Annotated in this window: 36 protein-coding genes; 19 read left to right on the top strand and 17 right to left on the bottom strand. The window is 47.2% G+C overall.

What is annotated here, in order from left to right:
- Positions 1-227: 227 nt before the first annotated feature.
- The 11 genes from KTR07_RS21700 to KTR07_RS21650 all read right to left on the bottom strand — a co-directional run bounded on the left by KTR07_RS21700 (position 228) and on the right by KTR07_RS21650 (position 21255).
- On the bottom strand, positions 228-2732 hold the full coding sequence (locus KTR07_RS21700; protein ID WP_117981544.1) for a glycoside hydrolase family 31 protein: 2505 nt from the start codon (positions 2730-2732) through the stop codon (positions 228-230).
- A gap of 34 nt (positions 2733-2766) precedes the next feature.
- Positions 2767-4545, bottom strand: coding sequence for a glycoside hydrolase family 66 protein (locus tag KTR07_RS21695; protein WP_117981543.1), 1779 nt, complete (start codon positions 4543-4545; stop codon positions 2767-2769).
- Positions 4546-4558: 13 nt separating this feature from the next.
- On the bottom strand, positions 4559-6073 hold the full coding sequence (locus tag KTR07_RS21690) for a SusF/SusE family outer membrane protein (protein WP_062694131.1): 1515 nt from the start codon (positions 6071-6073) through the stop codon (positions 4559-4561).
- A 36-nt stretch (positions 6074-6109) separates the two neighbouring features.
- Positions 6110-7600 (bottom strand): RagB/SusD family nutrient uptake outer membrane protein, encoded by a 1491-nt coding sequence (locus KTR07_RS21685; protein WP_117981542.1) that lies wholly within the window; start codon positions 7598-7600, stop codon positions 6110-6112.
- Between the two features lie 15 nt (positions 7601-7615).
- Positions 7616-10615 carry a TonB-dependent receptor gene (locus tag KTR07_RS21680; RefSeq protein ID WP_117981547.1) on the bottom strand — a complete coding sequence of 1000 codons (3000 nt, stop codon included), beginning with the start codon at positions 10613-10615 and terminating at the stop codon, positions 7616-7618.
- A gap of 187 nt (positions 10616-10802) precedes the next feature.
- A complete protein-coding gene (locus KTR07_RS21675; protein ID WP_117981541.1) occupies positions 10803-12455 on the bottom strand; it encodes a DUF6377 domain-containing protein in 1653 nt (550 codons plus the stop codon).
- A gap of 100 nt (positions 12456-12555) precedes the next feature.
- Entirely contained in the window at positions 12556-14760 is a 2205-nt protein-coding gene (locus KTR07_RS21670) for a glycoside hydrolase family 2 protein (RefSeq protein WP_008767356.1), read from the bottom strand.
- Between the two features lie 33 nt (positions 14761-14793).
- The gene (locus tag KTR07_RS21665; protein ID WP_008767357.1) at positions 14794-16461 is read right to left on the bottom strand and encodes an arylsulfatase; all 1668 of its coding nucleotides are present in this window, start codon (positions 16459-16461) and stop codon (positions 14794-14796) included.
- Positions 16458-17588 (bottom strand): family 43 glycosylhydrolase, encoded by a 1131-nt coding sequence (locus KTR07_RS21660; RefSeq protein WP_008767358.1) that lies wholly within the window; start codon positions 17586-17588, stop codon positions 16458-16460. Before KTR07_RS21660 ends, KTR07_RS21665 begins: the two co-directional genes overlap by 4 nt.
- 105 nt (positions 17589-17693) lie before the next feature.
- The gene (locus tag KTR07_RS21655; protein ID WP_008767359.1) at positions 17694-19250 is read right to left on the bottom strand and encodes a sulfatase; all 1557 of its coding nucleotides are present in this window, start codon (positions 19248-19250) and stop codon (positions 17694-17696) included.
- A gap of 7 nt (positions 19251-19257) precedes the next feature.
- Complete coding sequence (locus KTR07_RS21650) at positions 19258-21255, bottom strand: alpha-L-arabinofuranosidase C-terminal domain-containing protein (protein ID WP_306465282.1); 1998 nt, start codon at positions 21253-21255, stop codon at positions 19258-19260.
- 255 nt (positions 21256-21510) lie between these two features.
- Between KTR07_RS21650 and KTR07_RS21645 the strand changes: the two genes are divergently transcribed.
- From KTR07_RS21645 to KTR07_RS21635, 3 genes are all read left to right on the top strand, one after another.
- On the top strand, positions 21511-25542 hold the full coding sequence (locus KTR07_RS21645) for a two-component regulator propeller domain-containing protein (RefSeq protein ID WP_113748862.1): 4032 nt from the start codon (positions 21511-21513) through the stop codon (positions 25540-25542).
- A 61-nt stretch (positions 25543-25603) separates the two neighbouring features.
- Complete coding sequence (locus KTR07_RS21640) at positions 25604-26161, top strand: DUF6705 family protein (protein WP_008767363.1); 558 nt, start codon at positions 25604-25606, stop codon at positions 26159-26161.
- Between the two features lie 106 nt (positions 26162-26267).
- Entirely contained in the window at positions 26268-26837 is a 570-nt protein-coding gene (locus KTR07_RS21635) for a DUF6705 family protein (protein WP_008767364.1), read from the top strand.
- Positions 26838-27614: 777 nt separating this feature from the next.
- Here the strand turns inward: KTR07_RS21635 and KTR07_RS21630 are convergent.
- The 4 genes from KTR07_RS21630 to KTR07_RS21615 all read right to left on the bottom strand — a co-directional run bounded on the left by KTR07_RS21630 (position 27615) and on the right by KTR07_RS21615 (position 33671).
- A complete protein-coding gene (locus KTR07_RS21630; protein ID WP_224200527.1) occupies positions 27615-28544 on the bottom strand; it encodes an alpha/beta hydrolase in 930 nt (309 codons plus the stop codon).
- 122 nt (positions 28545-28666) lie between these two features.
- Positions 28667-30034: a sulfatase gene (locus KTR07_RS21625; protein WP_008767366.1), complete on the bottom strand. Its 1368-nt coding sequence runs from the start codon at positions 30032-30034 to the stop codon at positions 28667-28669.
- 46 nt (positions 30035-30080) lie between these two features.
- Positions 30081-31781: a RagB/SusD family nutrient uptake outer membrane protein gene (locus tag KTR07_RS21620; protein WP_008767367.1), complete on the bottom strand. Its 1701-nt coding sequence runs from the start codon at positions 31779-31781 to the stop codon at positions 30081-30083.
- Between the two features lie 18 nt (positions 31782-31799).
- A complete protein-coding gene (locus tag KTR07_RS21615) occupies positions 31800-33671 on the bottom strand; it encodes a SusC/RagA family TonB-linked outer membrane protein (RefSeq protein WP_254306567.1) in 1872 nt (623 codons plus the stop codon).
- 327 nt (positions 33672-33998) lie between these two features.
- Here KTR07_RS21615 and KTR07_RS21610 point away from each other — a divergent pair, with 327 nt between their 5' ends.
- The 3 genes from KTR07_RS21610 (at position 33999) to KTR07_RS21600 (ending at position 36911) form a co-directional block, all read left to right on the top strand.
- Positions 33999-35228, top strand: a complete 1230-nt coding sequence (locus KTR07_RS21610) for a site-specific integrase (protein WP_004292747.1) — start codon at positions 33999-34001, stop codon at positions 35226-35228.
- 64 nt (positions 35229-35292) lie between these two features.
- Positions 35293-36504: a site-specific integrase gene (locus KTR07_RS21605; protein ID WP_004322054.1), complete on the top strand. Its 1212-nt coding sequence runs from the start codon at positions 35293-35295 to the stop codon at positions 36502-36504.
- 17 nt (positions 36505-36521) lie between these two features.
- Positions 36522-36911 (top strand): hypothetical protein, encoded by a 390-nt coding sequence (locus tag KTR07_RS21600; RefSeq protein WP_004292749.1) that lies wholly within the window; start codon positions 36522-36524, stop codon positions 36909-36911.
- Between the two features lie 191 nt (positions 36912-37102).
- Here the strand turns inward: KTR07_RS21600 and KTR07_RS21595 are convergent, their stop codons facing one another.
- Together KTR07_RS21595 and KTR07_RS21590 are read right to left on the bottom strand one after the other, a co-directional pair.
- On the bottom strand, positions 37103-37405 hold the full coding sequence (locus tag KTR07_RS21595) for a helix-turn-helix domain-containing protein (RefSeq protein ID WP_004292750.1): 303 nt from the start codon (positions 37403-37405) through the stop codon (positions 37103-37105).
- 37 nt (positions 37406-37442) lie between these two features.
- Positions 37443-37757 carry a helix-turn-helix domain-containing protein gene (locus KTR07_RS21590; RefSeq protein WP_004292751.1) on the bottom strand — a complete coding sequence of 105 codons (315 nt, stop codon included), beginning with the start codon at positions 37755-37757 and terminating at the stop codon, positions 37443-37445.
- 354 nt (positions 37758-38111) lie between these two features.
- Between KTR07_RS21590 and KTR07_RS21585 the strand changes: the two genes are divergently transcribed.
- From KTR07_RS21585 to KTR07_RS21525, 13 genes are all read left to right on the top strand, one after another.
- Complete coding sequence (locus tag KTR07_RS21585) at positions 38112-38621, top strand: helix-turn-helix domain-containing protein (RefSeq protein WP_004292752.1); 510 nt, start codon at positions 38112-38114, stop codon at positions 38619-38621.
- Positions 38622-38629: 8 nt separating this feature from the next.
- Positions 38630-38923 carry a DUF3408 domain-containing protein gene (locus tag KTR07_RS21580; protein WP_004292753.1) on the top strand — a complete coding sequence of 98 codons (294 nt, stop codon included), beginning with the start codon at positions 38630-38632 and terminating at the stop codon, positions 38921-38923.
- 32 nt (positions 38924-38955) lie between these two features.
- Positions 38956-40542 (top strand): DUF3945 domain-containing protein, encoded by a 1587-nt coding sequence (locus tag KTR07_RS21575; protein WP_004292754.1) that lies wholly within the window; start codon positions 38956-38958, stop codon positions 40540-40542.
- 149 nt (positions 40543-40691) lie between these two features.
- Entirely contained in the window at positions 40692-42794 is a 2103-nt protein-coding gene (locus tag KTR07_RS21570; RefSeq protein ID WP_004322053.1) for a type IA DNA topoisomerase, read from the top strand.
- A gap of 237 nt (positions 42795-43031) precedes the next feature.
- On the top strand, positions 43032-43484 hold the full coding sequence (locus tag KTR07_RS21565) for a DUF1896 family protein (protein WP_004292755.1): 453 nt from the start codon (positions 43032-43034) through the stop codon (positions 43482-43484).
- Positions 43471-49419: an N-6 DNA methylase gene (locus KTR07_RS21560; RefSeq protein ID WP_017140768.1), complete on the top strand. Its 5949-nt coding sequence runs from the start codon at positions 43471-43473 to the stop codon at positions 49417-49419. Before KTR07_RS21565 ends, KTR07_RS21560 begins: the two co-directional genes overlap by 14 nt.
- A gap of 92 nt (positions 49420-49511) precedes the next feature.
- Positions 49512-50726 (top strand): site-specific integrase, encoded by a 1215-nt coding sequence (locus KTR07_RS21555; RefSeq protein WP_004292757.1) that lies wholly within the window; start codon positions 49512-49514, stop codon positions 50724-50726.
- Positions 50727-51646: 920 nt separating this feature from the next.
- Positions 51647-52198 (top strand): UpxY family transcription antiterminator, encoded by a 552-nt coding sequence (locus tag KTR07_RS21550; RefSeq protein WP_004292758.1) that lies wholly within the window; start codon positions 51647-51649, stop codon positions 52196-52198.
- Between the two features lie 103 nt (positions 52199-52301).
- Positions 52302-52691, top strand: a complete 390-nt coding sequence (locus KTR07_RS21545) for a hypothetical protein (protein ID WP_004292759.1) — start codon at positions 52302-52304, stop codon at positions 52689-52691.
- A gap of 19 nt (positions 52692-52710) precedes the next feature.
- The gene (locus KTR07_RS21540) at positions 52711-53532 is read left to right on the top strand and encodes a polysaccharide biosynthesis/export family protein (RefSeq protein ID WP_004292760.1); all 822 of its coding nucleotides are present in this window, start codon (positions 52711-52713) and stop codon (positions 53530-53532) included.
- A gap of 18 nt (positions 53533-53550) precedes the next feature.
- Positions 53551-54330 carry a helix-turn-helix domain-containing protein gene (locus KTR07_RS21535; protein ID WP_217315504.1) on the top strand — a complete coding sequence of 260 codons (780 nt, stop codon included), beginning with the start codon at positions 53551-53553 and terminating at the stop codon, positions 54328-54330.
- 74 nt (positions 54331-54404) lie between these two features.
- Positions 54405-55049: a GNAT family N-acetyltransferase gene (locus KTR07_RS21530; RefSeq protein WP_138274751.1), complete on the top strand. Its 645-nt coding sequence runs from the start codon at positions 54405-54407 to the stop codon at positions 55047-55049.
- Positions 55050-55200: 151 nt separating this feature from the next.
- Positions 55201-55713 (top strand): AAA family ATPase (locus KTR07_RS21525; protein ID WP_217315503.1); only part of this gene is annotated, 513 nt, incomplete at its 3' end.

Below are 55713 nucleotides of genomic sequence, written 5' to 3'. Positions count from 1 at the left end.
CTTTTATTCATTTTAGTTGATACTTATAGTAGTCAACCAAATCCAGGGTAAGACACTTATTAATAGCTGAAATGAATGACAGCGTGACGGCAAATCTTTCCGTCACGCTGCTGTCACAGGTTGCTGTCACGGTCTTATGATTTAATTATCAGACTATTGTCACAGGTTTAGTGACAGGTGACAGCAATTTTTCAAATTTATATCTTTATGTAGGCGTTGAGTTCAAGTCATAAACGCAGGGAAATCCGACTTTCTTCCCCTCGGTCCGGCATACGAAGGCTGCAAATACCGGTCGCCTTATCCCAACTCCACACCATACTTTCAGTGTCATCGTCCGGATTCTCTTCCAGACGTTCCGGCTTCACCTTCTTTACTTTCTTACCTTGCACGGTAACTCCTTTGGGAGCCGTCTTCAGATACATACGGAAAATAAAGTTTCGGGGAGCGGGCACTGCATACCCTTTTCCTTCACGGGCACCAACCGAAAGAAGATAACCACCCTCCTCCGTCCGGAAGCGAACGGGAGTTTTGGCAAACTCATCCCGTTGATAGCCGAGGTCTTCTCCCTCATCTTCGTACAAAGTGAACGAGGCCTCCTCTCCTTTTGGTGCCGGAAATACTTCAAAGATCAGCGGATAGACCGGTTTCTCATGCGTGTAGTTCATCACCGGCATGGTGGGGATGATGGAACCCTGCTTTACAAACATCGGGATGCACGACAAGGGAGCTTCCACGGTAGTCCACTGTTCTCCGGTATAGACTGTTTGTTTATTGTTGTAGTCAATCCAAGTGCCTTCGGGCAGATAGACATTCTTCGTACGTGCCCCCTTCTTCACCACCGGAGCTACCAGCAGCTCTTGTCCGAACAAGAACTGCCCATCGGTAGAGAACGTTTCCATATCCGCCGGATATTCCAAAAAGAGAGGACGCATGATGGGCAATCCCGTATCATGAGCTTCGCGGGCATACGTATAGATATAAGGCAATAAACGATATTTCAGTTCGATGGCCTCCTTCGCGTTCTTTTCCGCTTCCGGACCGAAGAGCCACGGTTCTACCGGATTATCCCCCTCATGATGAATACGGCTCAAAGGATTGAATGCACCGAACTGTATCCATCGGGTATAAAGTTCCGCCATGGATGGATAGTCTTCGATGTCTCCGCAATACCCCGTAATGTCACAGGTAGTAAACGGAATCACTCCCAGCCCTGCGGAAAGAATCACCGGAATCTGATTAGCCAGTTGCCCCCAGCCCTGCAATACATCGTCTCCATTTCCGCAATCTCCCGTCCAACCGAACGTATAACGCTGCAATCCCGCATAAGCGGCACGGGTCATCTGGAAGACGCGACGGTTCGGATTCCGTTTCTCGAACTGCTCTTTGACCACTTTATCCCAAGTCAGTCCGTAGACATTATGGATTTCGTCGTGCATACCCAGGTGATGTTTCATCACAAGGCGTTCGGTCTGCTCTTCGTTGCTCCATGCGGGTTCTCCCATATCCGTCCAGAAGCCGGAGATGCCATCGTCAATGGGTTTCTGCTGATAGGTTCCCCACCAGTCGGCTACGGCAGGTAAAGTAAAATCCACTACCCCACAATTTCCGCCCCAAGGCCACGGCATGTCATAACTCTTCCCGTTCGTGCTGTCCTTGACAAAATATCCCAGACGGTCCGCTTCCTCCCATTGCTTCTTGTTGGCTTGCGAGATGACCGGGTCTTGCGATACGACTACCTTGAATCCCATTTCTTTCAGGTCGGCAAGCATCTTTTTCGGGTTCTCGTAGTTTCCTTTCCGCCATTCGAAGTCCTGTAGATGTTCCGTCCAGCCGATGTCCTGATAGATAATATCACAGGGGATGCCGCGTGTCCGGTAGCCTTCGGCTATTTCGCGGCTCAGTTTCTCGCTTGTCAGCAGGCCACGACATTGCGCAAAGCCCAATGCCCATTTCGGAGGCATGATAGGTTTGCCCGTCAGTCCTACATACTGACTCAGGATTTCCTTATAGTCCTTGCCGAAGATGAAGTAGTAAATCATCTCCCCGTCCGGCGCCTCGAAGCTGTAATAATCACGGCTTTCCGTTCCGAACTTAAATTCTGTCTTATACGTATTATCAAGGAAAATACCATACCGGTAACTGCTCATAAAGAAAGGGATGCTCTTGTAAAGAGGGTCTTCCACCACACTGTAACAAGGTTTATCGCTGTTCCACATCTTGTAAGATTCTCCTCTGCGGTCCATCTTGCCGGTCTTCTCCCCAAGCCCGAAGAAATGCTCGTCACGGCGAAGCGTTTTATATTCCACCTTCTTCGTGCCTTCGCTTACGTGTCCTTTATCGGCATAGTCACTGAAGAGGAGTTTCTGATATTTGTCGAATATCTGGATGCTCATCGGCGACTTGTTCACCCGTATGCGCAGCTTCGAGGTAAATATCTCATAGCAGGCGGCCTGTTCGTCCACATGAACCGTTCCCACATCTTCCAGTTCTTCATTGATCACGGCAAAGGAAGCGTTTCTCCGTTGCAGCTTCCCGTCCGGCGAGAACCAGATTCTTACCACGGAAGGACTGCAAAGTTGCAGTTGCAGCGCAGCACTGTCCGCCAGGTGAAAAGTCACCTGACGTCCCTGCTGCGTAAAAGAGGTACATATACTTTTTGCGTTTTCTGCCCAGACCAACGCCGGAAACATCAGACACAACATCCACACCCCAAACTTATATCTAATCTTCATACCTATCGTTTTTAGTTATTCCGTTGCAACTGCCTTATTCAGCTACAATCATTGTCCAGTATTTCAAGGCAGGCAGTGTGAAGGAGACTACCCCGTTCTCCTGCGTAAATGCCAGTTCCTGCAAGGCTCCTCCGTGTACGTCCGGCGATGCCACCCACAATTTATTCACTTTGGCGGGCAGGTTCATCTGCAAGGCCGCTTTCGTGATCAGGGCAGGTTCGGGCATGGTGCCGTCCACGTCCCGCCAGCTAAGGCTGTTCGCCTGCGAGAAGTTAAGCAGATGCACTACTTGCTTGCCGTCTACCTGCTTGGCGTAGGTAGTGACCGACCCCAACTTTGGAGGCCATACGTTGAGTTTCATTTCTCCGTTGGTACAGTTCATAGCGATGCTGTTCTCCGTTCCGCCGTCGCGGAGCAGGTTCTGATAAGACGTGAGGAAGTCGTAGTAATGAACCATCGCCGTTTTCAGTTCCTCGCTCATCGTCAGGTTGTCGTTCGGAAAATATTCTTTGCACAGCATATGGTCACCACCCAGTTCGAGATGCGAGCCACCCAAAGCGAACATCACCGCATCCGTCAGCAGGATGCCCGCTGTATTGAACTCTCCCCGATGATCCGCCTTATTATAGTTCATATAGGCAGCGAAAACCGTATTCAGCTGATTATTGCCATACACTCCGTTTTCATACAGGACGGCTTTCAGATGGGTAAAGTCCGCCTCATCCGCCCACATCTCATTATAGAAGAAATCTACTTTGCCGGTTTCTCCGATCTGACGGGCACCGTAGCGGCTTACGGCATTCATCACCAGACTCTTGTCGGGATGCGCCTGCTTCATGGCTTCGATAAAAGAAGCATATCCTTCACGGAGGTTGACCGGCGTACCGTTGTAGTTGTAAAGTGTTCCCCGCTTGCCCAACTGGTCGATCTGATAGCCGTCGAAGGCGAAGTTCGCATACACGTCGTCATTCCGTTCCGCCATATATTGCTGCCATTCCTTGTCAGAAGGATCTACCAGATAGATATTGCTCTTCCATCCGCTTGGCAGGTCGTGACTGTCTTTCGTGGTATGCGAAGCGTCCTTAAACAGATACCATTCTTCTTTCACCCCGTCGGAAGCCGCATCCTTCAATGCCCCGAAACAAAGATTATAGAACATGGACTTCATTCCAAAATGTTGTTGTGCCTTGATATAATTCTTCACAGAGCTTGTATGGACAGGGCGGTTCGCAATGTCGAGATATTCCTCGTCCAACTGCGTGCGTGTGCCGCCCAGCGGCCAATGATGTTTATTGTGCCAGTCCTGAAACTGTACCCAGTTGATGTGATGGCGGTTCAGATAAGCCATCTCTTCCAGCGTTTTCTCTTCTGTCTTGTCTCCGTCGAAATCTGCCACGAAGCCATATCGGGGGAACCGTGCCGGATGGCTGGATACATCTACCGCAATCGTACCGACGATGACATCCGTACCGTTTTCCTGCCGGTAAAGTTCTGCCATGTATCCTTTGAAATCGGTGGAAGGAGCCTTCCATGTCCAGTTCGTACCGCTGACCGGTTCTTCTCCGACTATTTCTCCCAAAAGGCGATAGCGTACCTTTGTTCCGGCAGGCAAGGCATCGGCGGCAGTGAAAGTCACTGTCTCGTTCGGTTTATAAAAAGCCTTGTCAGTTGTCAGTTCCACGCATAAGTCCGATGTCACCGGAGTTACTTCGGTCACACTGCCCGACGCTCCTCCGTTCTGTGGGTTCGATTCATGATCGTCGCTGCAAGACAGACACAGGAAGGCAGCCACCAAATATATTATCTTCTTCATCTTGAATACTTGTTTATTGTTTTACAATTGAAATCGTTTCTTTCAACTGGTCAATCGTAATCCGATACGAGCCAGCTTCCTGAATATTCCATTTATTGTCCAGACTGCCGAGGTCTGTATCCGGATACATATTCTTCAGTTCCGCATCCGTTTTACTGGTAAATAAGGCTGTCTCCACTTCACCGGTCGGTGCCTTTCCGCTCTTGTCCGCCATCAGCCAGTCTCCGTTCCAGTCGGACTGCTTGTCGCAGGAGATCTTCATCTCCCCTGTATTCAGTGTACCGCTCCAGGTAAAGATGTAAGGGCTGTCGGCACTTTTAGCCATCGGGGTGGCGTTGTCGATGCTCCATCCGTTCGGAGTGGCATCGCCTACCAGATACAGTCCTTCGTAGGGGGTAAACGGACGCATCAGCATCTTTTCCTTTCCCTTGGCTGTGAGGAACAGCACTTTATAGGCCTTGCCGCATTCGCTTTCCTTCATTTGCCATTTATTGTCTTCACCTCCCAGTACAACTGAAGTGGAAGTATACGGAGCGTTCCCTTCGGTGGGATGGAAGAAAGCATCCGACTGACCGAAGTCCGTCACGGAAGTAAACTTAAAATCACCGTCCGCCTTCCACGGAATCACGGCACCATAATGGAACAGATTCATCTGAACGGCATCTTTAGACAGTGCCTCGAATCCCCAGCCATTGTCGCCGGTAAAGGAGCCGACAATATAGAATTCTTCAAAGCGCCATCCGATGTTTTCCGTTTCGGTCATGGTCATTGTCAGGTCGAGCAGGTCTACCTTGACTATATAGGTCGCTTCCTTGCTGACTGTAAACGGTTCGTCCGGTTCGTCGCCCGATGTGCGGTAGATAAGCCGTAGTTCTTCTCCGGCAGCGGCATCCCGGTTGTAGGATGGAAGAAATTCTCCCAATGTCGTTATAAACTTGAATACACCAGTATTCAGCTTTCCTGTCCACGTAAACTGTCCGTTGTCCGTGCGCTCCATAGGCGTCGCTTGATCGGCGCTCCATCCGTTAGGGGCAGCTTCTCCGATGAGGTAAAGCGTCGGAGTAACCGGTTGATAAGTAGTCACATCCAGCGAAACTGTGGCACGCTGCTCCTTTTCTTCCATTCCGGCAACAGTAGCGGTAATGCGTGCTTCCAGTGATACTTTTTCGGCATAGCCGACGCCTAGCTGCGTGTTCAGAAACTGATTGAGTTCTTCCGTTTTCTTCGTCCACTGATAAGTTCCCGTTCCTAAATCTACGGAATAGGCACGGGCGAAGTCGGTTCCCGCCTTGGCTATTTCCAGTGTATAAGAAATACGGTTTCCGCTTCCGTAGTTCGTTCCCGTAGTCCATGAAAGCGTTAACGCCTCCTGACTGTGATTCTTTTCGTTCAATACGATCTCCTGCTGATTCACCGTAAGAGTCAGCGTATCATGTCCCTTGTCCGTCTCCATATAATCCTCGGCGCAGGAAACCATCGCTCCACCGATGAAAAGAGAGCACAACATCTGATATATATATTTCTTCATCATATGATCTGTCTAAATGAATGATTGTAAAAGCGATTAATAACCGGGATTCTGAGTCATCAGATTGTTAGAGTCCATCTCTGTCTGCGGGATGGGCAGCAGCAGACGTTCCTTCGTCACCTGATTCTTGCCGATGGATTTCAGGAACTCAATCGCATAGTTACCATTATTGATGCGAATCATATCAAACCAGCGATGTCCCTCAAAAGCAAGTTCCATCCGACGTTCGTGAATAATCTTTTCCCGCATTGTTTCCTGATTCAAGGTAGTCGGTACATCCGCCAGTCCGGCACGATGACGGACGATATTCAGAGGTGCGGCAGCCTGGTCGGGATGTCCCAGTTCGTTCAGGGCTTCCGCCTTCTTCAACAGGACATCCGCATAACGGTATACCACGAAGTTATTCGGGTTGGTATTATATTCCGGCGAAACGGTCTTCGACACAAGGAACTTCCGGACGTTGTAACCTGTACCCGACCATGAACGTCTGTATTCCATGCCGTCGAAAGCAGGACAGCCTTGATATAACACGGTCACATCTTTGCGCAAATCGCCCGCTTCGTACTCTTTGATAAATTCTTCCGTAGGCAGATTCCATCCGTAAGCGCCTGCCACCATACCGGAGTTGCGGGGTCCCATGAAGGTCGACAGCCAGGAAGACTGGTTGTCCCCTCCCCAGAAATCGTATTCCGTACTGCCGGAGTATTGTACTTCGAAAAGGGATTCCGCACCGTTATTGATCGTAGCGTCGAAATTATCGGCATACTTGCACTGAGACAAATCATATCCCATCGCAGTAATCTGGTCGCACAACGTAACAACTTCATTGTAATAATCCCGATGATTGGGCGCCAGCGTCAGGTAAATATCTGCCAGCATAGCCATCGCCGCCTCTTTGCAGGCACGTCCCTTGTCATTTTCTCCGTAACTGCTCTTTGGGGGAAGCATATCCACCGCATTCTTACAGTCCGATAGAATCTGCGCATATACCTCATCTACCGTATTGCGGGCAATATCCGTCGACTGTCCCGGCTCAAAGGGCTGTAACCGCAAAGGTACGCCACCATAAAGGCGGACGAGGATATAGTAGTAATGAGCACGCAGGAAATATGCCTCACCCATGCAACGGTCTTTTATCTCATCGGAGATGGCAGCCGAAGGCAGATTGGAAAGCACGATATTACAACGTCCGATGCCTACCCACGGAGAACGCCATACGTACAGGGCAAAACCGTTGTCGCTCTGCGCTATAAAGTTAGCCGCCTGAACAGTTTCCAGTCCGTCGGTTCCTCCTCCGGCGCCTACCTCGCTGTTGCCGGCAAGGATGTCGAGGCTCCACAGGCGCTGATTATACATATTGGACGACTGCAACGTCTTATAGCAGGCAGTAGTCAGTGCTACGGCAATCTCATTGGTCACTTCCGATTCGGGGTCCACACCGTATTTGGGGTACTTATCCAGAAAATCACTGCACGATGTCAAGGCAAGTACGACAAGTATCATTATAAAAGTCAGTTTCTTTTTCATTTTCTTCCTCCTGATTTAAAAGTTAAAGTTCAAGCCCATACTGAATGTACGCGAGATAGGGTAACGGCTGCTGTCTATACCGTTGACATCCACCTCGGGGTCGAAGCCCGAATATCCGGTGATAGTCGCCACATTCTCGCAAGAGAAGGAGATACGGGCGTTTTCCAGTTGAATCTTTTGCAACCACTTTTTAGGCAGTGTATACGAAAGGGTGATATTTTTCAGACGGAGATACGAGCCGTTTTCCACAAATCGGTCGGATACGCGGCAGTTCTGGTTCGGGTCGCCCCAGATGGCACGCGGCATGGAGTAGCTTGTGCCTTCTCCTGTCCAGCGGTTCAGTACGGCTGTGGTCTGGTTGTAGGCGGCAGCCATTCCTTCGTTGTCCACATTGTTGGCATTATAAATCTTGTTGCCTGCCACTCCTTGCAGGAAAACGGAGAGTTCCCATCCTTTGTAAGATAGGTTGTTGGAGAGTGAGAAGAACCAGTTCGGATTCGGATTGCCAAGAATCGTACGGTCTTCGTCGTTAATCACTCCGTCGTTGTTCAAGTCTCTGAAGCGGATGTCCCCCGGAGCTGCGCCCGGCTGGGTGGCGTGGCGGTTGACTTCTCCCCAGTTCTGGAAAAGCCCGTCGGTAACGTATCCATAGAAAACGTTGATCGGGTAACCGGCTTTCAGCATGGTCACGTATGAATTGCCTATCTGGTTGATAAACATCGGAGTTTCGCTGTTCAGGTCCAAAATCTCATTTTTATTGTAGGTAGCCGTTAAAGCGGATTCCCAGGAGAAGATGCCTTTCAGGTTGATGGTACGCAATGTCATTTCCACTCCTTTGTTGCGCATCTTGCCGGCATTGGTGAAAGTCTCGGTAGTATCTTCAAAGCCCGAAGTGATGGGGATGGAAGCCTTCACCAGCATATCGTTCGTATTCTTGATATAAGCATCCAGTGAAAGGCTGACACGCGAATCGAACAGGCTCATGTCCACTCCGAAGTTGGCCTGGCGCACTTCTTCCCAATGGATGTTCGGATTGGAGAGAGTGGTAGATACCAAAGCAGTGGAGTTATTGTTTCCGAAAGGATAGACACCCGTGTTGTAAGATGCGACAAATCCATAGTTACCGATTTCCTGATTACCGGTCACACCGTATCCGACACGCAGTTTGAGATCGTTCATCAGGAAGTTATCTTTCGGGAACCAGTCTTCCTGAGAGACACGCCAAGCCAAAGATACGGAAGGGAATGTTCCCCATCGGTTGTTCTTACCAAAGCGGGAAGAGCCGTCGCGACGTACGGTAGCCGTCAGTAGGTATTTGTCTTCGTATGAGTAGTTGAGACGTGCCATCAGTGAAAGCAGTGCCCAGTCGCTCTGGCTGCCGCCAAGGCTGTACATCTTTTCTCCGTTGTCCATCTCATGGATATTGTCGAACATGAAAATGTTTTTCTGTGCGTTCAGATAATCGTAGTTATTCCACTGTGCAGAAGAACCTGCCATCACACCTACACGGTGTTTCTTTGCAAAAGTATGATCGAATACGAAGTAGTTGTCCCACAGGTAGGTGAATGATTTGTTGTCGCTTTTGTAGCGGGAAGATTCTTCTACCGGATTCGGTTTCCAGTCGTATGCCGGCGTGAAGTTGTCGGCAAACCAGAACTTGGCGTCATAGCCGAAGGTACTTTTCAGTTTCAGCCATTTAGTGAAGGTGATCTCTCCGGTGATGTTTGCGAGGAAGTTATATCCTTTCGTCTCGTTCGTCATCATGTGAAGCGTACCGATCGGATTGCGGATACTTCCGTACCATTGCGCTTCCTGTCCGGGACCGCTCCAACTGCCGTCGTCATTCTTCACCGGTTGGGTGGGAAGGGCTTTCATCGCATCACCGATACTGTATGTTCCTCCTTCTTTTACATCTGTGCTGAATGTCAGGTTGGTGGTGAATTTCAGCCATTTGTTGACTTGGGCGTCACTGTTCGCCTGAAAATTGAAACGGCGATAATTGACACTCTTCACAATACCGGACTGATCGAGAAAACCGCCGGATACATAATAATGCGCCTTTTCCGTGCCGCCGGAATAGCTGACCGAATAGCTCTGCTTCACTCCCGTGCGCAGCATCTCGTCGAGCCAGTTCGTTCCTTTTCCCAATGAAGAAGGGTCTGCCCAGTAAGGGTTGGTGTTATCGTCATTGTTTGAGAGCATGTCATTGCTCAATGCTGCATATTGGGCGGCATTCAGCATATCAGGCACTTTAGTTGCATTCTGTATCGCCCAGTTCGCATTGACCGTTACCTTTCCGACGCCTTCGGCGCCGCGTTTACTGGTAATCATCACTACACCGTTGGCACCGCGCGAACCGTAGATGGCAGTTGCCGAAGCATCTTTCAGTACGTCTACCCGTTCCACATCAGCCATATTCAAGGAAGATAAGCCTAAATCGGTGGGAATCCCGTCGATGACAATCAGCGGGTTGCTGTTGTTGATCGTGCCCAGACCACGGATTTTAATGGTTACATTGTCCCCCGGTTTGCCGGCATCGATAATTTGCACGCCGGATACTTTTCCCTGCATTGCCTGACCGATATTGGCTACCGGAGAGTCTTTGATATCTTTGACTCCTACGGAAGATACGGCGCCGGTCAGGTCGCTCTTTTTCATCGTTCCGTAACCTACTACAACGACTTCGTCCAATACTTCGGTATCTTCCTGTAAGGTTACTTTCAGTGCGGTTTTTCCGTTCACCGAAACAGTCTGCGTCTTATAGCCGACAAAAGAAATGGTCAATGCGCTGTTAGCAGAAACATTTAATGAGAAGTTACCGTCGATATCGGTAATCGTGCCGTTCGTGGACTTGCCTTCTATCACACTGGCACCGATCACCGGTTCGCCCGTGGCGTCCACTACATGTCCTTTTACTGTAATCTGCTGTGCGAATGCACTAAGAGATAGTAACAAGCCCCACATTATTAATAGGAGGCGATGTTCAAAGCCTTTCGACTTTATACTCTGTTCCATGTACATCAATTTAAAGTTAATATTAGGATTACTTTTTGTTTTCACTGAAACAAAAGTATCCACAATTAAATGCGCTTCTTTTGCCAGATAGCAAAAATATAGTGGTTTATACAGTACAAAACAGCATAAAACACTAATAATAAGAATATTATAGAATAGCGACCGTGCTAAAAAAGTAGTGGATTTCTTACTCTTCCACCTTCCCTATTTTCATTACTTTAGCCTCAAACTCATCCCGTTCGCCGAGTGCCTTGTTGCGGACACGTGTCCGGTAATTATAAATAGTGGTCACAGAGTAGCGGAGGAACTGGGCGATCTTGGTACTATCCGTAATCCCCAGACGAATCAGGGCAAAGATACGAAGTTCGGTATTCAGCAGTTCGCCCTGCTTGGGCTGCATCGGTTCGACAAGTAACGCATTAAACTCTTCCACAAAGTTAGGGAAGAGTTGCAGGAAGGTCATATCGAAGTTTGCGTAGAAGTCTTTCAGCTCTTCTTCGAGGAATTGGGAGGATTTAATAGCTTTATACAACTCTTCTACCCTGCCGGCAGCCGCAATCTTATTCAGAGAACGACGGTATAAGTCCATCTTATCCAGATAGGTGGAACACTGGTCCATATAGCGGCCGATGTATTCCTCTTTAATATAGTTAGCTTCCGAAAGGGTATGGTTCATCTCTTTCAGTTGCGAATTGGAGTCATGAAGTTCACCGTTCAGCTCTTGCAGAAGCGTATTCGTGTCAATCACTTCCCGACGGGCGGCAGCCACTTTCTTCATCTGCTTGTAAACGAAGAATATAGCCACCAGCAGAAAGACGGAAAGCAGACTGATACAAATCAAAGATATCTTCATTTCCTGTTGCTGCCGCTTGGTTTTCAGCTGGTAAGCCTGATCGATGATGGGGAAGACTTGCGAGATTTCCAGTGTACGAAGGCGGGCGTTGCAGAGTGTAGCATCTTCGAGCGAGCATTTCAGATAGTTGTATGCACGGTCAATGTCTCCGTCCTCATATACAAGAGAGGCGAGCTTCCGCAGGGAAACATATTCTTTGACTGCCGATTTTAAATCGGCGATGGCCGAGAGAGCCAGAAAGTGTTTCTGCCCTTTCTTGTCTCCTTTGAGGCGATAGGCTTCTGACAAGGTATAAGTAATCATCGCCTTGGAATGATCGTCCAGAGAGGGTTTCCGGTAGAAGTCGGTCAGCATGGTTATTGCCTGATCATATTGGGCGTGTACGGTGCATTTGTCGGCCATCACCAGCACATGACCCAATGAGTCGGAGGCATTAGTCTGTAAAAGGGAATCCCGATACAGGTCCGTCATCCGGTAATACTCTTTTTTCTCTTTCTCGGTGACGGCATAATCTCCCATCAAACCGTAAATAGTACGATACAAGTGGTAATAATAGGGATAGAGATAATCAGACAGGGTTTTCTTGTCTATCTGTCCCAACTGCTCCAGAGCTTCCTTGTACATTCCGGTGGTTCCCATCACCTCTGCCATATTCATGGCGGCATCATCCAGATAATCCTGTTTGTTCAAATGAGAAGCCAGTTCCTGCTTCCGCTGTGCATATACATACGAAGAGTCCAGATTATAAGCCCGATATTCGTCGAAAAGCCTGCCGCAAAATCCATAACACTGCTCATCGGAGGTAGCCTCGGACAGCAACTTCTTCAAATCGGAGATACGTGCTTCTTTTTCTGCACCGTAAGTCTGACGGTTCCTGATAATTCCGTCAATCTCACGAAGCAGCATATCTGTACTCTTATCATCATTTCTTGCGCAAAGCAAACAGGGAAGGACAATTGTCACGAAAATCAAAATAATCTTTCTCATAGCGCCATATGTATTATATCTGCAAAGATAAAAGTCTTTCAGAAACCGACAGCCTTCTTTGAGAAATTATTGCAAGTCTTGGGAATAAAAACGTGTCCGATCAGTAAGCCCTCAAACCGAAATCAAAGCTCATCTTTTTAGTTTCCCGTACTTCGATTTTCAACTCATTCTTTCCTTTTCGCAAATATCGGCAATAATTACTGATATTGTACTGATTATATTGCCTGGTTTGTTTCACCTCCTGCGAAAAGACCTCCACTCCATTCAACCATACCTTCACATCTCCGGTAGCACGCACCCACAAAGACAAATGGCTGAATTCATCATTGACATCAAATGAAGTTTCCGACACAATTTCCGAACGGGGAGGGCAATCGAAAGGCAAAGAGGTCATTTTCGACTCCTGCCCGTTAAGGCTGACTGCACGGCTGACCGCACTCCCATTCTGAGCGTCGGGCACCAAAGTAATGACTTTCGCCGGATTGACATGATATAAACGATCGTGCATGATATGCAACAAGCCTTCCGGAATTTTAATAACTTTCCGGTCATAAGTAATCAGACCATTTACTTCACCTTCGACATCAGTGGTTTGTGTATAAATCGCCGCACTCAGCCCCTGTGCTATCAATGTCTCCAAATCATAGACCAGACGACCATAGTTATCCATCAGCGCCATTGCTCCATCAATATTTTTATATCCCCAGTTCCGCATACCGGGATTCCACAGATGTTCTTTGATGGCCCATCCATACCCTCCGAATTCTCCTAAGACAGAAATCCGATTGCCATTACAAGCGGGCAAAATCATGGAAGCAGACGGATAATTGTGTACATCATACATATGGCCTACTCCTCTGTCTGTCCAGCCGGTTACTCCGTCAATGATACGGCTTTTATCGTATTCCATTACCTTTTCCACTATTTCTACCGTATTATGCTGTCCCCATCCTTCATTGAAGATTACCCACGTTGTGATACAGGAATAAAAACGCAGACGGTCAATCATCTCGAACATCTCCTGTTGCCATTGGTTAGTATGTGATGCGGGTGCATTCCAGTCCGTTTGCGCATTGGGCTTAATATGTTCTTCGTCTTTTCTTTCGGTAGAGAAGCCGGATACCATATCCTGCCACATCATCAAACCCAACGAATCGGCATAATAATAATATTGCTCCGGTTCTACTTTAATGTGTTTGCGTATGGTATTAAATCCCATATTTTTGAGCTGAACCATATCCCAAAGCATTGCTTCTTCGGAAGGAGGTGTCAGCAAACCATCCGGCCACCAGCCTTGATCCAGTGTTCCATACTGGAATATTGGATCACCATTCAGACAAATACGCTGGTAACCACATTCATCTTTGCGGATACTGACCTCACGCATCGCAAAATAGCTTTTTACCTGATCTATTACTTGTCCTTGACTTAACAACTCAATATTCAGATGGTAAAGTTTCGGAGAAGACGGACTCCAAAGAACAGCCTCCGGAACTTCCATTTCTATCTTTGAGGCTAATTTTTGCTCTGTCGTACCCACTACCTTACCTTCGTCCAGTAATTCCACTTTTACTTTTTCTCCTCCTTTGGCTTTAGCTACACTGATGTCCAGACTAACCGTCTTTTTATGAATATCAGCTGTAGGAAGAACCTGAAGAATATGGGTTGAATTTACAGCCTCCAACCACACAGTCTGCCAAATACCGGATACCGGAGAATACCAGATACCTTTCGGCTCCAACTGTTGCTTGCCACGGGAAATTGACTCCGTATCCGTAGGGTCGATAACAGCAACCTCAACAAGTTGCGAACCACCTTTTCTCAGCAATTTGGTTACATCGAAAGAGAAAGGATTATTCCCCCCTTTATGAATGCCCGCCAATTTGTTGTTTACCCATACCTGACATTCATAATCTACAGCTCCGAAATGCAAAATCACTGTTTTTCCTTTCCATGCGTCATCAAGGGTAAAGTTACGCTGATACCACAATTTCTCGGTAGGCAGAAAAGAACGCTGCACCCCCGAAAGGGAAGATTCGATAGCAAACGGAACGAGAATCTGTCCCTCGAACTTCACTTCTTTTTTAGGTGTATCCTGAGTAGTAACCGCATACTGCCATAACCCGTTCAGATTCATCCATTGCGAACGTTGTAACTGAGGACGCGGATAACTCTGCCATACATTTTCCGACGTAACTTTATCAGCCCAAACTGTTTTCATTCTATTTTCTTTCGGGCTTGCTGCGCAAGCGAACGTATGTGCCATAGCACTTACAAATACTGCAATTAGTAGTTTCTTGTTCATAAGTTCCTATCTTTTCTTTCCTACTGTGTTTTCCTACTTATCTCTATATTCTTTAAAGTCCTTCCGGCGTCCTTTATTATAAGTATTCCAAACCTTCGGGAAATAAAGCACATCACTATGGTCTGCCCACTCAAAATAAGCGTCTTCCAGTTCCTTTGCCATTTCAGGGTATTCCTTTATCAGATTATGTTGTTCTGTGCGGTCTTCTTTGATATTATAGAGTTCCCATTCATCACCTCTAAAATTCGCAGAGACCAGTTTCCAGTCACCTTTGCGTACCATACGATTACCTTCATGTTCCGCATAGATATAACGGTCCGGCATTTCTTCACCGCGTACAATAGGAAGGATTGACTTGCCCGGTGTAGGTACAATCTTTCTTCCTTCGTATTCTTCGGGATATTTAGTCCCTGCCAGTTCGATGCAAGTTGCCATGATATCCGAGAATTGTGCCGGTTGATGGTCAATACTGCCTTTGTGCTTAATCTGTTTACCCCACTGGATAATGCAAGGAGTGGATATTCCACCTTCATGCGCATAATGTTTATAAAGTGTAAATGGGGTACAACAAACGTTTGCCCAGCCGGTTCCGTAATGATGATAAGTTCCCGGTAGTCCCATCTGGTCTAATTCAGCACCAACATGAGTATGATATTCTGTTCCAGTTTGCTTGTCGAAACCAAATTCATGCCATTCGGCACAAGCTCCGTTGTCCGACATGAACATGATAAATGTATTATCCAGTTCACCGTTCTTCTGTAAAGTATCCAATACCCGACCAATATTGGTATCCATAATATCTATCATGGCAGCATAAATAGCCATACGGCGAGCCAGGTCAGTCTGCTGTTCCTTTGTTAAAGAATCCCAGGCAGGCAGCGGATGTGTCTCATCCTCAAACAAACTTTCGGGAACAACACCACGCGGGCTTAATGCTGGTTTTCCTTGCAAAAGCCCCATCTTTACTATTCGTTTCCAACGTTGATCTCGAATCTTATCCCAACCCTGCAGGTAAATCTTCATATATTTATCCGTTACTTCTTTCGGAGCGTGCAACGGAAAATGAGCAGCATTGTATGCCAAATACAGAAACAAAGGTTTTTCTTCCTGATGTGCCTGATTAATAAAGTCTATGGCATAATCGGTTATTACGTTAGTAGCATAAAATTCTCCCTCTTTATATTGACGTGGGTTACGATCCTTAGGCAATCGGGTATATACGTCCGGATTCCAAAAAGAATTGAATCCACCTAACAAACCATAATATTCCTGGAAACCTCGGTTTATCGGATTGGCGGTTTTGCCCAGATGCCATTTACCGGACATGGCTGTGAAATATCCGGCATCTTTTAATACTTCGGCAATGGTAACGTTGTCAGAATTGGAACGAAAGCCGGCATATCCTTTCGGCCATGCCGGACGGGTTGCATCCATGTGTCCTAACCCTGTCTGATGCGGATAAAGTCCGGTTAATAAATTGGCACGTGACGGACAACTCCGCGCACTGTTATACATTTGTGTCATACGGACACCCTGTTTGGCCATCTTATCCAATACCGGTGTCTGTACTTCTCCTCCGTAGCAACCTAAATCGGAGAAACCCAGATCGTCCGCCAATATAACAATGATATTAGGCTTTTCTTGTGCAAAAGTCATTGCTCCGAAAGCCAATCCCCCGGTTATCAATAGTGATGTTTTCATTTTGCCTGATAATTGTGATTAGGTTTAAATTTTCCGTTTTCATAAAGCATCGGAATCAATCCCGGCCGACATGTCACTTTATATTCGGCCGCCTGTGCGCCACGAGGGTTAAAAAACATGGTTGCCCACCAGTTGCCATCCTTATCCTGAAACAGATTGTTGTGTCCGCCGCCGGTAATTGCGTTATACCGTTTACCATAAGGACCATATACATTGTCGGCAGTGGCAATGATACAATCATAGCTATAACGAGTTTTCTTATTAGTTAACCCTTCCTTCTCGACATAAGTGTCCCCCTTCACCGTGCGGTGTGCCCAGATAGCTTGTACCAAATGATATTTTCCATCATATTTAAAGATGAATGCTCCTTCAACATACGGCTCCGGAGAGTATTTACTTTCTTTTAATGTCTTTATCTCTTCTGCCAAACCACTCATATCTGGTTTCATGCGTGCTATATAGTGGTTGTGACCGACAAAATATACGGTACCATCCGTATCTTCAAACAGGCTTCCGTCAATGTTTGGAAAAATGGCTTTATCCTCGTTACCTTCGATATTTTCATAAGGTCCCTCCGGCTTCCCGGTAGTACTCCGCAGAATAAAAGAGCCTCTTCCGCCTGCCGATTGATTCATGCAGGCTACAATAAACCAATTTTTCGCACTCTTTATATAGTGCATTTCCGGTGCCCATACAGCGTGGAAACGGTTATCCATCGGATCATTATTGATAGACTTCTTCGCATATTTCTCTCCCTCTTTATATACTTTGGGATCTTTCTGCCAGGTACCGTCTTTTTCCATTGACCAGATTCGTCCCATGGCTTCCCATATCTTCAGGTCTTTGGAGCGCCAAAGATACAAACCGTCATTCCAATCCCAGCAATGTCTCTGTCCCGGAAAGTGACGGTCGGGGGTAGAAGTGGTTCCAGTGATATAGTAGTAACCGTCGGGGCCTAGTGTTGCCCATGTGTCACGCATCCAGTAGTCAAATGCCGGTTGAACAGATTTTGGGACACGCAGCTCCGGAGCGTTTGTATCAGCAGTTCCATATGCTTGTGCCGATGCTGTGCTGACTGAGACAAATCCTGTCAGTAAAGCAAGTCCTAATCGCAATATAAATTTCATAGATTACAGTTTTATTATTTACGGATACAAAAGTAGACTGTTACAGGATTGAGCTCATGGAACAATGTCTTTAATATCCGTCAATATGTACATTCTTTTGATTTATTATTGTTCGGGTTGGAGATAATTATAAGGATCCTGTTTAAAATGATAACGTTTCCGGGGAAGAGGGAGTGGATCCTGCAGACGTAATTCCCATGCGACTAACTTCGTCAGAAGCTCTGTCTGAACAGCAGTGTATTTCTTTTTACCAAACAGGTTATCTACTTCCGAAGGATCTTTCTTAAGATTATATAGTTCTCCGTTTCCATAGTTATCCATCACCAGTTTCCAGTCGTCTTTTCTGACCATACGAGAGGTACCGCTTTGAGTCCAGGTATTGAGTTCATCAAAGTATGCAATCTTACCCGGCGTCAATGCCCCTTCCTGTTCGAAAGTAAGAGAAGAATCCAGTCCGACATGTGCTCCTCCAAAACCTTGTTGTACGACAATGCTGGAAAACTCTTCTTTGGGGTATTCTTTTCCGGTCAACATCGGCCATAAGCTACGACCTTGAACACCAGCCGGAATCTTGGCACCGATTGCAGAACAAAGAGTAGGAAAAATATCAGCAATTGACACATGGCTATCCATAGGGGCTGATTGATTCTTGACATGATATCCTGCCCATACCATCGGGATACGTGCGAGACTTTCAGAAAGTCCGGCTCCTTTGCGGATCAACCCGTATTCTCCCCAATAATCGCCATGATCTGAAAGAACAACAAAGATTGTATTTTCAAACTGCCCGCTGGCTTTTAACGATTCGATCAGTCTCTTTATCTGGTCATCTATTAAACGGATCATGCCGATATAATTAGCACGGATTCTGGGTAGGTCCTGTTCCAGATTAGGACAAGACGCATCTTCCAGTTCTGCTAAAATGCGATATTTCTCTCCTTTCTTTTCCAAGTCTTTACGTGACGTCTTCAATACGGGAAGCTTATCCGGCGAAAACATAGAATAATAGGGTTCGCAAACCTGATAAGGATTATGAGGTTCCGGGAAAGATACCCACACAAAGAAAGGATTCTCTTTTTGACTCTCTATCCATGACAATGTCTCATTAACGATTTTAGCAGGGTGTTGCTCCTCTACAGGAATTGGCGAAGGTTCCAGCCATTGTCCCCTGGCTTTCTGGTTTAAGAAACGAGCCGTCTCTTTTTCTTCGGGAGTCGTTTTCTTATTTTTACCCCAATGCCCGTATTCTGACCAAAAGTCCAAGTCAGCAGGTTTCAGATAAGCATGGTTTTTACCTACAAGTGCTGTTTTATATCCGTTTTCTTTTAATACGCCCACCAAGTCCTGTTCAAAAAAGATATCCGGAATGTTGTGGTTGGTACGTACATGGGTTGCCGAAGGAAAACGTCCGGTGAACATGGAGCAGCGGGCAGGAGAACTGGCCGGTGCTACAGTATATGCTTTGTTAAACCATACATTTTCCTGAGCTAATTGATCTACATAAGGAGTAACTGCCAGAGGAAAACCTTCTCTGCCACATAGGTCAGCACGCTGCTGATCGGTCATAATGATTACAATATTCGGCTTGTCGGTTTGTGCCATCAATGACATAGACAAACCCTGTAATGCCAATCCCGTAATACAAAACGCTGCATTTCTCATATTTATCTTATTTAAAACGGTATACAATCATTGAAGAAGCCTCAAGCTGCAAATCTTTATTTAAGTCCAGTGTTACGGTCGACTGAACTGGCTTTACTGCATCCGGCATTTCCGGAGTGTTATTCTTGCCGGGTTCCAGACTCAATGTTATTTTTTGTGCCTGTATCTTTTTCCCAAATCCTTTCACTGCTGTTTGAAGTACCACCTCCTGTTTTCTCAAATTGATCAGTTTCAGGATATATTCTTTACTTTCACTATCATATCCCATCGTAACAAAGACATTCTGCAAACCCTTCATCCCCTGAATCCCAGCATCCAGGCATACATCGAAAGTGTGGTCTCTGAACATTTTTGATAAATAATAGAAAGATGTCCTGATGCTGCAATCTACCCCATTGATTAGCATAGAGTGCAACTGACGATGCTCTGAAAAATCCCAATGGCGCATCACCGGACGTTCTGCCAATAATGGATTCAAGTCTCCATTACGTTCAAGAGACATTCGCACCGCTCCGCTGGCTAACAGATTATAGGGATACTTCCCGTCAATGCCCAATTCTCCAACAAACAAATCCGCTATTCCCCGTTCATAGTTGTCAAAACGGTAATGCTGCTTGCAAGCCCATTCGACAGGTTGATAATGGTGTTCATCGAATACCTTCACATTCTTCGGGTTCACAAACTTCGCAATATCAATCCGTTTGTCGTCATTTTCTTTGCCTATGATACTGTTGGCTATGTATATCAAGTCGGGGTACTGTCTGTGTAACGCTTGATAAATCTTCTCGTAACGTTCCCAATAAACAGGTCCGAAGTCTTCGTTTCCAATTTCAATGTACTTTAGAGGGAAAGGCTTCGGATGTCCGTTCTTTACACGTAAAGCCCCCCATTTGCTGGTTTCCGGACCGATTGCGTATTCTATGGCATCCAGTGCATCCTGAATATAAGCATCCAGATCAACGTCCGGTTGAATGAAATTCCAGGGAGAACTTTGCTTTACCCAACCTGTACAGATCATCCCTGTAGGGATTACGTACATAGCATCTGCTCCCAAATATTCGCACAATTCGTAAAACTCATGATAACCAATTCCATCTGTACGGTAGTAAGGCGCCCATTTACTCCATTGTCCCGGTCGATTTTCAATGGGACCTATTGTCTTTTTCCAGTGGTACATGGTAGCTTCATTCACCCCATGCACAATACATCCGCCGGGAAAACGAATGAAATCCGGTGCATATTCTTTCAAGTTCTGCATAATATCCGCCCGAAAAACTGATTTTCCATTGTCCCATGTATCAGAAGGGAATAAAGAGACGACATCCAGTTGGAATTGCCCTTTACCTAACGGCTGAATGGCAAGCATCCCCCGTTTGACATCTTTATCAGGTTTTAATGTTCCGGTAAGTTTCGTCCACTCTTTACCCTTTACATCCAAAACAAGCTGAGTACTGACCGGTTTACCTTGTTCGTCTACCAGCATAACTTGAAGAAGAGCTGTATAATTTTTGCTTTTTATATACATGGAAAGATGATAAGATACCTCCTTTCGTAGATTCATACCGTAATATCCCCGATTTAGAATCATTGCCTCCGGATTGTTTGCAATATCTTCAGTCACGTTGACCAGCATTGAATACTTATTCTCCTTATTCAGAGGATTTTCTTCTGTACGGCTAATGAAAATGGGAGTATAAGACAGAGGATAAGTGTTCCATCCGATCAGAGGGTCTACATGAAATACATCTTTGTTTTTTCCACGCGGATTCGGTACATTCTGATAAAGCCCATTTTTGACCGCCAGATCTGCGGGTGGAGTTGCTTCTTCGAATGAACGGTTGCGTACCAGTTCGGCATGCAAGGCACCTTCTCCTATCATACCAATCTCTTCATAATGGAACCCATATTGGACACGGCTTACTTTGCGTGTTTTCTGTTTGTCGATATGCAAAACACCCTCATGAGTATCATTTACCTGGCTTCCTGTTATCGGCTGGATAAACATAAAACAGCACAGGCAATACACTGCCGTTCTGCAAAATTTTGTTTTCATGGTCTTTTCATTTGGTTTACGATACAAATGTAGAGAATTCAAAGAATAAACATTCGTAACATCATGTTCAATATAAGGAAGCATGTATTGTTTGAGCCCATAAAGCTTCGATTGTGCACATAATTTCTAATGGAATATACATTTGTACTAGAAAAACCGATAGAAAAAAGACTATCTTTGAGCGTTAAACAAGGAGTAGAATCAGATATGAAAAGGAGTACACTCAAAAATCTTATATCGGTAGCAGTTTGTTTATTATTCCTGCTTCATCCGACATTTGCGGAAGGAAAAATCCAATATAATAATGTCCGCTTCAAACAGCTAAGCATTACAGAAGGGCTTTCTCATAATACTGTCAATGCCATATCTCAGGACAGTAAGGGATTTATGTGGTTTGGCACCAGGAATGGATTATGCAGATATGATGGGTATAATATTACCCGGTACTTTCACGAAGAAGGGGATTCCACTACAATCAGCCATGATTTTATCACCAAACTATATAATGACCCCTGCCGGAATGTCCTCTGGATTTCTACGGAGCAAGGAATCTGCAAATACAATCCCCAGAATGAACAATTCACACGCTATCACATAGAGGGAAACAATAAGAACAGTGTCTTATTTCTGAACACGTCTGACAGCAGATTGCTGACCGGATGCAGTAACGGCATCTATCAATACGATAATGAAAAAAACAGCTTCACTCCTTTTATATTAAATGAAGGAAAAGGAGAAAATATTCGTGGACTGGTAGAAGACTCAAACAATGTTCTATGGATAAACAGTAACAAAGGGGTGAAACGCTATAATCTAAAGAAGGAACAATTTGAACCACTGCCTCTGAACATCCGTCCATTTTTGGAAACGTGCATTCAATTAGTTATGTTGCCTGGCAATCAGTTGTTATTCAATACACCTCAAGAGGTATTTGTGTACAATATCAATAATGATTCGCTGTATCCTCTGGCCGCGATCAAGGATATCAGACAATTCAGATGTGCAACAACTGATACTATGAACAACATCTGGCTGGGAACCGAAAATGGAATTTTCATTTATGACCAGACCTTTCGGTTAGTGACTCACTATCAGCAGTCGGAAAGTGACTTGAGTAATCTGAACGATTCTCCTATTTATAGCCTTTTTGAAGATTACAATCATAACATGTGGGTTGGAACCTATTTCGGTGGTGTGAATTATTTTATATATGCTTCGGATCAGTTCCGGATTTATCCTTATGGAAACTCTCCCAATCATCTGAGTGGTAAAGCTGTACGCCAGATCATCAATACTCCGGACAACGGGCTCTATATTGCTACCGAAGACGGAGGGCTTAACTACCTGAACAGCAATCGGGAAATAACGCGTTCCGAACGACTCCATGAACGGATGAATATAAAAGCCCGGAATATACATTCCTTGCTGATTGACAGTAAACAGAACCTATGGATCGGTCTGTTTCTTCGGGGAATGAACTATTATATGCCCAAAGAGAACAAAACGCTTTCTTTTAATGACGGAATGGGGAAAAACTCATCCGGGTTCTGCATCATAGAAGACGAAACCGGCAAAATCTGGTATGGAGGGCCGTCGGGACTATTTACCTTGAAGAAACAGAACGGCAGTTTCCAGTTGAAAAAAGTTTCTGCACTTCCTGTCTTTTGCATGCTTAACCTCAATGACAGCATTATCTGGACTGGAAACCGTCAAAATGGAATATACCAGATAAACAAACGAACAGAAGAACAGACACCTCTTCCACAATTCTCATCCAGTAAGTTGTATATGACTTATTTATATATGGACTCGCAGGGGAATATTTGGGCAGGAACGAACAATGACGGGCTTTTTGTTCTGAATAAAAAAGGCGAAAAATTGAAAAGTTATTCGAAGAAAGAATTGGGATCGAACGCTATAAAAGGTATAATAGAAGATGATCAGAACACTATATGGATAGGAACAGACAACGGATTATGTAATATTCAGCCGAAATCCGGATTAATCAGCCGGTATACCATAGCCGACGGACTGCCGACCAATCAGTTCAATTATTCCTCTGTCTGCAAGAAACCCGACGGCGAACTGTTCTTCGGAACAATTAATGGCATGATTTCTTTCTATCCTGAACAGGTGCGCCCTGTAGAACCTCATTTTAATATCGCTTTGACAGGAGTATGGAGCAATAACGATGTCGTATCTTCCAGCAATCCGGATGCGCTACTGCCCGCCTCTATCTCTGAAAGTGATGTGATGACGCTTACCCACGAACAGGCACAATCCATACGTATCGAATACTCAGGGCTTAATTATCAATACAAAGATAAAACGCAATATGCCATGAAGCTGGAAGGCATCGATAAAGAATGGCAGTTTGTAGGCAATCAGCATCAGGTACGTTTCTCTAATCTCCCGACCGGAGATTATACATTGAAGATTAAAGCAAGCAATGACGGAGTAAACTGGGATGAAAAAGGACAGAAAGAGTTGACTATCCATGTACTACCTCCGTGGTGGCTTTCTATATGGGCCTATCTGACCTACGTATGTATGGTTCTCTGCATCATCTATTTGGCATATAAATATACCAAAGCCAGGTTGATTCTTCTTATGAGACTGAAAACGGAACATGAGCAACGGGTTAATATGGAGAAGATGAATCAATCGAAAATAAACTTCTTTACGTACGTATCTCATGATCTGAAAACACCGTTGACTTTGATCCTGTCACCACTTCAGCGGCTCATCAAACAGAAACAAATCGATAATAATGATCGCGAGAAACTGGAAGTCATCTACCGCAATGCCAACAGAATGCATTATCTTATTGACGAACTGCTCACTTTCAGTAAAATCGAAATGCAGCAAATGGAAATTAACGTCAGAAAAGGAAACATCATGCATTTCCTGGAAGAGATTTCTCATATCTTCGATATTGTATCTAAGGAAAAGGAGATTGATTTCATTGTCAGTCTGGAAGAAACGGATGAAGAAGTCTGGTTCTCTCCATCCAAGCTGGAACGCATCATGTATAATCTGCTGTCGAATGCTTTCAAATACACCCAGCCGGGAGATTATGTGAAAATCAGTGCCAAGCTTCTCAAAAAAGATTCGGAAAATTTCATCGAAATATCAGTAAAAGACAGCGGCAGAGGGATTCCTAAAGAGATGAAAGATAAAATCTTTGACAGCTACTTCCAAGTAGAAAAAAAGGATCATAGAGAAGGCTTCGGATTGGGGTTATCTCTCACGAAGTCACTGATTCATATGCATAAGGGGGAGATTAAGGTTGAAAGCGAAGTCGGAAAGGGATCGGAATTTATCGTCAGCCTGAATGTTTCAGAATCTGCCTATAGCTCTTCGGAGAAATCTTTGGAAAGTATCACGTCCGAAGAAATACAGAAATATAATCTGCGGATGAAAGAAACGATCGAACTGATTCCCGACCAGTTGATTTCTACCGAGCAAGATAACACCGACGTCAAAGAAAGTATCCTTATTGTAGAAGATAATAAAGAGATGAATGATTATCTGGCAGAGATATTTAGCAAAGATTATCAGGTATTTCGTGCTTACAATGGTGCTGAGGCTTGTAAGTTACTGAAGAAGCAACTGCCCGATCTGATAGTCAGCGATGTAATGATGCCCGTGATGGATGGTCTGGAATTAACGGCATACGTCAAACAGGATTTGAATAGCAGTCATATCCCGGTAATTCTGCTAACTGCTAAAACGGATGAATTGGATCATACTCAAGGGTACTTGAAAGGGGCGGATGCGTATATAACCAAGCCTTTTAATGCACAGAATCTGGAACTATTGGTTCAGAATATGCGTACTAACAGAAAGCAGAACATTGAGTATTTCAAGCGGATCGAGAAGCTGAACATTACACAAATAACGAACAATCCACGTGATGAAGTATTTATGAAAGAGTTAGTTGACCTGATTATGGCCAATATCAAAGACGAAGAGTTCGGAGTTACTGAAATTATTACTCATATGAAAGTGAGCCGAAGCCTGTTGCATACCAAGCTTAAATCATTGACCGGATGTTCTATCACCCAGTTCATGCGGACTATAAAGATGAAAGAAGCAAAGATTCATTTACAGAATGGCATGAATGTCTCGGAAGCTTCGTACGCCGTAGGAATGTCCGACCCTAACTATTTTACAAAATGTTTTAAGAAAGAGTTTAATATCACTCCTACTGAATTTATCAAACAACTGAATCTGTAAATTAAAAAACAAACTTATATCTAATGCTTATTAATATTTAATACATGAAAGTACATGTAAAATGAAAACATTTAGAATTATTGTATTGCTATTAGTTCTAGGAATTAATGCTACAGCACAAGAAAATCAAAATTTTGCTAAGATACTAGATACTTATGTAGGTACTTGGGTTTATCAGAAAAATGATACCGTATTTAAAATTAAATTTCAAAAAGGTCAACAGCTATGGACAAAAAAAACCGCAAATGGACTTTATGGAGGATATTATCTATCAGTCAATGGAAGAGTATTGGAAGATTATATGGGAGAACTTCCTACGTGTTGGGATGTATTAAAAGAGTGTCAGCCTAATAATTTGTTTATATGGGCTTACAGTCCTTATACTGATGAATTAGGAAGTTTAGGTATAATATTTTATGACCAACGTAAAAGACACTTTGGTGGTAAGGGGATTACAGGTGGATACATACAGTTATTGTCGCCTACTAAGATTCGCTGGAAACTGGATGAGGAAAAAGGAATTTGGAATGAGACAGAAGGTGATGAATCTATTAGTGACGCAGGAAGGAGACCAATTGGCTTTTCTGTCCCAGATGACGTTATTATGACGAAAGAATAAGTATTGCGTGGAATGTGTATTGCAGGAATTATATGCCCGACAATAATTTTTCACTAATAGTCATAGGTTATAATTAGATGTAACTAAAAATGCAAGTACATATAAAATGAAAACATTCAAATTTATCTTATTAGCATTAGTTGTTAGTAATACTATTACAGCACAGAAGAATGTACGTCCTACTAAGAATTTGGATTCTTATGAAGGTACTTGGATTTATCAAAAGAACGATATTATTTTCAAAATAAAGCTACAAAAAGGGCAAGAGGCATGGAGAAACGATCTAATTAACGGACTTTATGGAGGATATTATCTTTCTGTTAGAGGAGAGGTATTAGAGAACTATATGAGTGGATTCCCTGTATATTGGGATTTTTCAAAAGACCCTCGTCCTAATAACATGTATATTTGGGTTTCTAATCACTCACTTCGTTTAGATGATATCAATCCCAATTATGTTAGCGTTTGGTTTTATGACCAACGTAAAAGACATTTTGGTGGTAAGGGAATTACAGGTGGATACATACAGTTATTGTCACCTACTAAGATTCGCTGGAAACTGGATGAATTAACAGGTATTTGGAATGAGACAGAAGGTGATGAATCTATTAGTGATGCAGAAAGGAGACCAATTGGCTTTTCTGTCCCGGATGACGTTATTATGACGAAAGAATAGATGCTATTCACATATGCAGTTGGGCATAAGTAATGCTGGAGAAAGGGTGTTTCATTATGAAGTAATGTCATCATATACTTTGGTATTACTACTTCCATTATTATTAGGCTATATACAGCAGCAAACGTATATGTTTGCTGTCCCTTTCCATTGCTTCCATATGGTGTCTTTATCGTCTTATTATTTTCTGCAGCATAGGCTTTTCATCAAGGATTTTTTTTAGAAGGAAGCTTCCCGACAATTATCCAGGTTATCTTGGGAGAAGAATACTTCTACTTTGAAATTTATTGATTCTCATTTTCTGACCTAACTATAAATGATACAGAGAGATAAATGATAGTATAAATGCCACCAAAATAGCTCGACAACTTTTTTCTCAAAAGTTGAAAGTAGATAATTTATTGGATAAAGAGTTCCTATGCTAAATTTAGCTCCGGCTTGTGCAATAAATAATCCTTTGCAGTGCATAAATTAATTCGTCCGCCTATAGCCGGACGCAAGTTTGCCTATAGCCGACGTTGCGTTTGCCTATAGCCGGACGAAACGTTGTCTATAGGCGGACGAATTAATTTATGCACCTGCGGATATTATTTTTTATAAAGAAAATGTTTATTGTATTCGACAGCAATGATTGTAGTGGTTGGGAAGCAGATTCAGAAGCGAATCAGAAATGAACCATAATAAAGAGGAAATATCCAAATTCTAAGTGTTTTTTAATATGCAAACAGCTTAAATGGAAAAATCCCCGATAAAAAACGACTGGCAAATCAAAAGCCTCTATTTAATATATCCTAAAGATTTCAAGAAGACCACAGTAGCTGACATCGTTTTTTCAAAAAATTCTTCAAACTTAGCATTAAAGAAACCGTGCTTTTGTCCCGGATATAGCAATAAATCGCAACGTGACCCTACATGTTCCATTTTCTTCTTAAACTTTAGAGCCGTTTCAAGCAAAACAATATTATCCTCACTCCCTAAAAAAAATATAGCAGGAGGAGCATCTTTTTTTATATTATGTATAGGAGAAAAATCTCTATAATAATCTTTTACTCTGTCGAATCCGTACCCATGAGGTCCATTATCTATAACCGGATTAAAAAGGATCAAAGCTTTAGGAATTGATGACACATTAAGATCATCCTCCGGATTATTAATTTGATGACAAAAAGCTGTTGCAGCAGCCAAATGTCCACCTGCAGAGCCACCGCCTGCCAATATTTTATCAGGATCAACATGTATGGACATTGCATGCTGCTTTAAATAACGCATAGCTGATTTTGCATCCATTAAAGCTTCTTTAGGAGTAGTACCTGCATTCTTTTGGGTTCGATAATCAGCTAATACAACTGTTACTCCATACTTATTCAAATAACTGGCTTGTGATTCAAATTGTTTAGGAGAACCGGAATTCCAACCTCCACCAAAAAAGAAAATAACAGCCGGAGAACTCTGATTCGTTTGGTCCTTGGAATAATAAACATAGAGTTTACCTGTAGGATAGTGATTATATCTCAAAATCGTATCTGCACTTAAATCATTGTTATCTCTAATAAACAGGTTGCTACCTATTAATAGGTTTCCACTATTAATAAGAACTAAAGATAATGTTACAATAGCCTTTAATTCTATACACCGTATTAGTTTAATTCGCATTATTATACTTTTTATCATTTCATTCAAATTAACAGGTTTATTTATATCTGTCATTGGATAGCGAGATAACTTACCTCATCAATATCAAAGATAAAACATTTATCCTCCTGAATCCATTGTCCCATAGGATGAAGACCATTAGAAGTATCTACTTCAATCTGCACACTGTTTACAAATCACTTTTGTTTGGAAGGCATATGATCAAACGCCCGCATTTCGGTAGCTTGCCCTTCGTCTCCACACGCTTTCATCCATTTCTTTAGTTCTGCATCCAGCCGAATAATAATATTGGAGTATTTCGTATCTCCTGCCAAATTGTTCATGCAAAATGGATCATTCCGTACGTCGTACAATTCAATGGCAGGACGATGCTGATACTTGAATGTCATCGCCTTTGCATGGGCATCTGTCTCTGCAAGCTGTTTCCATTCTTTAAATAAAGGCGTAGCAGTCATCGCATTCTGAAAGGTTGCCTCCGGAGTAAGGTTAACAATATATCGATATCTTCCATCATAGGCTGAGCGTATCCCGTAGTACTCCGGACCTTTATTTATTCCCCTGCTAGTCTGAAGAGAGAAAGAATATTTCTTATGCTCCTTCTTCTTCCCTGTCAAAACAGATTTAAAGCTTTCACCATCTACTCTCGTCTGCGGTTTTCCTCCTGCTATATCGACAAAAGTAGGAACTATATCCACATATTCTACTAATGCATCACTGACACTCCCCGGTTTGACTACTCCCGGCCAGCGGACAATGCATGCCGAATGTACGCCTGCATCATAACAAGTCCATTTGGCAAAAGGCAGACTGTTTCCTTGTTCACTCAAATATACTACAACAGATTGATCAGCGACCTTTTCCTGTTCCAAAATAGAGAGTACGTTACCAAACTCCTGATCCATAAAGTTGACTTCTGCAAGATACTTAGTAAACTCCTGACGTGTTTGTGGAACATCTACATACATAGGTGCCAAAGTTAATTTATCCGGATCGAACTGTGAGACATCACCTTTATTCCAAGGGGTATGTGGCTGATTGGAAGCAACAAACAGGCAAAACGGCTGGCCTTTCCTTTTGCAATCAGCGATAAATTTCTGAATAGCTTCAAAATGTAATTCCCCCTTTTCACTAGGCACGTAGAGATCAAAGGGAAATACTGACTTTGGAGCAACATGCTTCTTTCCAATCAAAGCTACTTTATACCCCAATGGATGCAAATGATGCACAACGCTTAAAGTACCCTGATCAGCACAAGTATGGTTTGGATAAGCTCCGCTACCCACAGGCCATAAACCTGTATACAGATTATGGCGGGTAGGCGATGACATAGGAGCAGCTTGATAGGCTTGGGTGAAACGCACTCCCTGTGTGGCAAAATTATCTATATTAGGTGTTTTCGAATCCACACTTCCATAGCAACCTAAATCGTAATATGAACAATCATCGGCTATGAACAACACCAAATTAGGCTGCGTGATTTGCTGTGCAAAAGAGCAAGTTGTCGCACTTAATGCAACAGAAACACTCAAAAATAGTCTATTCATAATTTATTTCTCCTTTCATGGGAGTGCTTAATTTAAATATATATCTTTAGTATCCGGGATTTTGTTGTACTCCATCATTGCGAGAAACCTCTGCAAATGGTATCGGAAAATATTTCTTTCTTGCAGCCATAACTCCTTGCTTTTGTACATCCGCAGCCGGTCGTGATGGGATGAATGTATCCTTTATGTAGTCATACATCTGCGTGTTTTCATCATACTTCATACGAATAAGGTCGAACCAGCGTTTCTGTTCACCGGCAAATTCCAATCCCCGTTCCATGAATACCAGCCAGCGGAATTCTTGTTTGGTCAAGGTACGTCCGATATTATCGGGTCTGTCCGAACCTATATACTTCGGATAAGCACGTTCGGTTCCGTTCGCTTTGCGCGCACGTTCACGCACCATATCGATAGCCTGACAGGCTTCTGTGTACTTTCCAAGTTCGTTCAATGCTTCTGCTCTTATAAGATACATATCGGACAGACGCAGACGTGGCATATCGTTTTCATTGGTACGGTTATTGATACCTTGCGGATCAATAAATTTGCGGATATATCCCCAGTTCTCCTGTGAGTTTCCTCCGGCAGCAGGATATACGGTTACGATATTGCCCAATACTCCTGTATTATTGTTCTTTTGTTGAAAACGTCTCCAGAATGTAACCTCAATCCGGTAATCTTTAGAAATGAGTTTGGATTCATCAATGGATGCATCAACAGAGGGGTCACTGTATCCTAGATTACCCTGATCGTCCTGAAAATATTTGATAAACCATTTTTGTACCCTATGAGCTCCTGCTCCTTTTCCATAGGGATTTCCAGAAACCAATTTACCACCAACCTGCACACCTGCCGGATTAAATAAATGAGCAATATTAGAACCCAATGACTGATCTGCTAAAGCATCTTTGTCACGAAAGAAAGGTACTGAGAAGATATGTTCGGTTTGAGCTAATGACTCTTGCTCAATGTCCCATAAATTCTGATAATCATTGACAAACGTATATTGTTCGGAAGAAATCACCTCTTGGGCTTCTCTGGCTGCATCCTCCCATCTTCCGAGAGTCAAGTAGACTTCCGCCAAAAATGCATGAGCAGCTCCGTTAGTTACACGTCCGCTTGTGTACGCCGGATCTAAACGTTTCGGCAAACGGGGAGTATCATCATCGTTCAATCCGGCGGCATATTCAAAATCACTTATTATCTGTTCGTAAACTTTAGACGCGGGAGATTGTGGTACATATGCGTTTTCAATTCCGGTTACAGGCTCAATAACAATAGGAATACCATTAACACCACCATACAAGCGCATTAAGTCATAATGATAAAGTGCTCTCAGAAAGTAGGCTTCTGCAATGATCCGATTCTTATCATTTTCACTTTTGAAGGAAATAGAAGGAACACGTGCTATTACTTCATTAGCATTTTTAATGCCATTATATAGCTCTCCCCAAAAATTAACAACTGGAGCGGAACCAGCACTGTGTGTATTGTTGGAAACAGTGGCAGGTACAGCGTTTCCGGTAGAGAACATAGCGTCTTCATAGGTCGGAAGTATGATAGCCCAGTTTGTTTTATGATAAGCGAAAGCGTAAAGAGTGGAGTATACCCCGTTAATAGCCGCCAAGGCATGATCTTCCGTTTTGAAGAATCCGTCCTCTTTTTCTACACGGTCTACAATATCTACATCCAAACAGCTTGAAAGCAGCGCTGTTCCTATCAGTAAGGATAATATATATTTCTTCATATTTTCAGTATTTTGATGTTAAAAAGCTAGATTTATACCCATAGAATACGTACGGCTAGAAGGATAAGCAGCATAGTCAACATTAGGTGACATAGCGCCCGAAGTAATGTTGACTTCCGGATCGTAACCGCTATAATTAGTGATTGTAAAGACATTGGTAACGGTACCGAATACACGTACACTACGTAACCATCGTAGTTTTTTCAAGCTAAACTGGTAGGCGAGTGTCAGATTCTTCAGACGGAAAAATGAACCATCTTCAAGCAAGAAGGTAGAGAAACGCTTGTTAAAGTAAGAACTGCCTTGCGAACCGTTTACTGCCGGATAAAAGTTACTGGTTCCTTCGCCCTGCCATCTTCCTTCCCAAGCCTCAGCACGAATATTGTCGTTGGTATCTGTAAAAGAATCCAAGAAATAACGGTTCAAATTGGCGATATCACCTCCTACACGGCCCGTGAAAATCATGGATAATGTCAGGCCCTTCCAAGATAGCTCAGAATTAATACCATAATTGAATTTCGGTTCTGCCGTACCGATGATAGTCATATCGTCAGAAGTTATTTTTCCATCCGGCAGCCCGTCGGGTCCACTAATATCTTTGAATCTCAAAGACCCCGGAGTAGCTTGTGGAGTATCAAATGGAGCCAGTTTTGCTTCTGCTTCATTCTGATAAACACCATCCACTACGTAGCCATAGAAGCTGCCTACCGGATAACCGGCTTTAGTGATATGTATGCTTTGGCTGAATACACCGCCACCTGCAAGATAGGAGGTTCCCAGTAACTCATTGCCGCTGATATCGTCTACTTTATTACGGTTCAGGTATATGTTTCCTCCAAGAGTCCATTTTACGCGACCTGTCAGAATATCCGCACTGGCTTCCAGCTCAAATCCTTTATTGGTCATTTTTCCCATATTGTAAGGTATAGAACCGTATCCGGATGATAAAGGCAGTCCAAAATTCATCAGCATATCTTTGGTAGTACGTTGATATACATTCATGGTTACTCTAAAACGGTTGTCTATAAAACCTAAATCCAGTCCGGCATTGTAGGTAGCAGTACTTTCCCAACCTAAATTAGGATTAGCCAGCTTCCCGTTGACCATACCGTGAGTCACTGCACCTCCGGAATAAGAGCGGACATGGTTCATAATGGCGAGCGGAGCAGCATAAGCAATGCTTTGGTTACCTGTAACACCATAGCTCAAACGTAGCTTAATATTAGAGATAGCAGGTATGTCTTTCATGAACTTCTCTTGATTAATGCGCCAGGCTACTGCAAATGATGGAAAGAAACTCCACCTGTTTCCACTTGCCAACAAAGAAGAACCGTCGTAGCGTCCGGTTGCCGTGAAAATATAACGGTCATACAGGGTGTAGTTCATACGTCCTAAGAAAGAGGAAAGTTTAGTTTGAATGACTGAACTGGATTTGTCCATCGTATTCGTTCCTTCTCCGATAGCGTAGTACAACAAGTCATTGCCTGCAAAATCACCTACCTGAATTGCCAGTGTCTTTCTCTGACGGTCTTCATGCGTATATCCCAAGACAGCATTGATGTGATGATGCTTCTTAAATTTACGATCATAATTAACCGTCGTTTCCAATACAATATTCTGGCGATTGTCTTCTCCACGAAATGCCATACCATGGGCACTGTTTCCAGCATTGGTACCTATTGGATAATAAGTAGAACGCGAACCGTCTGTGCGGTTGAAGCTACCGGCACCTTTCCAGGAAAGCCCTTTACCAAAGTTATATGTCAAAGATGCATTCAGTATGAAGAACCGTTGTTGAAGAATGTCTTTTAGTTCGGTCGCCATAATATAAGGATTGTCTGCCGGAACATATTCCACATTTTCATCTTCATAAATTTGATCTCCAGGCATTAATGTCGGTTTGGTAGTCAAAATACGCCGTGCGAGGTGGGAACTCATTAGCATAGCAACATCAAATAGAACAGCGCGTTAGAAACATAATCTGTTAGAAATGAGCTACATTTCATTATCTGGCACACCTTTCTGAAACGGATTCAGACGGAATGCCGAATCGGTTCCGTTTCTTAACCGTTAACAGGTTGTTTCGGAAACCTGCCGTGTTAACCGGATGATTGAAAAAAGTTCTCCGACGGGTTGTTTTTCTATGATACTCAGTATTTTGCGTAGCGATGAACGCTTACATTCATAATAACTTTGCACTCAAAAAAATGTAGGCGTATGAAAATTGAGAAATTCAAGGTCTTGCTGTTTTTGAAGAAGACCGAACCCGACAAGTCGGGCAAAGCTCCCATCATGGGACGCATCACATTGAACCGGACGGTGGCGCAGTTCAGCACCAAGCTCTCGTGCACGCCCAAGCTGTGGAACGTGCGTGAAAACCGTCTGGAAGGAAAGAGCCGCGAGGCGGTGGAGACCAATGCGAAAATCGAGAAACTGCTGCTGGCCATCCATGCGGCATTCAATGAATTGCAGGAACGGAAACGCGATTTCGGCGCTGCGGACGTGAGGAACCTTTTCCAGGGAAGCATGGAAACCCAGATGACCCTGCTCCGGCTGTTCGACCGGCACATCGAGGAAACGAGGGAGCGCATCGGCATCGATGTGTGCGCGTCCTCCATGAGCACCTACCATTATGCGCGGAAAACGCTCGGCGAGTTTGTCAGGAAAAAATACAAGGTGAAGGACATCGCCTTCGGTGCGTTGAACGAACAGTTCATTCGGGAATACCAGTCCTATATCGAAGTAAAATGCGGGTATTCCAACCAGACCTCACGGCATCATCTGGCCCTGCTGAAACGGATCTGCCGGATAGCGTACAAGGAAGGGTTCTCCGAGCGGTACCATTTCCTGCATTTCAAGATACCCAAGCAGAAGGAGACCACCCCGAAGGCGTTGAGCCGCGAGGACTTCGAGAAGCTGCGTGACTTGGAAATCCCGGAAAAGCGCCGCTCCCTCGTCCTTACGAGGGACCTGTTCCTGTTTGCCTGTTATGCCGGAACCGCCTATGCGGACACCATATCCATTACCCGCGAGAACCTCTTCACCGACGATGAAGGCAGCCTGTGGTTGAAATACCGACGGAAAAAGAACGAACTGACGGCGCGCGTCAAACTGCTACCCGAGGCCATTGCCCTGATAGAGAAATACCGGGACGATTTGCGGGAGACCCTGTTCCCTAACCAGCTGTACAGTACGCTTCGGGCGAACATGAAAATCCTGCGCGTGCTGGCCGGACTGACGACCGAACTCGTCTATCATATGGGAAGGCACTCGTTTGCCTCGCTTGTCACGCTCGAAGAGGGCGTGCCCATCGAGACCATCAGCAAGATGCTGGGACATAACAATATAAAGACGACCCAGATCTATGCCCGAGTCACCCCGAAAAAGCTGTTCGAGGACATGGACCGCTTCATTGAGGCGACCAAAGACCTTGAACTGGTTTTATGAGAAAGGGTTGTAAAAACGAGATTGGAAAAAAATAAATGTAGAACATCAGCTAAAATGAACCATCATGCGTAGCACTTTCAAGATATTGCCCTATATCAATAGGAAAAGAATCAAGTCCGACGGCACGACCGCCGTCCTTTGCCGTGTGTCCATCGACGGCAAAAGCATCCTCATCACGACCGGCATCTTCTGCCGTCCGGAGGATTGGAACAGCCAGACGGGAACCATCCGCCAGCCCCGCGAGAACAACCGCCTCGCAGAATTCCGCCTGAATCTCGAACGGGCTTATGACCGCCTCCTGAAAGAACAGGGCGCAGTCAGCGCCGAACTGCTGAAAAACGCCGTGACAGGTGTGGCGACCATTCCCCAGACCCTTCTCAAAGGCGGCGAAGCGGAGCGGGAACGGCTCAGGCTGCGTGCCGAACAAATCCATTCGACTTCCACGTTCCGGCAGTCGAAGACCACGCAGCTCAACCTGCAACAGTTCCTCCAGTCCCGTGGCCTGGAGGACATCGCCTTTTCCGACATCACGGAGGAGTTCGGCCATTCGTTCAAACTGTTCCTGAAAAAGGAACTGGGTTATGCCTCCGGGCATGTGAACCACTGCCTGTGCTGGCTGAACCGCCTTATCTATATTGCGGTGGATGAGGGCGTGCTCCGGTGCAACCCCTTGGAGGACGTGCATTATGAGAAGAAGGACCCGCCCAAGATGCGCCACATCAGCCGCAGCGAGCTGAAACGCCTTATGGCCACGCCGATGCCGGATCCCAAGGTGGAGCTGGCCCGCCGCATGTTCATCTTCTCCTCGCTGACCGGTCTGGCGTACGCGGACGTGTATAACCTGTACCCCCGACACATCGGCAAAACTTCTGAGGGCAGGCTCTATATCCGCAAGCCGAGGGAAAAGACCGAGGTGGAGACCTTCGTCCCCCTGCACCCGGCCGCTCGGCAGATTCTGGAACTGTACAATACCACGGACGACACCCGTCCCGTGTTCCCCCTGCCCAAGCGGGACATCCTTTGGTACGACATTCACGGGCTGGGTGTCATGCTGGGCATCCAGAAGAACCTTTCCCATCACGCCGCAAGGCACACCTTCGGTACCCTTTTGGTCTCCGAGGGCATTTCCATAGAAAGCGCGGCGAAGATGATGGGCCATGCCGACATCAACAGCACCCAGATTTATGCGCAGATTACCGACTGCAAGATATCGAAGGACATGGACCGTCTGATGGAACGGCGCAACAGCCGGAACGAAATGCCAATGGATGAATAACAAAAAAGTCAGGAATCATGGAACGTTACATTATCACTTTGGACGAACACGGCACACTTCACGTGCCGGATGTTTCCGCAACAGCCATCTGGATGAATGAACCGGAACTGATGGAACTGTTCGGCGTGGTTGCCCTCACGCTCCGGGCGGCGATAAAGGCCGTGTACAAGAGCGGCATCCTGAATCCCGGCGAAGCGGAACGTCGTGTCCGCCAAGCGGACGGGTACGGGATGGACGTGCTGTACGGCCTCCCGTTGGTCATTGCCCTTGCCTTCCGCCTTCATACCTGCGGGGCAAAACGTCTGCGAGAACGGGTCATCGGAAAATTCACTTGCCACGGTGGACGGAATACCGCCCGCCTGTTCATCTTTCCGGTCAGTCCGCATTGGCAAATGGTGCGGAATTGACCGTATTATCAACTCACGCACAATAAAGCGGCGCATCATGAGAGGATTATCTCCCGTGATGCGCCGCTTTCGTACATTCCTACAGGTGGCCGGGTCATTTGCAAGTGTTTTTTGCAAATACCGGAAAGGGTGGTCCACTTTTCAATGCGTACACGACTTCTACCGCCACCTACATTTTTCCCATGTCCTTCTCAGGTTCCGATACGGAATGCCTCCCGATAACCCTCCATCAGCAGCCGTTCGATATCCGACTCCCGGTACAGGATTTTCCCTCCCAGCTGGATATAAGACATGCGCCCCGCATCCCGGTATTCCTGCAATGTCCGGCGGCAGGTCTTCAACAATTTGGCCACTTCCCGGTCTGTCAGGTAGCGTTCCCCGCCCAATACGGGGCGGTAGTTTTCGGCCAATAATTCAATGTGGTCCAATGCGTGCTCCAGCATTCTGAACAGCGCGGCCATCTGTCCGCTTTCCCTTGTCATCAATTCGTTCATTGTCAGTCTGATTTAAGTGATACTCATTTAACCTTCCTCAAATAGTTTTTCCTTTCAAGGCCGCCAGGGTGCGGCGTTCCTCCACCAGCGGCACGATGCGCCGCACGTCCTCCGCCCGGTAGAACATCTTGCGCACAATCTGTGAGTAAGCCAGCGTGCCGTTGTCGCGCAGCGTCTGCAAGGTGCGCGGGCTGATTTGCAGGATCTGGCACACCTCCGTGCTGTCCAGCCATTCACTGAGGCGTTTCTCCTCCGCCTTGCGGCAGAACCTGTCCACCATTCCGGCCAGCCGGTTGAAACGCGCCATCAATTCCTCAAAAGTCTTTTGCTCGATTACGATTACATTTTCCATAAGATTACCGTTTAATTGTGATTATGCCGCAAAGTAAACGGAATTACGGGCAGAGTCCACCGCTTGTCAGGCGCGTGGCAGCATTTGGCGTTGTCGTGGCAGCCGTTGGCGTTCTTCGGGTACATCTATCTCCCCATCATTCCTGTTCCAGTCCCTGCCCCACACCTTATATATAATATATGGTAAGGCAAGACACCTTATGTACCTTGAGGGATGGAAACAGCGGCATAAAAGCTTTTTCAGACCTGCCGGACGGGACTTTTCAAAAAAATCATTGCCGACTCGGTAACGACTATGGAAAACGCCTCTTGCACAATACCGATTTTTGCAGCGTAATCATCAACAAGGAACGATATGGACACAGAGAAAGTGAAACAGAACCCGGCCGTGGAAGCGGCGGGAAGCAGTGGCGGGCAAGCCGCAAGAATCTTCAAGAAGGAGAATATCCCGAAGACGGCGGAAACGGTCGGGCGGGACACCTTCGAGGAATGGATGGGACGCATCATGGAACGTTTCGACCGCCAGGACCGGATCATCTCGGTGCTGGTGAACAAGGATGCCGCCGGAGTGAAGTACCTGGACGGGGAACGGTTGTACGACAACCAGGACCTGTGCGAGATGCTGAGGACAAGCAAACGGTCGCTGCAACGCTTCCGAAGCAAGTACAGGCTCCGTTACCAACGGATTGGTCACAAGACCTATTACAAGGAATCGGACGTGCTGGAGTTCATCAGCCAAAATATGGAGGAAGTGCTGCAAGGCGGTACCAAGGTGCTCCGCATGAAAGAGCAACCCGGCATGGAAGCCCCAAAGAACAAATCCGGCAAAAGACCGGGCCACAAGAAGTATTCACCTAAAAAATAAAAGTAAAAATGATGGCAACGGAAAAAGAAAACATGGCCATGACGGCTGAAACCAGAGAACAGAAACCGAGTATGGCCACCTGCAAGGAAGCCTTGGCGGATTACAGGCGGATTTACCTGCCCGTGCCTGCCATTGAAGACCGCAAGCCGGTATTCCTCAGCAAGGAGACCCGTGACAGGCTGGACCGGATAGTCCGGTTGTTCGGTGAGCGGAAAATGAGCGTTTCAGGATTGACGGAAAACATCGTCCGCCGCCACTTGGAAATATATGAGAAGGAAATAGACGAATGGCGCAAGCTGTGATTTTGATAACCCATTAAAAAACATCGAAAAAAATGGAACAGAAAAAGAAAAAGCAAGAGGACGTGCTGGTCGTCCGCGACGAGAAAACGGGCGAGATCAGCGTGGTCGCCGGGCTGGACGGCAAGGGCTACCCCAATACGAAGCCCGCGAAGCCGGAACACTCGCAGGACTTCCTGCGCTTCGACCGCCACGGGGACATGGTGGACAATTTCTTCAAGAACTTCTACCGCCAGTGCAAGGAGCCGACGCGCTTCGGCTTCTATCGGGTGGCGGCGGATGCGGTGGACACGCTGCTTCCCGTCATCAAGGACTTCCTGAAAGACCCCGTGGCAAACGCGGAGATACTTGCCTCGCACAAGGTGGACACCGCCAAGTACCAGCAACAAGCAGAAACAGAGAATGTCAAACAAGAAAAAAATAACAACGAACCCATTAAAAAGACAGAAGAAATGGAAAAGAAAGAAGAACTGAAACAAGAGAAGGATGTTCAGCAGCCACAGGTAGCTGAAACACAGGAGAAGCCTAATCTGATAGCGGACGACCAAGTAAACTGGGAGGAACTGCGCAAGTGCGGCATTGACAAGGAGAAACTCTCGGAAAAGGACCTAAAAGCCCTGATGAACTACGGCAAGACGGGATTAGTGACGGTAAAGCCGACCTTCGGCTATGAGAGTTACGAATTGCAGGCCCGATTGTCTTTCCAGAAGATGGAGGACGGCTATCTGAAGCTGACACCCCATTTTATCCGCAATGAACCACGCCTTGACATCCCCCACAGGGGCTACACCTTCACCGAAGAGGACAAGAAGACGTTGAAACGCACGGGCAACCTCGGCAAGCCCGTCAACTTCGCCAACGAGAAGACAGGTGAAATCAAGCCCCACTACATCAGCATCGACCGCCTGACGAATGAAATCGTGGACATCCCTGCCGACAAGGTGCGCATCCCTAACAAAATCGGACAGACCAACCTGTCAAGGGAAGAGCAGGACATCCTACGTGCGGGATTGCCTTTGCCCAAGGAAGTGATGCTCTCCAACGGGCGCAAGTTCCAAGCCTTGTTGCAGGTGAACGCCGACAAGCGCGATGTGGAGTTCGTGCCGGGACAACCGAGGCAGCAGCAATCCCAGCGTCAGGGAAACGGCCAAGGTAAGGCGCAGGACAATTCCAATTCGCCCCAACAGTCACAAGGTGAAGAAGATGGGAATAACCAGCAACGCCGTAACCGCTCGTGGACAAACGAGGACGGGAGCATCCGCCCCATCAAGAAATGGAAAGACGATGTGTTTACCGACCAGCAGATAGCCGACTACGTGGCGGGCAAGACGGTGGTGCTCGCCAATGCGAAGGACGACCAAGGCCAGCCCTGCACGAAGTACCTGAAGTTCAACTTCGAGAAAGGCCGACCGCTGACCTACTCGCAGAACCCCGACCTCGCGCAGACCGTCGCACCGTCCAACGAGAGCCGGACACAGCTCGCCGTGAACAACGAAGGGAAGACCAACGAAGCGACCAAACACGTGAAAGAGCCGTTGCAGCAGGGTCAGACCACGCCGAAGAATGATGCGCAGCAGAAGCAGCAGGCCAAGAAATCCAAAGGCATGAAAGTATCTTCCTGATTGCCGCCACTAAATCCATCCGATAAGTATTGACGGGCTGAAACGGGGAACATGCACCGCCTTGTGCGCATATCCCACAAACAATGCCGTGCCCCGTTTCATCCCCATTAAAGACAAAAGTATCAACGAATAAAAAAACAGAGAAAGACATGATTACCATATTGGCAGAAAAACCGAGCGTCGCCCGTGAGATAGCACGGATTGTCGGCGCGATGAAAAGGGAAGAAGGGTATTTCACCGGGAACGGCTACCACGTGACATGGGCGCTGGGGCATCTGGTGCAGCTTGCCCTGCCAGACGGCTACGGCATCAAGGGCTTCCGGCGCGACAGCCTGCCTGTCATTCCTAAAAACTTCGAGCTTATACCCCGACAGGTAAAAACGGACAAGGGCTACAAGGCGGACGCGGCGGCGGTGAAGCAAATCAAGGTGATAACCAAGCTGTGGAACGAAAGCGATGGCATCATCGTGGCGACCGACTGCGCCCGTGAAGGCGAACTGATTTTCAGGTATTTGTATTCCTATATCGGCTGCACCCTGCCGTTCCAAAGGCTGTGGATAAGCTCGCTGACAGATGCCGCCATCCGCAAGGGATTAAAGAAACTGAAGGACGGCCGCGAATACGACAACCTCTATCAAGCCGCCAAAGCCCGCAGCGAAGCCGACTGGCTGGTAGGCATCAACGGCACACAGGCGTTGTCGGTGGCCGCCGGGCGCGGCACGTATTCCGTGGGACGGGTGCAGACACCCACGCTGACGATGGTCTGCCAACGTTTTTGGGAGAACAAGCGTTTCCAGCCCGAACCGGTATACCAGCTCCATTTCACCACGCCGTCGGTGAGCGTGGATGAGGTCGTGAAGTTCGCCTCGGTGGAGAAATGGAAGGACAAGGAGGAAGCCGCCATACTATATAATAAGGTAAAGGAACAGATGGCAGCAACCGTTACCAAAGTCGAAAAGAGGGAAAAGATAGAGAACCCTCCGCTCCTGTACGACCTGACCACGCTACAAAAGAAGGCGAACACGAGGCACGGCTTCACGGCGGAACAGACGCTCGCCCTCGTGCAGAAGCTCTACGAGGCGAAGCTCGTCACCTATCCGAGAACATCAAGCCGCTACATCCCGGAGGACGTGTTTGACGAAGTGCCCATGCTGTTCGACCGTCTGGCAACCCATTCTTCCTTTGCGGAGAAGATTGGAGCCTTGGACGGACTGAACCGCCGCAGCGTGGACGCCTCGAAAGTGACCGACCACCATGCCCTGTTGGTGACACCCAACCGTCCATTGGCGCTCTACAAGGACGAGCAGACCATCTACGACATGATTGTGGGGCGCATGGTGGAAGCGTTCTCCCCGGAGTGCGTCAAGGACACGACCACCGTCCGGGCGGAGTGTGAGGGCATAGCGTTCGAGACAAAAGGCTGCATCGTGCGCAAGGCGGGCTGGCGGTCGGTCTATGGCGAGGACAACATAGACACCGTTTTGCCCGACTGGAAAGAAGGTGATATATTGGCAATGAGCGGCTGTTCGATGAGTTCGGGCATGACACGCCCGAAGCCGTTGCATACCGAAAGCACCCTGCTGGCGGCGATGGAGACCGCCGGGCGCGAGGGCTTGGAGGACGAGGAAGCGCGGCAGGCGTTGAAGGACTGCGGCATCGGCACGCCCGCCACCCGTGCCGCCATCATCGAGACCCTGCTCAAAAGGGAATACATGGTGCGCGTGAAGAAGTCGCTCGTGCCGACGGAGAAAGGGCTTGCCCTGTATTCCATCGTCAGGGGCATGGACATCGCCGACGTGGAGATGACGGGACGCTGGGAGGCGGAACTGGCGGAGATAGAAAAAGGCAGGATGCCGCACGAGGCATTCATCCGCGACATTGAAAGCTATACCCGGAAAATCACCACGGAACTGCTTGCCTCGGACAAGCTGTTCGGGCACAAGGCATCGGACTGTGCCTGCCCCAAGTGCGGCAAGGGTACGATGCAGTTCTACGGCAAGGTGGTGCGCTGCGACAACCCGGACTGCGCCCTGCCCGTGTTCCGCCAGATGGCGGGCAGGACGCTCACCGACGCGGAAATGAACGAACTGCTGGCAAAAGGCAGCACGGGTGTCCTCAACGGCTTCAAGAGCAGGCAGGGCAAGCCGTTCAGCGCAATGGTCACATTCGATGCGGATTTCAATACAAAATTCGTGTTTCCCGAAGCCAAAGGCACAAAAAAATTCACTAACAGGAAAGGAGGAAGAAAATAATACGTACCTTTTAATAAAGTAAGCTGCATCTCGGAATAAAAAATAAGCGAGCTTATTTTGTTCTCCCCTCGATTTGCATTACTTTTGCCACTGATTCATGTCATAATCTGTTTCAATTCGTTGATACTCGTTATTCACATGGATTTAGTGGCGGCACTCGGAGGGATACCGGGTGCCTTTTTTCTTCTTTCCTATCCATTCCACAATCTGATTTTTCACCACTAAATCCATCAGAAAATGAAACAGAACAAGAAAACCGTCCCAGCGGAACTGTCCTACTACGGGCTGTACCTGCTGGACTACCTGAGAAAATACCATCCCGACAAAGTTTCCGACACGTACCTTATTGCAGAGAGGGAGGAAGCTGCCGCCACCACCTTTGAAAAAGAAAGGTCGGCAGGAAGTACGGTCGAGTATGCCCACGAGGAAGCCATGCGCGTCCTGCTGCACGGGCTGCACTTCTCGCCCTACGCCCTGCTGCGCGAGGTCGTGGAAAACGAGTTCGCCGACGAGGTGGCGGAATCCGGCCGCGAGGCGTTCTGCAACGAGCTTTATCCCTACTTGACAAACCTGTTCGCCGGTTACGACACGTCGGACGACACCTTCGCCCTGTCGCCCGGACACGACCTGCTCTACACGGAGCTGGTGGGAACCGTCATGCTTTATCTGGAGTCCTATGGCGTTCAATAGGAAACAGAAGATGCGCGACAACATCGAGGCGGTACGCACGGCGTTCACGCTGGACCGGGAGCGGCGCACACCCACCGAGAGGGAACGTGCGCTATTAGAGCGTTACTGCGGCTTCGGGGGCCTGAAGTGCATCCTGAACCCGGCAAGGGAACTGGCGGACGCCGCGCGTTGGGCGAAGTCCGACCTCGAACTGTTCGCGCCTACGGTGGAACTGCACCGAATCATTAGAGAGAACAGCAAGGATGAAACGGAGTACAAACGCTACGTGGACTCGCTTAAAGCCTCGGTGCTGACGGCGTTCTACACCCCGAAAGCAATAACCGACACCATCGCGGACGTGCTGCACGACAAGAAGGTGCGCCCCAACCTCGTGCTGGAGCCGTCAGCGGGCATGGGCGCGTTCATCGGCTCGGTGCTGTCGGACAACCCGCAGGCGGAGGTGATGGCCTTCGAGAAAGACCTGCTGACGGGCAAGATGCTGGGACACCTGTACCCGCAGCAGAAGATACGCACGGAGGGCTTCGAGAAGATAGAAAAGCCGTTCCTGAACCGTTTTGACCTTGCCATATCCAACATCCCTTTCGGGGACATCGCGGTGTTCGACCCGGAATATGCCAACGGCTCGGTGTTCAAGAAGATAGCGGCAAGGAAGGTGCATACCTATTTCTTCCTGAAAGGGCTGGACGCGGTGCGTGACGGCGGCATCGTGGCGTTCATCACCTCGCAGGGGGTATTGAATACGGAAAGCAACGGCGGCACACGCTACATGATGACAAGGAAAGCGGACTTGGTGTCCGCCATCCGCCTGCCGAACAACCTGTTCACGGAAGATGCCAACACGGAGGTGGGGTGTGACCTGATAATCCTGCAAAAGAATGAAGGCAAGGAGGAACTTTCCGAGGAAGACAAGAGGTTGGGCGATGTGGTAAAGAGCAACCACACGAACATTGTTTCCAACGGGTATTTCCTCGACCACCCGGAACGCATCATCCATACCGACGCGAAAAGGGACACCGACCCTTACGGTAAGCCCGCTATGGTTTATACGCACAGCGGTGGTGTGGAGGGCATCGCAACGGATTTGTACCAAATGCTGTCGGCGGACTTGTCGGCACGGCTGGACTTGGAACGCTATAATGGCATCAAGGAAAAAAGGCAGGAGACTCGGCAGACGATTGTCGTACAACCTATGCAGACGGAGGCGAAAAAAGAAGAAAAGTCGGTACAGTTGAAAGCGGAACCGGTGCAAGCCGTGGCTCAGGAGGTGGAAAGCAAACGCCCCGAAGCCCCGGTTATGGACTTGTACGACCTGTTCGGCTACACGCAGGAAGAGCGGCGGTTGGCGGAACGGGGGCTGAAACCGGAACGGAAGAAAAGCGGTAAGTCCAAAGGGAAGAAAGCCGTACAGCCAACATTGTTCTCCCTCCCGAAGAGCGGAAAGGAGGAAGCGGCGAAAAAAGAAAGCGGAAAAGTGAAAGCCAAATCCACAGAAGCGGCTTCCGACATCACGTCCTTGACTCCGGAAGAAGCGCAGGAAATGGAGGAAATTATCCGCAACAGGATGGATGTGCCGCAAGCGTCCCGACAGGAAACCGTTTCTGCCACTTCACCCGATGTGAAAGACGCTTCCGAAACCACAGAGGACGATGACCCGGAGGATGCCATCTACCGCAGTCTGGACTGGGAGACCAACCCGCCCATCAACGGCTTCTATGAAATGATGATGTCGCTCACGCCGGAACGCCGGGCGGAACTGCGCCGCCTCGGTCGGGAGAAGATGGATGCCAATGCAGCCAAACAGGCGGAAAGGGCGGCGGAGGCGAAAAAAGAAGAAAGACAGGCTACGGAAATGGAGCAACCATCGTCCGTGCGCCCATTTTATCCCGTTGAGAACGGTTTTGAGGCGGAAGGGAAAGCGCAAATCGAGCGTGTGGAAAGGGAAATGCGCGAGGAAGAAGCCGCCTTGACACCCGAAGAACGGCAACGCCGGAAAGAGGAAGCGATGATGCCACGCCCGTTCAAGGGCATCATGGAGCCGCACTTGAAAGACGGCTCTCTGGTATGGGAACACACAGGCGGCGTCCGCTTCCAAATCGGGGTGCTGAGGGATGTCACCAGGTACGGGGCGACTTTCCAGCCGCTCGACATGGAGGGGATGCAGGCGCAGAAGGCACAGTTGTACATCGACCTGCGTAACACCTACGAGCGGCTCTACGTCCACGAAGCGGAGAACCACGAGGAAAACGCCCTGCTGCGCCGCAACCTGAACACCTACTACGATGAGTTCGTCATGCGCTACGGCAACCTGAACGCCAAGCACAACGCAAAGTTCATCCTGATGGACGCTTCGGGGCGCAACATGCTCTCGTTGGAGCGCGGCGAGGACGGGCAGTTTGTCAAGGCGGACATCTTCGACCGTCCCGTTTCCTTTTCGCAGGAAACATTGGTCGAAGTGGAATCGCCCGAAGAAGCCCTGTCCGCCTCGCTCAACCTGTACGGCGGCGTGAACCTGCCCTACATGGAATCCCTCTGCGACCTGCCGCAAGCGGAGATGCTGGAAGCCCTGAAAGGGCGGGTGTTCTACAACCCGTTGGCGGAGGGCTACGAGATTGCCGACCGCTTCATCGCCGGGAACGTGGTGCAGAAAGTCGCCGACGTGGAGGGCTGGATTAGGGAACACGAGGGACACGCAATGCTGCCGCAGGCGCAGGAGTCATTGGCGGCTTTGCGCGAGAATGTGCCCGAACAAATCCCCTTCGAGGACTTGGACTTCAACTTCGGGGAGCGTTGGATACCCACGGGCGTGTATGCCGCCTACATGAGCCGCCTGTTCGACACGGACGTGCGGATAACCTACTCGGAAAGCCTTGACGAGTATTCCGTGAACTGTGCCTGCAAGACGATGAAAATCACAGACGAGTTTCTGGTAAAGGGCTATTACCGCAACTACGACGGCATGAACCTGCTGAAACACGCGCTGCACAACACCTGCCCGGACATGATGAAAAGCATCGGCAAGGACGAAAACGGGAACGACATCAAGGTGCGCGACAGCGAGGGCATCCAGCTCGCCAACGCGAAGATTGACGAAATCCGAAACGGCTTCACCGAATGGCTGGAAGAACAGTCGCCGGAGTTCAAGAAACGCCTGACAGATATGTACAACGGCAAGTTCAACTGCTTCGTGCGCCCGAAGTACGACGGCTCGCACCAGAAGTTCCCGGGCTTGGACCTGAAAGGCTTGGGCATAAAGGACTTGTACCCCTCGCAGAAGGATTGCGTATGGATGGTGAAACAGAACGGCGGCGGCATAGGCGACCAGGAAGTTGGCGGCGGCAAGACGCTGATAATGTGCGTCGCCTCCTACGAGATGAAGCGTCTGGGCTTGGCGCACAAGCCGATGATTATCGGGTTGAAAGCCAACGTGAGGGAGATTGCCGAGACCTACCGCAAGGCTTACCCCAACGCCCGCATCCTCTACGCCTCGGAGAAGGACTTTTCCGCCGCCAACCGGGTGCGCTTCTTCAACGACATCAAGAACAACGATTGGGATTGCGTCATCATGTCGCACGACCAGTTCGGAAAGATCCCGCAGTCGCCGGAGTTGCAGCAGCGCATCTTGCAGGCGGAACTGGACACGGTGGAGGAAAACCTTGAGGTATTGCGTAGTCAGGGCAAGGACGTGTCACGCGCCATGCTGCGGGGCTTGGAGAAACGCAAGTTCAACCTGCAAGCCAAATTGGAAAAGGTGGAACACGCCATCAAGACGAGGGCGGACGACGTGGCGGACTTCAAGCAGATGGGCATCGACCACCTCTTTGTCGATGAGAGCCACCAATTCAAGAACCTGACGTTCAACACGCGCCACGACCGAGTGGCGGGGCTGGGCAACTCCGAGGGGAGCCAGAAGGCGCTGAACCTGCTGTTCGCCATCCGCACCATACAGGAACGGACGGGCAGGGATTTGGGAGCCACGTTCCTCTCCGGCACGACCATATCCAATAGCCTCACGGAGTTATATCTGCTGTTCAAGTACCTGCGCCCGAAGGCGTTGGAGAAGCAGGACATCCGCTGTTTCGACGCATGGGCGGCGATATTCGCTAAGAAGACGACCGACTTTGAGTTCAACGTAACGAACAGCATCGTGCAGAAGGAACGTTTCCGCTACTTTATTAAAGTACCCGAACTGGCGGCGTTCTACAACGAGATAACCGACTACCGCACGGCGGAGGACATTGGCGTGGAACGTCCGAAGAAGAACGAGATACTGCACCACATTCCGCCCACGCCCGACCAAGAGGTGTTTATCGGAAAGCTGATGCAGTTCGCCAAGTCCGGCGATGCGACTATCTTAGGCAGGCCGCCGCTGTCGGAAACAGAGGAAAAGGCGAAGATGCTCATCGCCACGGACTATGCCCGGAAGATGGCATTGGACATGCGCATGATTGACCCGAATTACGAAGACCACCCCGACAACAAGGCGAGCCATTGCGCCAAGATGATAGCGGAATACTATCATAAATACGATGCGCAGAGGGGTACGCAGTTCGTGTTCAGCGACCTCGGTACATTCCAGCCGGGCGGCGGATGGAGCGTCTATACCGAAATCAAGCGCAAGCTGGTGGAGGACTACGGCATACCCGCCCATGAAATCCGCTTCATTCAGGAGTGCAAGACCGAGAAGGCAAGGAAGGCGGTCATCGAGGCGATGAACGAGGGGCAGGTGCGTGTGCTGTTCGGATCGACGAGTATGCTCGGCACGGGTGTGAATGCCCAGCGCAGGGCGGTCGCCATCCATCACCTCGACACGCCGTGGCGGCCGTCCGACCTCGCCCAGCGTGACGGACGGGCGGTCAGGAAAGGCAACGAGATTGCCAAGCTGTACGCGGACAACAAGGTGGACGTCATCATCTATGCCGTGGAGAAGTCGCTGGACTCGTACAAGTTCAACTTGTTGCACTGCAAGCAGACGTTCATATCGCAGTTGAAGTCCGGCGCGATGGGCGCACGAACCATCGACGAGGGGGCGATGGACGAGAAGTCGGGCATGAACTTCTCAGAATACATGGCGATACTGTCGGGCAACACGGACTTGCTGGACAAGGCGAAGCTCGAAAAGAAAATCGCCTCGCTGGAGGGTGAGCGCAAGTCGTTCAACAGGGGCAAGCGCGATTCTGAACTGAAGCTGGAAAGCAAGACAACCGCTCTGCGCAACAACCAAGCCATTATCGCCGCCATGACGGAGGATTGGGAGAAGTTCACCGCTGCCGCACAGATCGACAAGGACGGAAACCGGCTCAACCTGATAAAGATTGACGGGCTGGACACCACCGATGAAAAGGCCATCGGAAAGCGGTTGCAGGATATAGCCAAGAACGCCACGACAGGCGGAGTACCCCAGCGTATCGGTGAATTGTACGGCTTCCCCATCAAGGTGGTGAGCGAGCGGACGCTCAGCGAGGGGTTGGAGTTCATCGACAACCGTTTCCATGTCGAGGGTAACTACAAGTACACCTACAACAACGGGCATTTGGCGATGGCGGACACCCATGCCGCCGCCTTGAACTTCCTCAATGCGTTGGAGCGTATCCCGGCGATTATCAAGCAGTACGAGGAAAAGAACGAGGTGCTGGAGCGTGAGATACCGCAGTTGCAGGAGATAGCGGGCAAGACGTGGAAGAAGGAGGAGGAACTGAAACAACTGAAATCCGAACTTTCCGCTCTTGACCGCAAGATACAGTTGGAACTGGCTCCTAAACAAGAGCCAGTACTGGAAGAAGACGGAAAGGGAAAAGAATCCCAGAAAGAAAGTCTCCATGCCGGGGTATCTCATGAAATCGTCCCGACTCCGCCATCAGACAGGCACACTTGGCATATCCGTCCGGAAATGCAAACGGAGGCACCTTTACCGCAGGTAAAGAAAGTGAGGATTTGAGGCGCTTGGATAAAAACAGTTAAGGGGCATACGGGAGGACAACCGTATGTCCCCGGCTCACTTATATTTTATCAGCAAAAAAAACGATTATTATGGCAACAATAAAAATCAAGTTCAGGTCCTCTTCGGTCGCAGGCAAAGAGGGCACGTTATGTTATCAAGTGATACACGGGCGGCAGACCCGCCTGATTAGTACGGGGTATAAATTGCACCTTTATGAATGGGACAAGGAAGCGGGCAAAATCCGCAGCGTGAAAGGCAATCCGGACCGGGAACGCTATCTGGAAGCCTTGCGTTTCCGTATGGAGGAAGACCAGAAACGGTTGAACGGCATTATCCGGAAGCTGGAACAGTCAGGGAAACTTTCTTCCGAGCAGATAGTCCTTGCCTATCACAGTCCGGAAGGACATGACGACTGTTTCTTTGTCTATGCCCGGAAAGTCATCGACCAGACCAAACGCATGGGGAAAGAGCGGACATCCGAAGTCTATGCCAGTTCACTCAACAGTTTCATCCGTTTCCGGGGCGAAGCGGGAGATGTACCTTTGGATGCGATGGATTCCGTCATGATGATGGAATACGAGGCTTACCTGAAGCAGAACGGGAAATGCCCGAATACGGTATCTTTTTACTTGCGCAATCTGCGTACCTTATATAATAGGGCATCGGAGGAAGGATTGGTGGAAAACCGCAGTCCGTTCCGCCATGTCCATACGGGAGTTGAGAAGACGGTCAAAAGGGGCGTATCCTCAGAAATCATCGGACGGATCAAGAATCTGGATTTGGAATTATATCCGGCCTTGGCTTTCGCCCGGAACCTGTTCCTGCTCTGCTTTTATCTTCGCGGCATGTCTTTCGTGGACTTGGCTTTCTTGAAAAAGAAAGATTTGCAAAACGGCGTGCTTGTCTATCGGCGGCACAAGACCGACCAACAGCTTTGCATCAAATGGGAGCAGCCCATGCAGGAAATTGTCCGGAAATACACAAATCCGGATTCTCCTTACCTTCTTCCCATCATCAAGGTGCCGGGAGAAAAGGAAAGACGGCAATACCTGAATGCCTCGCATGTGATGAACAAGCGGTTGCAAAAGATTGGCCGGATGGTTGAATGTCCCATCAAGCTCACGTTTTATGTCGCAAGGCATGGGTGGGCCAGCATCGCCAAGAGTCAGAATGTGCCCGTGCCTGTCATCAGCGAGGCGTTAGGGCATGATTCGGAAGATACGACCCGCATCTATTTGGCCCTACTGGATTCTTCGGTGGTGGACAAAGCCAACAGCAAGGTCATCCGGTCTATTGGCAGATAAGAATGATTGGGTACCCCCAAACACATTTTGTAAGTTGAGAGATTCCCCTTGAACCTTTCCCGTTCAGGGGGATTTTTGTTGGACAAAGTGGTAAATCTCTCTTTAAGAGATGTTTCGCACGCCGCAAAATTACAAAAAATACTGCAATCCACACAGGATGAATCCTGAAAATTACGTTTTGGGCGAACCTTCCCACAGGATTTGTTCGACAAAAGAAGAAGAATTGTTTGACAAATAAAAGTGTATGAATTAACAAACTGTTTATTTTCAAATAAATAGCAGGTTGGATACATCTCTTAAAGAGAGATGTACCGATTCAAGGCCTGAGAGCGCGATGTACATTCTGTAGTGGTAGCCTCATTAAAGGTACAGCTATCCTTTGTATATAAGCGGATTAGGGGGGGAATAAAATGCGAATCGACAAGAAAACCGTTGGGAAAAAGGCTTGGCGGTAGAAAGTGGATTTGTTCGACAAATCGGTGTATCTCTCCGTAAGAGATGTATTTCGCATGCAAAGTTACACACAATTGTTGGGAAAACGGTGATAAATACCAAAAAAGTTAAGAAATGAATAGTTTCCAATACGTCCTTAAAAAGGATTTGTCGAACAGTTGTTTGACAAATTGTAATTATTACATTTTATACTTCATTGGATATCACCTAATTATCTCCAATTGCTAAACATGATACATCTCTTACGGAGAGATGTACCGATAATGTACATGATTTCGAGTCTACCAAAGTACGATTGAGGTCATGCCGAAATAAGATAATGATAGCATATATAATGCTGGGGAATTTCCCCGAACTTTTGGATAATACCGTTGTAACTACATGTGTTTCAATATATAATAAACACTTGGAGGAGTCGGAAATGTATCCCTTCACCAACTAAGGCGTAAGGCTATCCATTTATTATCATGGACGAAATACTACCTATAGAGGATAAACTGCACTGGTATGCCATGCGTGACCTCAAACGCAGACATGCCAAATTGCCCGCCTACAAGATGTTCGAGAACTTGAAGGTGCAGTGTTTCACTCCTATGGTGCATCGTTTGGTCGTAGTTGGTGGCAAGCGGGTGGATCAGGAAGTGCCTTTCATGCAGGACTTGCTTTTCGTGAAAGACACGAGGGAGCATCTTGATGCCATTGTGGAGAGTACCCCCAAGCTTCAATACCGTTACAAGCTCGGTGTACAGCACACTCCTATCATCGTCCCTGTCGCAGATATGGAACGTTTCATCAAGGCGGTAGAAGCCAGTGATAATCCTAAGTTCTATTCCCCTGACGAGGTGACACCGGAGATGAGAAACCGGAAAATCCGCATCATCGGCGGGCAGTTGGACGGATATACGGGCACATTGGTGACCACACGTGGTTCGAAGACAAAAAGGCTGCTGGTGGAACTGCCCACCTTGTTGGCTGCCTCCATAGAAGTAGAAGCGGAGTATATTCAGCTTATTCCATGAGGATATGAACCGATTGTAAATTTTTCCCTAACAAACAGGAAAAATCAATCCCCCTTGCGACCGAAAATTAATGCTATTATAAATTGATTTAATCACAATTTCAATGAACAGGTTCGGCATAGAGCTTGGCAAGTTGATGGAGAATCATCTGTCAGACATACTTTTCAGTGAGCGTTCCAATAGAGAGCATATTCATCTGTACCGTGTTGATAATTATTGGGTGGCATTCGAACGTTCTGCTTTTCACCTTTGTCACATCTATACGAAATCGGTTATTAATGCGATGAAAGTGTTTCGTGTGCCCCTCCCTATTGTTGTGACAAGTGTAGAGGACAGGGAAATGCCATTTGCCGTAGGTGACATGGAGTGTATGAAAAGAACATTTGTAGAAAGGATATACAAGACAGGAAAGCCAGTTGACGGCAAATCATTCAATGAATGGCACTACCAAAACACCATAGTATTTCAAGACACAGGCTATAGAAGGTCTTAAACAAAGAAAAATCAGGAATATGAGTATAAATAAAGTATTTTACATCTTGCTCATTGTCGCAAGTACAGTGACACTGGGCTCGTGCGGTTCTTCCAAGGAAGTAGTTTATTTCCAGGATTTGAGACCCGGGGAAACAGAAATCAAGTTGCCTGAAGTGAAAGCCATTACAGTCCGACCGGAGGATAAGATTTCCATTATCGTCAACAGCCGTGACCCCCAGTTGACGGACTTGTTCAACCTGCCTTATGTGTCCAGGCAATTGGGTCAGTCTTTAAGGACAAATGGCGTGACGGCTTCAAGCAATCAAGGAGTATCCGCTTATACCGTAGATGCCAACGGTAAGATAGATTTTCCTGTACTTGGCAAGATACACGTGGCCGGAATGAAGCGGGAAGAAATCGCCGAATGTATCAAGAACGAATTGATAAAGGAGAATTTGGTGAAAGACCCTGTCGTGACCGTGGAATTTGCCAATCTCTGCATATCCGTGTTGGGCGAGGTGAACAGTCCGGGACGTTTCAGCATTGACCGGGACAGGCTGACCATACTCGATGCACTCAGCATGGCAGGCGACCTGACCATCTACGGAAACCGTTCCAAGGTGATGGTGTTACGGCAAGAAGGGGATGTGCAACGGGTGTACGGACTGAACCTCACTTCCGGCGAACACATCTATTCTTCACCCGCCTATTATCTGCAACAGAATGACGTGGTGTATGTGGAACCCAATGAAGTGAAAGCCCGTCAATCTACCGTCAACGGCAACAACGTGCGTTCCACCTCGTTCTGGATTTCGCTGGCATCGTTGCTGACTTCTGTGGCCATCCTCATTTTTAATTAATCACGTCCAATCTAAATATTGTATATCGTGGCAACTCAAAACAATATATCCAAACCTAAACAGAAGGAACTTGCGGAGAAGATAGGCGTTTCCGCTTCCCAGTTGAGCCGCATTGTCAGCGGCGAAACAAGAACGGTAAGCAGTGATATTCTCATAGGTGTGGCAAAGGAATTTAAGGTATCGACAGACTACATACTGGGCTTGTCCACCGTGAGCGTTCGTAAAAGCTACGATATTTCTGAATTAGGCTTGTCAGAGGGAGCCGTAAGAGGGCTTGTGACGGGTGCTGTTGATGTGCAAATCCTCAATCGCCTGTTGGAACACAGGAGTTTTCCCAAGCTGATAGATTTGATACGGATTTATTTTCAGGATACGGCGGCAAAGGGCATAACAGCAAGAAACCAGCTTATCGAGATGGCAACGGCTTCCCTGTCCGACCTGATGAAAGAACACCCGGAACACCGGGCAGAAGCGAAGCAGGATTTACAGCTTTTGAACGCCCAAAAGATGGGGGAACATGAAGCGGAGATTGAAAAAATCAAAAATGTGTTCCTGGCTATCCTGCGGGATATTAAGAAAGATATTGACAACGGGGAACAGCCGGGGGAAGCTGTGACCGCCGCTATGTTCCAAGCCATGCGGGACGCACTGGCGGAACAGAAACAAAAACCGCTTTCCATTGACGATGTAACGGCGATGATAGCCGGACAGATCGGACAGCTTGCACCGATGGACGAGGAAACCGCCGACCTGTTTCAGCGGTTAGTAAAGAAAATGATTGAACAGGCAGAGAAATAAATGTAGGAGAATATTAGAAAATGGGAAAAAGCAACTCGTACTATATGCAGCTTCATGTAGAAGCACTGTTTACAATGAATGAAAAGAACGAACTTATGACTATAAGGGAACCATGGGACTCCACTTCACAGCCGGCTCCCCGCTTCTATTTGACAAGACCACTTTACGAAAAACCACATACTTATTTTCGCGCTGACGTACCGAAAGAATTAAGAGAAAAACTACAATCAATTACCAACAGAGAGCCAGTACTGATGCTGCCGAATGAATCACCTATTTATGATAAAGAATATCGGCAACTATTAGGAGAAAGTAAGATTTCAGAAGATGCTTGTTTTTGGCTTCCTGAACAGCCAAAGTTAAAAGCCTGCCTACTCACTAAAGACAACATTGAGCCTCAGATGAGCCACTATTTTCCCTGGCTACCTGAAGAGTTGCTGGATGTTCCCTTTTGCGCTGCTTATTTGGAAGATTCTCAAGTCGTATCTATTTGTCGTAGTGTTCGGATTATTCTTGAGGCAGAGGAAGCGGGAATTGAAACGGCTGAACTTTACAGAAGAAAAGGGTATGCATTCCACACACTTGCAGAATGGGCAGAAGCAGTTAGACGAAATGGTAGTATTCCTTTGTATAGTGCGTCCACTTCTAACTTAGCCTCTTTAGGTTTAGCAAAAAAGGCAGGCGGCATTTTCTTTGGTAACGGTTTTTGCGTTTGCTGATTTATGGTTTTGGGGTATAATAAACTGTTTGAAGAAGAAAAGAAGCGGCTAAAATAGATTGCGGAGAAGTTGGACTTGCCGAAAAATCCAAACCCACAGCGGGGACGGAAAAAGAAATAGAGAACAGCAAATCGAAATAGGAGGAGTGAAAATGAACCAAGGAAGAATTATTGTGATTACAGGTTCGCCGGGAACAGGAAAGACAACAATTGCGTCGATTGTCGCAAAAGAATCGAACATGGATAAATCTGTGCATATGCACACAGACGACTTTTTCCATTATTTAAGCAAAGGAGCAATACCGCCGCATTTATCAGAGTCCAACGAACAAAATTTAGTTGTTATTGAAGCCTTTTTAGAAGCTGCAAAGCGCTATGCCCGCGGTGGATATGATGTAATTGTAGATGGAATTGTAGGGCCATGGTTTTTAGAACCATGGAGAGCCCTTGTTCGAGAAGATTATGAAGTACACTATATTGTTTTAAGAGCCAGTAAAGAAGAAACTATGAAGCGAGCTGTGGAGCGCTCAAAATTAGACAGAAAAACAAATGTTGAATTAGTAGAAACAATGTGGGAGCAATTTTGCAATCTGGGAATATATGAATCGAGTGTTGTAGATACGACCAATTATTCCATTCAAGAAACTGTTTCCGCAGTACAAGAA

The sequence above is a fragment of the Bacteroides sp. MSK.20.82 genome (assembly GCF_019052485.1).
GTDB lineage: Bacteria > Bacteroidota > Bacteroidia > Bacteroidales > Bacteroidaceae > Bacteroides > Bacteroides thetaiotaomicron.
The sequence above is the reverse complement of the archived record's forward strand: the minus strand, read 5'-3'. Positions and strand labels throughout refer to the sequence as shown.

Excerpts from the sequence above, each read along its gene's own strand:
- KTR07_RS21700 (WP_117981544.1), bottom strand. The coding sequence starts at position 2,732 with ATGAAGATTAGATATAAGTTTGGGGTGTGGATGTTGTGTCTGATGTTT.
- KTR07_RS21695 (WP_117981543.1), bottom strand. The coding sequence starts at position 4,545 with ATGAAGAAGATAATATATTTGGTGGCTGCCTTCCTGTGTCTGTCTTGC.
- KTR07_RS21690 (WP_062694131.1), bottom strand. The coding sequence starts at position 6,073 with ATGAAGAAATATATATATCAGATGTTGTGCTCTCTTTTCATCGGTGGA.
- KTR07_RS21685 (WP_117981542.1), bottom strand. The coding sequence starts at position 7,600 with ATGAAAAAGAAACTGACTTTTATAATGATACTTGTCGTACTTGCCTTG.
- KTR07_RS21680 (WP_117981547.1), bottom strand. The coding sequence starts at position 10,615 with ATGGAACAGAGTATAAAGTCGAAAGGCTTTGAACATCGCCTCCTATTA.
- KTR07_RS21675 (WP_117981541.1), bottom strand. The coding sequence starts at position 12,455 with ATGAGAAAGATTATTTTGATTTTCGTGACAATTGTCCTTCCCTGTTTG.
- KTR07_RS21670 (WP_008767356.1), bottom strand. The coding sequence starts at position 14,760 with ATGAACAAGAAACTACTAATTGCAGTATTTGTAAGTGCTATGGCACAT.
- KTR07_RS21665 (WP_008767357.1), bottom strand. The coding sequence starts at position 16,461 with ATGAAAACATCACTATTGATAACCGGGGGATTGGCTTTCGGAGCAATG.
- KTR07_RS21660 (WP_008767358.1), bottom strand. The coding sequence starts at position 17,588 with ATGAAATTTATATTGCGATTAGGACTTGCTTTACTGACAGGATTTGTC.
- KTR07_RS21655 (WP_008767359.1), bottom strand. The coding sequence starts at position 19,250 with ATGAGAAATGCAGCGTTTTGTATTACGGGATTGGCATTACAGGGTTTG.
- KTR07_RS21650 (WP_306465282.1), bottom strand. The coding sequence starts at position 21,255 with ATGTTTATCCAGCCGATAACAGGAAGCCAGGTAAATGATACTCATGAG.
- KTR07_RS21645 (WP_113748862.1), top strand. The coding sequence starts at position 21,511 with ATGAAAAGGAGTACACTCAAAAATCTTATATCGGTAGCAGTTTGTTTA.
- KTR07_RS21640 (WP_008767363.1), top strand. The coding sequence starts at position 25,604 with ATGAAAACATTTAGAATTATTGTATTGCTATTAGTTCTAGGAATTAAT.
- KTR07_RS21635 (WP_008767364.1), top strand. The coding sequence starts at position 26,268 with ATGAAAACATTCAAATTTATCTTATTAGCATTAGTTGTTAGTAATACT.
- KTR07_RS21630 (WP_224200527.1), bottom strand. The coding sequence starts at position 28,544 with ATGACAGATATAAATAAACCTGTTAATTTGAATGAAATGATAAAAAGT.
- KTR07_RS21625 (WP_008767366.1), bottom strand. The coding sequence starts at position 30,034 with ATGAATAGACTATTTTTGAGTGTTTCTGTTGCATTAAGTGCGACAACT.
- KTR07_RS21620 (WP_008767367.1), bottom strand. The coding sequence starts at position 31,781 with ATGAAGAAATATATATTATCCTTACTGATAGGAACAGCGCTGCTTTCA.
- KTR07_RS21615 (WP_254306567.1), bottom strand. The coding sequence starts at position 33,671 with ATGCCTGGAGATCAAATTTATGAAGATGAAAATGTGGAATATGTTCCG.
- KTR07_RS21610 (WP_004292747.1), top strand. The coding sequence starts at position 33,999 with ATGAAAATTGAGAAATTCAAGGTCTTGCTGTTTTTGAAGAAGACCGAA.
- KTR07_RS21605 (WP_004322054.1), top strand. The coding sequence starts at position 35,293 with ATGCGTAGCACTTTCAAGATATTGCCCTATATCAATAGGAAAAGAATC.
- KTR07_RS21600 (WP_004292749.1), top strand. The coding sequence starts at position 36,522 with ATGGAACGTTACATTATCACTTTGGACGAACACGGCACACTTCACGTG.
- KTR07_RS21595 (WP_004292750.1), bottom strand. The coding sequence starts at position 37,405 with ATGAACGAATTGATGACAAGGGAAAGCGGACAGATGGCCGCGCTGTTC.
- KTR07_RS21590 (WP_004292751.1), bottom strand. The coding sequence starts at position 37,757 with ATGGAAAATGTAATCGTAATCGAGCAAAAGACTTTTGAGGAATTGATG.
- KTR07_RS21585 (WP_004292752.1), top strand. The coding sequence starts at position 38,112 with ATGGACACAGAGAAAGTGAAACAGAACCCGGCCGTGGAAGCGGCGGGA.
- KTR07_RS21580 (WP_004292753.1), top strand. The coding sequence starts at position 38,630 with ATGATGGCAACGGAAAAAGAAAACATGGCCATGACGGCTGAAACCAGA.
- KTR07_RS21575 (WP_004292754.1), top strand. The coding sequence starts at position 38,956 with ATGGAACAGAAAAAGAAAAAGCAAGAGGACGTGCTGGTCGTCCGCGAC.
- KTR07_RS21570 (WP_004322053.1), top strand. The coding sequence starts at position 40,692 with ATGATTACCATATTGGCAGAAAAACCGAGCGTCGCCCGTGAGATAGCA.
- KTR07_RS21565 (WP_004292755.1), top strand. The coding sequence starts at position 43,032 with ATGAAACAGAACAAGAAAACCGTCCCAGCGGAACTGTCCTACTACGGG.
- KTR07_RS21560 (WP_017140768.1), top strand. The coding sequence starts at position 43,471 with ATGGCGTTCAATAGGAAACAGAAGATGCGCGACAACATCGAGGCGGTA.
- KTR07_RS21555 (WP_004292757.1), top strand. The coding sequence starts at position 49,512 with ATGGCAACAATAAAAATCAAGTTCAGGTCCTCTTCGGTCGCAGGCAAA.
- KTR07_RS21550 (WP_004292758.1), top strand. The coding sequence starts at position 51,647 with ATGGACGAAATACTACCTATAGAGGATAAACTGCACTGGTATGCCATG.
- KTR07_RS21545 (WP_004292759.1), top strand. The coding sequence starts at position 52,302 with ATGAACAGGTTCGGCATAGAGCTTGGCAAGTTGATGGAGAATCATCTG.
- KTR07_RS21540 (WP_004292760.1), top strand. The coding sequence starts at position 52,711 with ATGAGTATAAATAAAGTATTTTACATCTTGCTCATTGTCGCAAGTACA.
- KTR07_RS21530 (WP_138274751.1), top strand. The coding sequence starts at position 54,405 with ATGAATGAAAAGAACGAACTTATGACTATAAGGGAACCATGGGACTCC.